Source organism: Streptomyces sp. H27-H5 (genome assembly GCF_026627505.1).
GTDB lineage: Bacteria > Actinomycetota > Actinomycetes > Streptomycetales > Streptomycetaceae > Streptomyces.
Genome location: NZ_JAPNLK010000040.1, coordinates 1 through 57,671, shown reverse-complemented (window position 1 = coordinate 57,671; position 57,671 = coordinate 1). Strand labels below are relative to the sequence as shown.

Genomic DNA, 57,671 nt, shown 5'->3' with positions numbered 1-57,671 from the left:
AGGCCGACACCGGGCCGCTGCTGGCGGCGCTGGTCGCCAAATCCGTCGTACGCCGCACCGACGGCGGCGCCGCAGATGCGGACGGCGAGGGCGTCACGTACCGGATGCTCGACACGATCCGCGAGTACGGAGCCATGTGGCTCGACGCCATCGGGGAGCGCGAGGCCCTGCGGACCCGGCACGCGGGCTACTTCCACCCCCGAACTGGGCCCCGTACGCGAGGAATGCGAACGCACCGCCCGCAGCGCGCTGGGGGACCAGGCCCACGAGGCCGCCTTCCTGGAAGGCGTCCGCCACGGCCACGCCCTGCGGACCCGGCCGCACCCGTACGACGGCTGAGCCCGCAGGGCGCCCTTCCCCCCACCGGAGAACCCCCGCACGGCTCCGGTCAGGCCGTCGCGCGCCGCCCGATCAACTCGCCCAGGGCCGACTGATCGACGCAGAGCCGTACGACGGTGTTCTCGGGGTTCACGCGGACGTCCTCGGCGGTGTCGGGGTGGTGGGCGGGAGGGCGACCGGCATCACCAGGGTGGTGAAGCTGCCCTGATCGGCGGAGCGGACCAGTACCGGGCCGGTGACCTCGGAGAACTCCAGCAGCACATCGGGCCCCACCCCGGCCTCCACGGCCGCGCCCAGCACGGCGGGGTCGAAACCGATCCGCACCGGCTCCGACTCCTCCCGCACCGCGGCCGGCTCGATCGGTGCCGGGGTCCCGTCCGGCAGGGAGACGAGGAGCCGGTCACGGCCGAGTTCCAAGGCGACGGCGGGGGAGTCCCCGCAGGCGTCGAGCGCGGCGATCAGCCGAACCCGCTCCACGACCACCCGGTGCGAGGGCTCCGGGAGGCCCGCGAGCACGTCCCGATAGGCGGGGAAGGTGCCCCCGGCCACCGGTACCTCGCGCGTGCCGCCCGGATGGTGGACGGTCAGGGGCGCACCGCCGGGCCGCGCCACCAGGGTCACCTCCGCGGCCCGGGCGGCCCACGCCCCGAGTGCGACCAGCGTGTCGGCGTCGATCAGCAGTCGCCCCGGCGGCCCGGCCGCGGCCCGGGGCCACAGGGTGCGCAGCGAGAGCCGGTAGCGGTCGGTGGCCACGAACCGGACCTCGTCCCGGTCGAACTCCACGAGCACACGGCCGAGCACGGGATGGGCCGGGTCCCGCCCGGCGGCCGGGGCCACCTGCCGGGCGGCGCTCGCCAGCTCGGCCCCGCCCAGGGTGAACTCGGTGCCGCCCGGTCCGGGCGGCAGCCCCTCCAGCGCCGCCCCGAGCGCGGCGTCGGTGGCGCGCCGGGCCTCCCGCACGGCCGCGTGGTGCCGTTCGAGCACCGCCCGTGCCTCCTCGGGCGTCCCGTCGAGTACGGCGACCACGTCGGCCAACGCCAACCCCGCCTCCCGCAGCCCGCGCAGCAGCGTGGCGCGCGACTGCTGGTCGGGGGAGTAGGAGCGGTAGCCGGTGACGGGGTCGACGTGGGCGGGGAGCAGTACCCGGCAGTCGTCGTAGAAGCGCAGGGCGCTCGGCGCGAGCCCGACACGTCGGCCGAACGCGCCGATGCCCATCAGATCGGAAGTGCTGTCGTCCATGACCGCGATCATCGACGTTCATCCCACTTGAAGGTCAACTCGTCCGACGCGCCGGCGGCCGGGGGAGCCGTCGCCGAGTCAGGGCCGCGGCGCCGACGCCTGCGCGCTCGCGCGGGTCCACACCACGGGAAGGCCGTCGATCGTGCCGGCCGCCCGGCCGTCGGGCTGATGCCGTGGATCTCCAGTTCCTCCTGGCCGATTCCCCGCGCCCGCCCGGGAATCGACCGGGACCCGACCGGCCGCGCCCGTCCCACGCCCCGAGTGCGCCCGGAGCGGTCCCGCAGGATGGGGGAAGAGGGCCGGAACCGGCTTGTAGGGGGCGCGGGACGGTGCGATCCTTCCGCCATGTCGCTCACACAACTGCCGGACTACGGGGCGGTCCTCGCGGAGGTGAGGGAAGTGCGGCGGGCCGGGATCGTGCGATTGCGGGACCTCAGGCTGCCCGTGCTGACCGGGATGTCGGCCGGTCCGGGGGAGGGGGACCCCGGAGAGCCGCACTTCCCCGCCGTCGAACGAATGTTGCGCACCGCGGTGGCCGCGCTGGGCGGCGGAACCCTCCAGGAGGCCGCCGAGTACAGCCTCGGTCTCGCCCGGGGAACCCGGGACTGGCCGCCCGCGGACCGGCGCAGGCGAGCCGCCCGGGTGTACGGGGTGAGCGTGGAGCGGTTCCGCAAGCACCAGGAGTTGATGGTGCTCGGGCAACTCGCCGAGCAGCTCGTGCGCGGCGTGACCGGGGGGCAGGCCGAGCCGGTCGTCACCGCCGGCCCGGCCCGCCGACTCGCCCCGAGCCACCGGCGGATCGAGGTCACGGCCGGCGGGGGCACCCACCACGTCACCCTGCACGTCCACGCCGTCGACCTGCTGCGGGACATCGACGTGATCGTGTCCCCCTCCAACACCCATCTCGCCCTGCCCGAGCCGTACAAGTCCTCCGTCGCCGCGTCCCTGCGGCGCGCGGGCGCGTACCGGGACCCCGCCGGCCGGCTGGTCGAGGACCGGATCCAGGACGAACTGCGGTCGTGGACCGAACGGTTCGCGCCCGGGTCCCTGCCCGTCGCCCCCGGCACGGTGGCCGTGACCGGCGCCGGGGCCCTCACCCGCCAGGGCATCCGCCGCATCCACCACGCCGCGGTGGCCGTGCCCCGGCCCGGAACCAACGACTACGACGTGCTGCCCGACGACGTCACGCGAGCCGTCACCCGCGTCTTCGCCCTGCTCGCCGAGCCGGGCGGACCGGAGACGGGGACGGGGACGAAGGCGTATACGGCGACGGATCCGGGCGCGGTGGGAGCGGAGGAACGGCCCCTCGGGTCCGTCTGCCTTCCCCTCCTGGGCGCCGGGCGCGGCGGCCTCACCCCGACCGAGAGCTTCGCCGCGGTCTGGGCGGCGGTCGAGGCCGAACTCGCCCGCGGCGGACCGTGGGACATCCACCTCCTGGTCCGGCGCGCCGAACGGGCCGACCTGATCGCCGCGTTACTCGCCGGCGCGCCCACCGATGGCTCGCCCGACCCCTCCTCCGGCCCCTCCCCCCACGCCGCGCCGCCTGCCGGACGGCCGACATGAGCGACGCCCGTACCCGGCTGGCCACCGTCGCGGCCGAGTGGGACGAGCTGCGGCCCCGCCTCGAACCGGCGGCCCTGCACACCCTCTCCCTGCTCCTCGCCGGCCTCCGCGAGGCCACCGGCGAAGCCGCCGACCGGGCAGCCCGGCACGCCGCCCGACTGCTCGGCGAGCAACTGCCCGACCGGTTCCCCGCCGACGGCCGACTGACCGCGGCCCCCACGTCGTCGCGCCCTGACCTCGGCCACCTCGGCTTCAGCGCCGACGACCTGGTCGTCCTCGTGCTCGACGGCCACCGCATGGTGGGGCCCGTCCTCGGCGAGGTGCGCGAACGGCTGCTCGCCGCGCCCTCCCTCGGCGAGGCCGAAGCCGCGGAGCGCGGCTGCGACCCGAACGCCCCCGGCCTGATCAGGCTGCGCGGACCCGGCGGCCCGGTCCGGCTCCCCGCCTTCCAGTTCGCCCGCGACGGCCGGGTCGTGGAGGTGGTCCCCGAGGTGAACCTGCTGCTGGAGGCGGACCGGGACCCGTGGGGCGCGGCGGACTGGTGGCTGTCCCCGAACGCCTGGCTGGCCGAGGTCCCCGCACGGCTGCTCGGCACGGTCGCGGAGCTCCAGGTGCTCACGGCCGCCCGGTTCCTCCGTGAAGGGGAGTGACGCGTGCCCCACTACCGGCCGCCCACCGAGCCCACCGCCACCCCGACCAAGGTGGCCCTCGCCGCGGGCACCGCGCTCTACCGGGTGCACTCCGCGCGCCGGGAGGCCGCCGCCTTCAACCCGGTGCCCGCGCACTGCCTGTACGGCGGAGGCCGCTTCGACGCCACCGCCTGCGATCCGTACGGCTACCTCTACGCAGGGCTCACCCCCGAGGCCGCCGTCAGCGAGAGCGTCCTGCACTCGCTGCCCTTCGATCCGGCGGGCGGGGCGCGCCTCGTACCGCGCGTCGCGGTCGAGGGTCGCAGACTGTCCGTCCTCCGGTCGACCGTCGACCTGGACCTGGTCTCGCTGGTCACCGGCCAGGACCTGGCCGCCGTGCACCAGGACAGCTGGCTGGTGCAGACCGAGGCCCGCGACTACCCGTACACCCGGGACTGGGCGCACTGGATCCGCACCCACACCGACCCGTGGGCGCAGGGGTTCCTGTGGTCGTCCAAACGGGACCCGGGTGCGCGGGCGTTGGTGCTCTTCGGCGACCGCTGCCCGCCCGACGCCCTGGTCGCCACCGCCGACGCGCCGATCGACTTCGCGACCGCCGACGGGCGGTACTGGCTCGACGAGGTGTTGTTGCCGTACCACGCACGACTCGCCCCCTGAACCCGCCCTCTGGACAGGAGCCGCAGTGGAGGACGCCGACCGTATCGCCGCCTGGCGGATCGAGCGCGAAGACGTCATGGAAGCCCTCTCCGGCCTGGCCGCCGACGATCCACGGATCGTCGAACTCTGCTGTGAGGCAGGAGAGCTGAGCTACACGCTCTTCGAGGAGTCGGGTGAACGCGAAGACCGGGACCTGGCGGCCGAGGCCTACGCGCACGCGTTCCGGCATCCCGCCGGCGGGCCGATACCGGCGCGCCACCGGATCATGTACGGCCATCTGCTGGCCCTGGACCACGACGAGGAACCCGCCCCCGCGCTCGCCGCCCGCGTCCACACCCTCCTGACGGAAGGCCTCGCCGGGCTCCCCGACGATCACGACCACCGGGACACGGCCGTCTTCGCCCGCCGCCTGCTCGCCTTCATCACCAAGATCCGCTTCCTGGAGACCGCCGACGACCCGGCCCTGCTGGACGAGGCCCTGGACGCCAACCGGCGCGCCCTCGACGACGTCGACGGCCCCGACCCCGAACTCGACGAGGTCCTCGGCGGGCTGTGGCAGTACCACGGCGTCCTGGCGAACGAGGCGGCCTCCTACGCGACCTCGGCGCGCCACTACGCACAGGTACTGGCCGGAGGTTCGCCGGACCGGGACCTGCCCCTGATCCACCAGGCCCGTTCCGCCTCCCTGATCATGCTGGGCCGCACGGCCGCGGACCGGACCGCGCTGGAGGAGGGGTACGAGGAAGGGCTGCGCGCCCTGGCCGCCCTGCGGGGGGCCGCGCCCGAGCCCGCGTGGGCACGGGACACCCGACTGCGCGTGACGTTCGCCCGCACCTTGATCGCCGGCACCTGGGACGACGAGGCGGAAGGGGCCCGGGCCGAGGCGGAGATCGCCGAACTGCTCTCCACCGAAGCGGAGATGGACGCCCTCCCCGTGCTCTACCTCGGCATGTTCGGCCGCCTGCTCTGCGTCCGCGGCCAGGTCCGTCTCGACGTCGACCTGCTGGATCACGCCGCGGCCCTGCTCACCCGGGCGTTCGACCGGTGGGACATCGCGCACGACGGCCCGATCACCGAGACCGGGCTCGCCCTGGCGATGGTCCAGCACCTGAGGTTCGACACGGACGGGGACACGGAACGACTGCGGGTCGTCGTACGGGCCGTCCGGCGGGTCCGCGAGGACGACCGGCTCTCCCGGGAGGTCACCGACATGGCCCTGGGCCTGCTCGGGGCGGCCCTGGTGGGGCTGCCCGAATCCGTGCGGCCCGACGCCGGACCGGACGTGGTGTCCGAAGAGGAACTGGCCCGGGCCTACGAACGCTTCCAACGGAGCTACATGGAGGGAGAGTTCGACTTCGGCATGGACAACCACCTGCTCGCCGACGATCCGCGGGCGCGGGAGCGGTGGGAACTCCGGTACTCGATGCTGTTCGAGGGCTGGGAGCGGACCGAGCCGGGAAGCCGCCTGCGGGCGGAGCGCGCCGGAACCCTCCTCGCGGCGATGCCCATGCTCGACCCCCACGGGGACCGGATGGGCGCGGAACGCGAGGAACGACTGGTAAGGGAGATGTCGTCCTACGCCGAGGCCCATCCCGAATGGCGCGCCCGGGGCCACGCGGGCCTCGCCGGTTGGCGGTTCGCCCAGGGAATGGCCGGCTCGGTGTCCCGGCTGACCGAGGCGCTGGAGCACTTCGACCTCGCGATCGCCGCGGGGAACACCAACCCCTGGGTGCGCTACGGGCGACACCAGGCCATGCGTCAACTGGCCCAACTGCGAGGGGTGACCGAGGGATCGGTGCCCGGCGGCGCGGAGTGGGACGAGGTGCTCGACGCCCTCGACCTGGGGCCGCACATGGGCGAGATGCTGGTGTGTCAGGATGCCGCGGCACAGGTGCGTCTCGCGGTCATGCGGGGCGATCTCGCGGCGGCCGACCGCGGACTGGACCGGGTCGCCGGGATCGTCGGGCGCCTGGATCCGGACAGCACCTCCCACACCGAGGGATGGGTGCTGCTGGAAAGCGCCCGGATGTACCGGGAGGACCTCGCGGCCCGGCTCGGCGTGCCACCCGCGCCGGCGCCGGCCGGGCGGCCGTCGATCGCCGAGCTGCGCCTGCGGGCGGAGCGGTTCCCCCGACCACAGCGCGCCCACCTGCTGGGGAGCATGGCCCTCGTGTGGCAGGGCGAGGCGCTGCGCCGCGCCGACGTGCCGCGGATCCGGGAAAGCCTGGAGGTGTCGGCGGAGGCCCTCGCCCTGTCGGCGCCCGGGAGCGAGGCCTGGATCCGCTTCGCCTCGAACACCGGCGGCGTCCACAGCGCCCTGGTCATGGCCAATCCCCAGGCCGGATCCCCCGACCGGGCCCGGGACCTGGAGCGTGCCATCACCCTGCTCGAAGGAGCGGCGCGGGCCATGGACGGCCCCGAGCACCGGTTGTGGGCGCTCACCACGCAACCCCTCGGCCGCTGTTACCGGGTCCGGGCGGACCCGAACCGTCGCGACCGGGAGAACGGCCGACGCCTCGGCCTCGAATCGCTGCGCGGGTTCGTCTGGTCCGCCCTGCTCCAGTCCGGCAGCCAGGACGCGGCGGAGGCCGGCCGCCTGGCGAGCGACCTCGCGGGAGAGGTGGTCGGCTGGTGCGTCGCCGACGGCGCGCTCGACGACGCCGTCCGGGCCCTCGACGCCTGCCGGGGCCTCATCCTGCACGCGGCGACCACCAGCCGGTCGGTGCCCGAACGGCTCATCGCCGCCGGCCGGGACGACCTGGCCCGGGAATGGCTGAGCCGGGGCGCCGACGAGGCGGCCGACGACATGCCGAGCACACTGCGCCGCAGCGTCGTGCTCGCGCTGACCGAGGGCGACACCCGGCTCCTCGACCCGCCCTCGCCCGCCGAGATCGCCGCCGGGCTGCGCGCCCACCGCAAGGACGCCCTGGTCTACCTCGTGCCGTCCACCGCCGACTGCCCCGGGACCGCCCTGGTGGTCACCTCGCGCGGCGAGATCCGGGAGGTCGCGCTGCCGAGCCTGCGCGAGGACGCCGCGCCGCTGCGCCGGTACCGGCCCGCCTCCGGCGGGCGCGACATGGAGCCGGTCCCCGGCCACGGCGCGCCCCGCCCCGAACCGGCCCCGCCGCTGCGCGACCAGCTCGACCGGCTCTGCTCGTGGGCCTGGCGGGTCGCCGTCCGGCCGCTGCTCGACCTCTTCCAGGCGTCCGACCGGCCCGGACGCGTACCGCGCCTGGTCCTCGTCCCGATGGGTTCGCTCGGCCTGGTCCCCTGGCACGCCGCCTTCACCGCCGACGGGAGCGGCCGCCGCTCGTACGCGATCGAGCGCGCGGAGTTCTCGTACGCGGCCTCCGCCCGCCTGCTGTGCGAGGTCGCCGCGCGCCCCCGGGCCCCGCACGACGGGACCGCGCTCGTGGTCGGCAACCCCACGGGGGACCTTCCGTTCGCGGGGGAGGAGGCCGAGGCCGTGCTGCGGGTCTTCTACCCGGGCGGTCAGTACCTGGGGCTGCGCACCGGCGACGGCAGCCCCGACCAGGTCGCCCGGTGGTTGCACGAGCACGCCGACGACGGCGCGGTCGTGCACCTGGCCTGCCACGGAACCGTCACCGAGAACGGGCCGCGCAGCTCCCACCTCTCCCTCAAGGGAGGCGAGTTGACGGCCGAGGAACTGGCCGACGCGGTGCACGGACGGCTCGGCCTGGTCGTCCTCGCCGCCTGCCGCAGCCAGGTCTCGGGACGCGGCCACAACGAGGCGTACAGCCTGTCCTCGGCCTTCCTCGTCGCCGGCAGCCGCTCGGTGATCGGCTCCCTGTGGCCGGTCCCGGACGACGCGACCTCCGTGCTGATGTTCATGACCCACCACTTCCTGCGCCGTGAACAGGATCCGCCCGCCCGGGCGTTGCGGCGGGCCCAACTGTGGATGCTGGACCCGGGACGGCAGGTGCCGGACGGGCTGCCGCCGGCCCTGACGGCCCGGCTGGCGCACCTCGACCCGCACGACCTGAGCGCCTGGGCCGGCTTCACCCACCTCGGGCAGTGAACCCGCGCACCCTTCCGGGCGCGGTCTACGCGGGGCCCGACGTGCGCAACGCCAGGGTGCTCGCCGCCCACTGGCCGGCCCCGGCGGGCCGCGCGGCCACCATGTCCCGTGACCGGGGCGCGGTGAGGCGCAACAGACCGTCGGCCGGCGGCCCCGACGCGGACCGGTGGGATCCGGCGAGCGGGTCCCACCGGTCCAGGTGGAACGGCACCGTGTTCAGTTCCCCCTCGGCCACGACCAGCGTCAGCCAGTCCCGCGCGAACGCCCCCGGCCGGCCCGTCCGGGAGGCGGGCAGCACCATCCGGATCGGGTCCCCGTCCAGCGCGTGCCCGGTCATTCCGCCGCCGATGAACTGACCGGGGAACAGCGACGAACCGGCGCCGAAGCGGTCGTCGAGGTTGACCAGCACGCACCACAGCGGCCGGGGGCCGGTGTTGCGCAGCCGCACGGTGACCCAGGGCGCGCGCGGGCCGTCGTAGGCCAGGGCGATCTCCCCGTTCCCGTCGGGCCGCAGCGGCTCCTCCCGGCCCCAGGGGACCACCTCCACCCGAACCCGCCCGGCCAGCGGCGAGAGCCCCGCGTCCAGATCGCGGATCCGGTGCCAGTGCGTCAACCGGGCCAGACAGTCGGTCAGCCGCGCCGCGTCGGCGGCGCCGGCCAGCGGCAGCGGGTCCACGTACGGGGAACCGTCGCGCCGCAGCACGCGGGCCCGCGCGCCGCGCACCTCCACGCGGAACCAGACACGGGCCGACCGGGCCTCCAACGAGTCGGCGGCGACCGGACGCAGCAGCGGGGACGGGGGCAGGGCGACGTCCTCCCCGTCGAGCACGACCGCGGCCGGGGGCAGCGCCAGGGCCGACAGGGCCACCGGACGCACCGATCCGGGCTCGGGCGTCCAGCCGTCCGGATCGACCAAGCACCGGTCCGCGCGCACCGCCCGGACCCGTACGACGCCCTCCGCCGCCGCGAACTCGGTACCGGCCCCACCGGTCAGCCCGTGCACCCGCCCGCAGTCCACCTCCCAGCCCTGCGGCCCCTCCCGCAGCAGGTACGGGCTCGGCCCGGCGCCCCCGTCCGGGGGTCCGGGCAGGACCGGCCGGTCCGCGAGTCCACCCGGCTCGGCCGGGAACAGCACCGGCTGCTGCCCCGAGAGCACCCGCCGCACGCCCGCGTCGGCCGCCGCGAGCAACTCCCGGCCGGTGACCGCGGGCCGGGCCCCGCGCAGGGCGTCCAGCAGGGCGTGGGAGAACACCCCGTGCACGACCGGCCCGCCGGGCGCGTCGAAGCGCCGCTCATGGGAGAGCTGCCCGATCCGGCTCGCCGCCAGCAGCAGATGGTGCGGCCGGGGGTCGGGTCCGACCGCGTCCCGGGACGCCGAGGGCGGCTCCCAGTCGGGCAGGGGCGGGAGGTACCGGGCGGCCGTACCTTCCTCGCGGCTCGCGCCGCCGGAGAAACAGCAGTCCAGGACCGCCACCACGTGCCCGCCGGCCGTCGCCGCGGAGTCGAGCAGGGCGCCCAGGCGCTTGTCCGGCAGCGGCCCGTCCGCGCACACCACCGCCTGGCAGCGGCCCGTCGGCTCGATCCTCAGCTCCTGCGGGGTGCTCGCCGCGTACTCCGTGCCGTGCCCGCTGAACCAGAGCAGCGCGGTGTCCCCGGGGCCCGCCTGCTTCAGGTGCGTGCGGACGGCCTCCTCCACGGCCGCGACCGTCGCCTCCCCGTTCAGCAGGGTCAGCGCCCGCAGCCGGCCCGGAGCCCGGCGTTCCAGCGCCGGTCCGGCCGCGGCGACGTCGTTCACACAGCCGCGCAGCCGCGCGCGGACCCCGATCCGGTACTCGTCGATGCCCACGAGCAGGGCGTAGACCGTCCCCATGCGCCCAGTCTTCCAGCCGGCCCCTCGCGCGTGTGGCCGAACACCGGTCGATTCGGGGTCACTTCGCGGGTGGGCCGGGGGCGCCGCGTCGGGGTGGGCGGCCGCGGGCGGTCAGCGGGCGGCCGTACGGGGCTTCGTCTGCTGGACGGCCCAGCCGTTGCCGTCCGGGTCCGAGAAGTACACGAAGGACCCCCAGGGCATGTCCTGGACCTCCGTGACCTCCACGCCCCGCCCCCGCAGGTCGGCGTGGGCCGCCTCGATGTCGGTGACCACCACCTGCATGTTGTCCAACGACCCGGGGGCCATCCGGGTGAGCCCCTTGCCCAGCGCGATCGAGCAGGCCGATCCGGGCGGGGTCAACTGGACGAAGCGGATCTCCTCGCTGACCGTGACGTCGTGGTCGGCGTGGAAGCCGATCTTCTCGTAGAAGGCCTTGGCCCGGTCGACATCGGTGACGGGGACGGCGACCAGCTCCAGCTTGATGTCCATCACGACCTCCACGATCGGCAGCGGCCCCGGAGTACGGGCCTTTCGGCATCATGCGCCCGGGGCGGGCGTCCCGCCGCCCGGCGCGACCCCGACCTCCGCGCCGGCCCCGACCTCCGCGCCTGCCCCGACCGCCGCACCGGGCTCGCCGGACCCGGTGGGCTCGCCGCCCCCGGCGTCCCCCGCGTCCTCGGAGGCGAACTGGGTCCGGTACAGCTCCTCGTACCGGCCGCCCGCCGCCAGCAGCTCGGCGTGCGTGCCCCGCTCCACGATCCGGCCCTCCTCCACCACCAGGATCTGATCGGCGGCCTGCACGGTCGACAGCCGGTGCGCGATCACCACGGCGGTCCGCCCGGCCAACGCCTCGGCCAGGGCCTCCTGGACCGCCGCCTCCGAGGTGGAGTCCAGGTGGGCGGTGGCCTCGTCCAGGATCACCACGCGCTGGCGGGCCAGCAGCAGCCGGGCGATGGTCAGCCGCTGCCGTTCGCCGCCCGAGAGCCGGTACCCGCGTTCACCGACGACGGTGTCGAGACCGTCGGGCAGGGAGGCGACGAGGCCGTCCAGCCGGGAGAGGCGCAGCGCCTCCCAGATCTCCTCCTCCGTTGCCCCGGGCCGGGCCAGCAGCAGGTTGGCCCGCACCGACTCGTGGAAGAGGTGGCCGTCCTGGGTGACCATGCCGAGCGTCGCCCGGATCGAGTCGGCCGTGAGGTCCCGTACGTCGACGCCGGCGATCCGCACGGCGCCCGCGTCGGCGTCGTACAGCCGGGGCAGCAACTGGGCGATGGTCGACTTGCCGGCGCCGGAGGAGCCGACCAGGGCGATCATCTGCCCGGGCTCGGCCCGGAAGGACACCTCGTGCAGCACCTCGGTGCCACCCCGGGGGTCCAGTGTGGCGACCTCCTCCAGCGAGGCCAGCGAGACCCGCTCGGCGGAGGGGTACCCGAACGACACCCGGTCGAACTCCACCGCGACCGGGCCCTCCGGCACGTCCACGGCGTCGGGCTTCTGGTCGATGAGGGGTTTCAGGTCGAGGATCTCGAAGACCCGCTCGAAGCTGACCATGGCGCTCATCACCTCGACGCGGGCACCGGCCAGCGCCGTCAGCGGGGAGTAGAGCCGGGTGAGCAGCAGGGCGAGGGCGACGACGGAGCCGGCCTCCAGGGTCCCGCGCAGCGCGTAGTACCCGCCGAGCCCGTACACCAGCGCGAGCGCCAGGGCGGAGACCAGGGTGAGGGCGGTGATGAACGCGGACTGCGCCATCGCCGTGCGGACGCCGATGTCCCGCACCCGGGCCGCGCGGGCGGCGAACTCGGCGGATTCGTCGGCGGGCCGGCCGAACAGCTTGACGAGCGTGGCGCCGGGGGCGGAGAACCGTTCCGTCATCTGCGTGCCCATCGCGGCGTTCAGCGTCGACGCCTCCCGCTGCATGGCCGCCATCCGCGCGCCCATCCGGCGGGCCGGCAGCACGAACACCGGCAGCAGGACCAGCGCCAGCAGGGTGATCTGCCAGGAGATGCTCAGCATCACGACGAGGGTCAGCAGCAGGGTGACGGTGTTGGAGACCACCCCGGAAAGGGTGTTGCTGAAGGCCCGCTGGGCCCCGATCACGTCGTTGTTGAGGCGGCTGACCAGGGCTCCGGTCCGCGTGCGGGTGAAGAAGGCGACCGGCATGCGCTGCACGTGGTCGAAGACCGCCGTCCGCAGGTCCAGGATCAACCCCTCGCCGAGGGTGGACGACAACTTGCGGGTCAACAGCCCGAGCCCCGCCTCGACGACCGCGATCACCGCGATCAACAGGGCGAGCCGGGTGACGCGGGCAGTGTCCCCACCGCCGACGATCGTGTCCACGACCCGACTGGCGAGCAGGGGAGTGGCGACCGCGAGCAGCGCCGTGACGACACTGAGCAGCAGGAAGAGGGTCAGCCCGCGGCGATGCGGGCGGGCGAAGGCGGCGACCCGCCGCAGGCTCGCCCGGGAGAGCGGGCGACGATCCTGCTGTGCGTTGATCGCGCTGTGGAGCGAGGTCCAGGCGGTGACTTCCATGTCCATGACCCGAACAGTAGGACCTCAACCAAACGTGAGGTCAAGGCATCGGCCCTCACGTGCCCTGGATGGCTGCCAACCCCCGCTCGCACGAGGGACATTGGAGACTCTCGTGCGTTGTCGGAGCCCGATGGCATCATCGGGGGATGACGCAGGGATCAGAGTCCGTTCCGTCCGCCAGCTCCTCCCGCCCCGCAGCAGACAGCGTCCTCGACCGCTTCGAACGATGGGCCCGGGACACCCCGAAGGCGCGCGCCGTCACCGCCGTCCCCGGCAGCCTCACGTACGGGGAACTCGACGTCCGGGCCAACCGGTTGGCCCACCACCTCCTGGCCGCCGGCCTGCCGCCCGGCGGGCTCGTGGCCATCGGCACGGCCCGGCAGACCGAGATCGTCGTCGCCCTGCTCGCCACCCTGAAAGCCGGCGGCACATACGTCGTCCTCGACGTCGAAGCCTCGGGCAGCGGGCCGCGCCGGCTCGCCACCCTGGAACCCTTCGCCGTCCTCACCCACGCCGCCCACCAGGCCCGCCTCGACGACGGCCGCGACCTGCGGTTCATCCGCCTCGGAGCGGAAGCCGGCGCGATCGCCGAGCGGCCCGCCGAACCCCCCGCCCGCACCCGCGCCCGGGACGCCCTGCTCCAGTTCACCGGTGCGGCGCAGCCGCGCGCCGTGGCCCTCACCCACACCCTGCTGCTCGCCGCCCACGAGGCCTGGGAGGCGGTGGCCCGGCCGACCCCCGAGGACCGGCACCTGATCACCACCGGGTCCGACGTCACCGCCTTCACCACCGGCTGGACCCGGGCCCTGTGCTCGGGCGGCACCCTCGTCCTCCCCGACCGGGGCCCGTGGACGCCCGACACCGTCCGCGCGGCCGTCGGAACCGAACGGGTCACCGTGGTGCACACCGACCCGGCGGGCGCGGCCCACCTGCTCCTGCCCGAACGCGAAACCCTCCGCGACGCCCGACCCGGAGCGCCGCTTCCCCGTCAGGACGACGACGCGGTGCGGTCCGTGCGCCTGCTCCACATCGCCGGCGATCGGCTCCACCTCGACCAACAGGCTGCTCTACAAGCCAGGTTGCGCCCCGGCGGACGGGTGCTCAACGTCTACGGATCCACCGAGACCGCCGGCATCGGCACCTGGTTCGAACTGTCCCAACTGCCGGGACCGCTCGACGCCCCCGAGGAACTCTCCCTCATCGGCTCCCCGTTCCCCGGCTGTCGGGCGGAACTCCGCGACGGACAGCTGTACCTCGGTCCGCCGGGTGGCGGCGACGCGATCCCCGCCGGCGACCTCGCCCACGCGCGCCCCGACGGGCTGTGGGAGTTCGGCGGCCGGATCCGGGACCGCATCCACCTCGACGGCCACCCCTTCGACCCCCACCCCCTGGAAGCCCTGATCCGCTCCCACGAACACATCGGCGCCGCCCTCGTCGCCGAGATCGAGGTCGGCCGGGGGGTGCGGCGACTCGTCGCGTACCTCTGCCCGCCGCCCGGCGGGGGCACCTGGCTCCCGGGCGGCGACTTGCCGGGCTCCGACCAACTCCGCGACCACCTGCGGGGGAAGGTCCCCGAGGCGCGGATCCCGCGCACGGTGGTCAGGCTGCGGGCCCTGCCGCGCAACGCGGCGGGTCAGGAGGACCGGGCCGCCCTGCCGCGACCGCCCCGACTGACCGACCCGGCGACGTCGGTCCGCAGGGCGGGCGGCAAGTACAGCCCCGCGACGGGTGGTTCGGAGTTCCCGATCGGCTGCGCCATCGGCTGCGGATCGCTCGTCCTCGGGGTCATGGCGCTCATCTTCACCGACGTGATCTGGCCCGGCTCGACCGAGCTCGCGGGCATACCGGCCCCCTGGGCACCCCTGTTCTTCGTCCTCTACCTCTGCGAGTGCCTGGCCTTCGGCGCGGGCCTGATGTTCCTGTTCTCCGGCCGCCCGAGGATGCGGGAACAGGGGCGCGGGGCGGGGCTGACCACGGCCGCCCACCTCGCCGTGGTCTACCTGCTCGTCGCCTGGTGGCCCCAGGACAACCTGTACCGCCTGGCGGCCAAACACGACTGGCCGCGCCAGGCCGCCCTGGTCTACGCCTTCAACATCCCCCTGATGATCGCCGGCGCCGTCGTCGTCGCCTACCTCATCCGGAAACCGGCCTCGGCCTTCGACTTCGACGACTGATCCAACGGCCCGCCGACACGGCCCGCACGGCCGGCCCGGACGGATTCGCGTCCGCGCCGGCGGCCCGTCCGGGCCCGGGCGGGGGCCCGTCCGGGTCGTCGAACCCCATCGCCTTCCCGACCCCCAGGGCCTCGGCCCGCACCAGGGCCTCCGCCGCGTCCAGCACCGCCCGGTCGCGCGCCGCCACCAACACGCCCAGCCACGGCGCCGGATCGCCGGCCCCGGTCGGGATCGCCGGAACGAACACCGCCCCGAGGCCCGCGCAGCCCCGCGCCAGGTCGGTGCACCACTCGTCCGCCCGGGCCGGCGGCAGCCTCGCTCCCAACTCCACCCGGTCCACGATCCGTACCAGGTGCCCCGCGCCGCGCAGCGCGTCGAGCCGGGCCGCCACCATGAAGGCGATCGACGGCCCGGTCAGCCGCAGGTTCGTCTCGGTCGGCGCGAGGAGTCCCGCCCCGTCGACGACGAAGTCCACGTCGAACCAGCCCTGGTAGCCGGCCGCGGCCAACTCCCGGCCCACCGCCTCCCCGAAGCGCGACAGGGGCCCCTCCGCCGCCGCGGGCACCACGCCGGGACCGACCGTCGCGCCCTGGTATCCCCCGTCGACGACGTCCATCACCGCCCCGCCGACCGTGTGGACCCGCCCCGAGCCGTCCACGAACCCGTCGTACGTCAGATCACCCGCACCGTCCGCCCCCGCCGGGCCGGACACGTACTCCTCCACCAGCAGCGGGCCGCGGGGCAGCCCCCGGACCAGCGCGCGGGCCCCGCCGGCGGCCCGGACCCGCTCGGGAGACGCGTGCGTGGTGCCCGAACCCCCGACCCCGTGCTCCGACTTGAGCACGCTGCTCTCGCCGCGCGCCACCCGGGCCGACAGCAGCCGCACCGCCTGCCGGCGGCCCGCCGCCCGCCACTGCCCCGGCAACCTGATCCCCGGATGGCCCCCGGCCGCGAGGATCCGGCCGAACAGGGTGTGCGCCGCGGACTTGGACTCGTAACGCAGGTCGCGTGCGCGCCACGGCCGCCCCGACAGCCGCCCGAAGGGCTCCGTCAGCCCCCACGGCACGAGGGCCGGCGCGCCCTCCGCCAGCCGCGCGGCCAGCGCCGGCCGGGACCGTACGGCGTCCGACAGGCCGGGCCGCCCCGCCGCGAGCCCGTCGTACACCTCCACCTCCCCCCATTCCAGCTGCCGTGCGACCAGGCGCGTCCAGCCCGGCGACACCGCGAGCGGCAGCACCAGCGCGGCCGGTTCCGGACCGTAGAAGGCGGCCAGGCAGGCGTAGTGGTGCGCGGCCCGCTGCTCCCGGTCCAGCGACGGGTCGCCGAACTGCGCGTTGAACTCGGCGACATTGCCCACGTGCACCGACGGCCGTCCACCGGTCCACTCCCGCGCCCAGTCCGCGAGCGGGACGGGCGCCACCTCGAAGCGGACCAGCCCCTGCGGGGCCCCCGTCCCGGCCACCGCGCCCATCGCCCGGTAGAACCCCGCCGCGTGCGGATCGGCGTCGATCAACAGCCGACGCGTCCCCAGCGCGACGGCCCGGCGCACCACGTCCCGGTACAACAGTCGACCGATTCCCCGGCCGATGGCCGCCGGATCCACGAACAGCAGGCCGAGCCTCGACACGTGGCCGGCGGGATCCCCCTCCAGCGAGGCGAGCCCCCGCACCGTCCCGTCCGTGTCCTCGGCGACGACGATCCGCCGGGCCGCGACCTCCTCCGCCCGCACCCGCAGTTCCTCGGCGCAGCCGGCCAGGAACCGCTCGTCGTACCCCCAGTACGCCTTGGACCGCAGCACCAGCGCGGACAGCTCCCCGGCCTCGTCGGCCCGCGCGGCCCTGAGCTTTGCCATTCCCTGACCTCCCCATGGTCCGCCGCGACACCGTGCGATAGATTCGGCCACCCATACGGCGGACACGCCCTCCCCTTCCTACCCACCCGGAGACAGGCTTCTCAATGAGCGACATCATCAATGGACTTGGTCGCACCAGTGCGTTCGGCGCCCTCGGCCTGGTCCTGCTGATCCTCGGCATCGTCCTGGTGGACGTGCTGACGCCCGGGAAGCTCCCCAAGCAGATCTGGGAGGAGCGCAACCGCAACGCCGCGCTCCTGCTCAGCTCCGCGCTCCTCGGCATCGGCGGGATCGTCTTCACCTCGATCTGGACGACGTACGACGACTTCGGCAAGGGCCTGCTGTCCACCGCCGCGTTCGGCCTCCTCGGGCTGATCCTGATGGCCGTGGCCTTCCTGGTGCTGGACCTGGTGACCCCGGGCAAGCTCGGCGCCATCGTCGTCGACCCGGAGCCGCACCCGGCCGTCTGGGTCACGGCCTCCTGCAACCTCGCCGTGGCCGCGATCGTGGCCGCCTCGATCGCCTGACGCACGAGCGCGCGCCCGGCCCGGCCCCCGTCCCCGCGGGGCGCCCGGCCGGGCGCCCCGCCATCCGACGACGGGCAGCACCTGCCGGCCCTCCCGGACCGTCACGGGGATGCCGTCCGCCGCCTTCGACAGCCGCGCCTCGAACGCGACGGAGGCGGCACCCGCCGCGCGGCGACGCCCACCGCCACCACGCCGACGCGCACGAACCGGGCGGTGTCTCGTCGGCGCATCACAGGGTCCCTCTCGCGTCACGGTGCCGGTCGCCACGACGGGCACGCCAGGGACGTGCCGGGAACGGCGCCGGTTCCCTCCCTCCCGGTCGGCGGACCGACCCGGTCCTCCCGGTCCCGGCGGGCCCTCAGGCCAGGCCCGCCGCGAACACCGCGAAGCCCGCCGCCAGCAGCCCCGCCGCGGTCCGCCGCACCGCCGTCGCCCCGGTCCAGGGCTCCTCGAACCGCCGGGCGTACCGGGCGATCCCCACCAACAGCGCGCCGAAGACCGGCAGCCACGCCGCCCGGGCCAGGAGCCACCCCACACTGTCCGGAGCGGTCGTCAGACCGGCGGCCCCGCCGAGGAGGGATCCGGGCACGACCGCCGCCAGCATCGCCGTCTGGTGCCAGCACAGGACCGTCATCGCGCACAGGTTGACCACGACCACCGGGGCCCACAGCGCCGGCCGGGCGAGGAGCCGCGCCAGCCGGTCCCGCAGCAGGATCGCCGCCCCACACTGGGCGGACGCCAGGGCGAGCACGAGCAGCGACGGCGGGTGCGAGTTGGTCCGCGCCTCGCCCGGTACGCCCACCATCGACGCCGGGTAGTGGAACACGGTCAGCAGCGCCGCGAACAACACGGACCCGCCGACGAGCAGCAGCCACGCCCCGCGCCGGTCGATGCGCCGCTCGCCCCAGGACACACCCAGCTGGTACGCGAACAGCCAGCCCGGCAGAATGTTCAACAGGGCCGCCCAGGACGGCACCGAGTCCGCGAACGGCCCGTACCGCAGGAAGTCCACCACCGCCACCGACCCGAACAACGGGGCCGCCGCCCAGCCTCCGAGCCGGCGCGCCGCCCGCACGCAGTACGGGGTCAGCGCCGTGACCACCACGTACACCCCCACGAACCACAGCGGCTGGACCACCAGCGTCGCCCCGGTCCGCAGGGTCGTCTCCGGCACCCCGGCCGCGTACGCCACCGGCGCGACCAGGGCCCACACCGCGGTGACGCCGAGCACCGGCCGCCCCAGCCTGACGATCCGACCCTTCAGCCACGCCCCCGTCGAACCGCCGCGACGCCGGAAGGAGAGCACCGACGCGTACCCGCCCACAAGGAAGAAGACGCCGAGCATCTGCAGCACCCAACTGGCCGGGGCCAGGCCGCCGAACGACGCCAGCGGGCTCGCGTTGTGCAGCGCCCCCTCGTCGTCGAGGGTGAGACCGCCCAACATCCAGTGCCCGATCGGCACGGCCAGCAACGCCAGGGCGCGCAGCCCGTCGATCGCCCGATCGCGGTGGACGGGGGTCCGCGCCTCGATCCGGTGGGCCGTTTCCCGCAGCGAGATCGTCACGCTCATCGGGCCACCCCATCCGCGATCGACGCGAAGGCCGCCAACGAACGGGTACCCGTGGCGAAGTAGCCGGTGTGACCCCGAACGTCGCCGGCGGGGATCCGGCGGGCACCGAACGCCGGGGACGTGGGATCGGCGCCGTGCCCGATGCCGGCGACCTCGACGTTCGGTACGTCCGCGATCCAGTCGGAGGGACCGCGCGCCGCCCAGACCCGCGCCGCCGTGCCCAGCCCGGCGGCGGTGCCCGCCCGCATCCCCGGGGAACCGAACACGACGACGTCGCTCGCGTCCGTGTGCCGGGCCGCGAGTCCGCACACCACCGAGCCGTAGCTGTGGCAGAACAACACCGGGTCCGGCGCCCCCACCGCGTCCAACCCCGCGGTGAACCGGGCCAGCCGGACCGCCCCGACCTCCGCCAGCCGCCCGTCGGCCGCGTCCAGCCCCACCCCCACCGGGGTGGTGTACCCGGTCCACGCCACGACGGCCGTGTCCCCGGCCGTCGCCGACCGCAGCGCCCGCGCCATCCCGGCGGGACCGGTGTGCGGCGTGCGCCGCGCGTCGTACGTGGTCGCGTCGTTGTCGGAACCGGGCACGATCACCGATACGTGCGCCGCGCGCTCCGGATCTCCGAACACCTCCGCGACCTGACCCCGGTCGCGCGGGTCGAAGGCCAGGATCCGGCGGCCGGGCCCCGCGAGGGACTCGAACCGGGCCTCGCCCGTCGCGAGGACCGCCAGCCGGTTGGCCTCGTACCTCAGAGGGAGCGGAGCCCCGTCCAGATTGCCCACCACGAGGGGATGACGGAGCAGCAGCCGGCGCCGCCCGGACTCGTCCAGCCCGGCGAAGAACGCCGCGACCTCCCGGGGCGGGGCGCTCGCCGGATCCGGCAGCCTCCGGCCGGACACGCTGTCGGCCCGCCAGGCGTCGGCGCCCGGCGGCGGGCCGGTGACCGCCCGCTGGCTGTCGGCCGAAGCCCATCCCGCGGTCCCCGCGACCACGGCAACCGCGACGGCGGCGGTGACCAGTGTCCTTCCGAAGCGGCGCATGCCCCTTCTCCTCTCCTCGTGACGAGGAGGAAGGTAGGAAGGAGGTACCGGCCGGCACGTCCGACCGGGGAGCCAACCCCGATGTCATACCCCGGTAGGGGGTGGAGGAGAGCCCTCCCCGCGATCAGGCACCGTCACCGGGGCGCACCAGCCCCGCCTCATAGGCGAAGATCACTGCCTGGGCCCGGTCCCGCAGGTCCAGTTTGGCCAGCACCTTGCCGATGTGCGTCTTCACCGTCTGCTCCGCCAGCACCAGATGCGCGGCGATCTCCTGGTTCGACAGGCCGCGCGCGATGAGCTCCAACACCTCGGTCTCACGCGGGGTCAGCCCCTTCAACCGCAGCGCCGGGTCCTTGCGCGGCGCCGGCCGCTGCCGGACGAAGTCGGCGATCAGCCGCCGCGTCACCGACGGGGCCAGCAGCGCCTCGCCCGAGGCGACCACCCGGACCGCCGCGATCAGGTCGGCCGGCGGGGCGTCCTTCAACAGGAACCCGGACGCGCCGGCGCGCAGCGCCTCGTACACGTAGTCGTCGATGTCGAAGGTGGTCAGCATCAGCACCTTCGGGCGGTGCACCACGCCCCGCGGGGGATCGAGGAGCTCACGGGCGGCCGTCAGCCCGTCCATCTCCGGCATCCGCACGTCCATCAGCACCACGTCGGGGTGCACCGTGCGCGAGACGCGCACGCCCTCCCTGCCGTCGGGAGCCTCGCCCACCACGTCGATGTCGGCCTGCGCCGAGAGCAGCGCGGCGAACCCCGCCCGCACCATGGCCTGGTCGTCGACGATGATCACGCGGATGGTCAACTCGGTTCCTCGGCTGTTTCGTTCAGGGGCAGACGGGCGGCGACCCGAAAGCCACCGTCCGGCAGCGGACCGGTGTCCAGCGTGCCGCCCGTCAACCGTACGCGCTCCCGCATCCCCACCAGGCCGTGCCCCGTGCCCGAGGTCTCCAGGGCCGGTGCGGCGTCGGGGGCGGGCCCGTTTACCACCAGCACGAGCAATTCGTCGGAGTGGAGGGTCACCGAGACGTGCGTCCGCGCGCCCGGAGCGTGCCGCACCACGTTCGCCAGGGCCTCCTGCACGATCCGGTACGCCGACAGGTCCACCGCCGCGGGCACCGCCGCCGCGGCCCCGGCGGCCAGGGACAACCGCACCGGCTGCCCGGCCCGCACCGTCGCCTCCACCAACTGCTGGAGCCGGTCGATGCCCGGCTGCGGGGCCCGCTCCCCGCCCGGCCCCTCACCGTTCCCGCGCAGCACCGTCAGCAGCCGGCGCATCTCGCCCAGCGACTCCCGGGCGCTCGCCGCGATCGCCTCGAACTCCGCGCGCACCGGATCCGCCATGCCGGGCAGCCGGTACGGGGCGGAGTCGGCCTGCACCGTGATCACCGACATGTGGTGGGCCACCACGTCGTGCAACTCCCTCGCGATCCGCGCCCGTTCCTCCAACAGGGTGCGGCGCGCCCGCTCGGCCTCGCTGATGCCCTGCTGTTCGACGATGCGCTGCTGCGCGTCCCCGAGACCGCGCAGGGCACCCGTCAGCGCGAGGAGGGCGCCGGCGAGGATGAACAACAGCGCGGTGGTGGTGGTCACCCCGTCGGGCCGGAGGAGTTCGAGCGCCCCTCCGACCGCGCCCGTCACCAGCCACACCGCGACCAGGTTCCGCACGGACTCGCGCAACCCCAGACAGACCATCGCCACCAGGTAGCCCACGACCACCATCGGCGTCCACGGCCAGGCTTGCCCGGCCACCCCGTCGGCACGGGTCAGCACCACCGCGCCCACGACGTCCGCGGTCAACACGATGCCCCAGGCGGGCAGCGGCCGGGTCACGGCGAGCAGCAGCGGTGCGGTCTGCGCGACCCCGAGGGCGCCGGCCCAGCCGCCGCCGGCTCCGTAGACGTTGGTCAACACGGCGATCGTCACCGGCATCAACGACAGCACGAAGACGGCCACGACGGCGAAGGGCACTATCCGCTGCCAGGCCTTGGGGGCCCGCGCGAACAGCGGCTCGCCCGCGCGGGCGGGCGTCCGCAGCACCACCGCGAAGCGGGGCACCGCGCGGCCGGACGGTTCGGGGACCGGTGCGGGGGCCGTCGCCCCGGGCGTCGTCTCGCTCATGATCGCCCCACCCTAATGTGAGGGCTCCTCGACGAGCTGCGGGCTGCGGACGCCGGCGCGCGGAGGGCGCCGCCGCCGAAGGTGCGCAGACGCTGACTCCTGACCCGCACGTCAGGGTCACCCTCCGCGCCCCGGGACGCGCGTCCTCGGCGGGAGCGCGCCCTCAGCGCTGCCAGGTCGTGCGCCGCACCACCGTGTCCGACCGGGAGACGGGCGTGTCGCCGGCGTGCGCGGCCAGCGCGCGTCGCATCTCCTCCAAGGCGGGCTGTTCGTCGGTCATCGGGTGCTGGAACTCGTACTGGAGGTCCGTGTCCAGGACCACCCACACCACCCGGCGCTGCTTGTCCCCGGACTTGCGCATGTCCCCCCCCAGTTCGTCACGTGGATGGTCACCGTCCCCACCACGATCTCGCGCACGCTGAACACCAGCCCCACCGCACCGACAGCAGGCACAGGATCGCCCAGCCCCAGAAGACGACGGTGGCGAACAGGCTCTCCTGCTCCCACGGAGTCCAGGCCCAGAACGTCCCCACCCCCAACGCCCCGGCGAGGAGCGAGGCGAAGATCATGCTCCCCGGGCCGTCCTCGTGTATCTCGTACGGTCGTCCCCCCGCGGGCACGTTCATGACCCACCCCCCTGTCGCGTGTAGCGCCATGAGGCCCACGCCCGACCCCGGGGACACCGGCCGGTTCCGGCCCCTCGGGCACCGGGCGGGGGCGGCATAGACTGGCGCCGATCAGATGATCATCGGCACGGGGGAGTCGGTACGCATGGGGACCGCGGCCGCGCTGGAGAAACTGCTGCCCGTGCTGCTGGCCTTCGGCGGCGGGGTGTTCCTCGCGCGGCGCAAGACCGTCCCGGCCGAGGCCTCCAAGGCCTTCGCGGACTACGCCTTCCTCTTCGCCGTGCCCTGCTACCTCTTCGGCAACATATACGCGAGCGACCTCGGCGCGCTGTTCGACTGGCGTGCCATCGGCGGCTACGCGGCGGCCGCCGCCCTCGCCGTCGCCGCCGTCGCCCTTGTCGCCGTCGCCCGCGGGACACGCGAGCCGCGCGCCGTGGCGCTGCGCGTGATGGCCGGCGTCCAGGTCAACACGGCCTACTTCGCGGTGCCGGTCTTCATCACCGTGTTCGGGACCGCGGCGCCGATCTTCCCCGTGCTGCTCTTCCAGGTCTGCGTGCTGTCCCTCGTCGTCATCGCCATCATGGAACTCGGCCGCTCCGGACCGGGGTCCGGCGGTCCCGGAAGGAAGCTCGCGCGCGCCGTCGCGGCCTCGCTCGCCACTCCGCTCGTGCTGGCGTGCAACGCCGGAATCGTCTTGAACCTGCTGTCGGTGCGGGTGCCGGAAGTGGTGTTGGAGGGTGCCGCGTTCGTCGGCGACAGCGCCTCCCCGATCGCCCTGTTCGCGTTGGGCCTGCACCTCGGGGGAGCCGGGCTGGACGTCCGCGGGACCACGCGCGAGGAACTCCTGCTGATCGGCTTCAAGTGCCTGGCCTTCCCGCTGCTGGCGTGGGCGGTGTGCGCGTGGCTGTTCGGCGTACGGGGCGACTGGCTGGCGTACCTCGTCCTGATCGCGGCGATGCCGACCCCGCAGAACCTGTTCATCTTCGCGCAGCGCTACGACGTGGGCGTCGACCTCTCCGCCTCGCTCGTGATCAAGAGTTCGGTGGTTTCCCTCCTGCTGCTGCCGCTGTGGTTGCAGACTGTCGTCTCGTGATCGAACAACGTCCGAACGCCGCGAACCCGCCGGATCCCACGCTGAACCCGGCCACCCTCGGGCTGTTGGCCGCCTGGATCGCGCACGACCTGGAAGAGGTCGCCACCATGGCCCGTTGGTCCCGCACCCGGGTGCCCGCCCTGCGCGAGCGCCACCCCCGGGTGCCCGAACGGCTGTGGAGGAGCGTCACGGACGTCGACGCACTCGAGTTCGCCACCGTCGTCGCGCTCATGGGCCTGATCGTCGCCGCGGCCGCCGCGGCCGGCCGTCGCACCGACGGGCGCTCCGCCTTCTACCAGACCGCCCTGAACGGATTCGGCCTGCACGGGCTGGTCCACCTCGCCCAGTCCGCCGCCACCCGCGGCTACACCCCGGGGGTGGTCACCTCCCCGCTGATTGTCGTCCCCTTCACCCTCTGGGCCCGCGGCCGGCTGCGCCGCGCCGGCGTGCTGCGGCCCACCCGGGCGCGCGACGCGGTGCTCGGCCTCGGTCTGGCCGCCGCGGCCACCGCCGCCGCGCACGCCGCGGCCCGGCTGATCCGCCGCCCCGCGCTCGTTCCCCCGGGCGGGTGCCGCTCGTTCACCCCGCATGGAGCCCCTGCCGACCATCGCGGCGCCGGGCGTCGCTGAACGCGCCGACGCCGCGGCCGAAGCCGCCTGCCACCTCTACGACGCCGTCGCGCCCCGGGGCGTCGGCGGGTCGGGAGGGTGGAGCCGGACCGCCGCCGAGGACGCCGCCGAAGCCATCGAGACCACCGCGCACGCCCTGGCGTTCATCCGTCCGGGCGCCGAGGTCGTCCTGGCGCCGGTGCACACGGCCCTCGCGGAACTGCGCCGCCGGCTGGAACTGTCGCCCGCCGACCCGTTGACCGCGGACGGGGTGCCGGCCACCCCGCGCACGGTCGGCAATCCCCGCCGGACCCGCTGGGTCCGGGTGCCTCACCCGACGCGGGCGCCGGCGACGGCGGTGTCGAACAGGGCCCTGACCTCCTTGCCGAAGTAGGAGCTGTACGAGACGTCGGGCGTGTCCCCGCCCGTCTTCCAGCCGCCGATCACCCCGATCACGTCCCCGGTCCTGGTCTTCGCGTCGTAACGCGCCAGGAACGGGCCGCCGCTGGTCCCACCGGGGTAGCCGGTGCAGACGATGCGCAGGAAGGAGCCGGGGATGCGCGCGTCCTTGCTGGTGAACTTCGTGGTCCGGTTGACGCACACCCGGGGGCGGGCGGCCGCCGACGGATGGCCGATCAGCGTGACCCGGGGGTGCGCGTACGGGCCCCCGGTGAGCAGCCGGTTCCCGCCGACCACGTCCTGCACCCGGCGCCCCTTGGGGCCCGGTCCGACCTGCGCGAAGGCCACGTCGAGGGTGGCCGCCCGGTTGGCGCCCTGGCTGCGGTAGCGCGGGTGGATCCACACCTTCGAGCGGCCCTTGGCGTCGCGCAGCACGGGGAACATGCCGTGGGGCCGGGGGTTCTTGGCCGTGTACCGCGGGACGAACGCCACCTTCCGGGTGTCGGAGCCGAGCAGGCAGTGTGCCGCGCTGAGCACCAGGTTGCGGCCGGGGGAGGCGACCACGCTCGCCGTGCAGAAGTACGCACCGGCGCCCTTCATGACGAACATCCGGCCGACGACCGGGATGCCGTCGAAGTTCGCGCCGGTGCCGGGGCCCGCCAGGGCGGCGCCGATGGTGTCCCCGGCCCGGTCGGACTCGGCGGACGGTTCGGGCACGGGGGTGGCCGAGCCGGCGGGCGCGGTCACCGGAGTGCCGGCGGCGGACGGGTCGGGGACCGCAGTCGCGGCGTTGTCCGGGCTCGCGGCGTTGTCCGGGACCGGGACACGGTCCGGGACCGCGTCCGGGCTCGGGGCGCCGGACGGTACGGCCGTGTCGGGCGCGGCGCCCGGCGCGAGGGGCGCGGGGGTCGCGGAGGCCATGCGTTCGGCGGTCCAGAAGGACTGGGCCTCCCGGACCGACCAGCGGCCGACGGCGCGTGCGGTGCCGGCCTCGGCGACCGGCAGCGGGCCGCCGAGCAGCGCCAGCGCGGTCGCTGCCGCCGCCATGGTCAAGGTGCGTCGCATGCGGGGCTCCCTAGATGGCTTGGGGGAAGCGGAACAACCGGTTCGGGTCATGGGCGCGTCGGACCTCCTGGAGGCGGGCGAGGTTCGTCCCGTAGTAGGCCGAGCGCCAGTCGACGAGCTTCGGATCGACGTAGTTCTGGTACGCGCGACCGCTCGCCCAGGGGCGCAGGTCCTGCCAGAGCCCGTCGAGCCAGCCCTGGTGCCGGGCCACCTCGTCGGCCGACGCGGACTCGGGCCAGTAGGCGAGGTACTGGGACAGGAACGCGCTGTCGCGGTGGACGAATGCGGTGTCGGAGGGGCCCGGCCGGTTCATGGCCCCGCCGCACTCCCCGAGGAACTGGACCACGCCCCGCCCACCGGCCGGCGCCGCCCGCGCGTAGCCGCGCACGCCGGCCAACACCGCCCGGAGGGCCGCCTCCGGCAGCCCGGCGCCGGTCCAGAAGTCCGAGCGGGCCGCGTACGAGGCCCGGCCGATCACACCGCGCGGGTCGTGGCCGGGCAGGGTGCCCGGCAGGCGGCACCGGGCGGCGGCCCGCTCCTCGCAGCCGGCCATGGCCCGCAGGGTGTCCCCGTACCCCCGTACGACGAGGTGACGCTCCAGCGGCTCCCGGCCGACCAGGTCGGACAGCCGGGTCAACTGCCGCTCCAGTTCGCCCCGCCCGTCGAAGCACAGCACCTTGACGGACGGGACGGGTTCCGGACCGGACTCGATCACGAACTCCACGTGGCTCCAGAACGGGTCCGGCAGCCCGCCCGACCAGCGTTGCCAGCCGCTCAGCACCGCCGCGGACCGCGCGGCCGGCCAGTGCAGTTCGGCGAAGGCCACGTCCCCGACCGGGTGAGTGCGGAACCGGAACTCCGTCACCACGCCGAAGTTGCCGCCCCCACCGCCGCGCAGTGCCCAGAAGAGGTCGGGATCGTGTCCCGCGTCGACGTCTCGGACGACGCCGTCGGGAGTGACCACCCGGGCGCCGGTCAGCGCGTCCGAGGTGGTGCCGTGCACCCGCGAGGCCAGTCCCATGCCCCCGCCGAGCGTGAGCCCGGCGATCCCGACCGAGGGACACAGCCCGGTCGGGATGCCCCGACCGCGTGCGGCGAGCGTGGCGTTGACCTCGCCGAGGCGGGCGCCGGCTCCGATCCGTGCCCCGTCCCCCTCGACCGCCACCTCGGCCATCGCCCCGACGTCGACCACGAGCCCGCCGTCGCCGCCGGACCAGCCCGCGTAGCCGTGGCCGCCACCGCGCGGCACCACCGGCACGGAGGAGCGACGGGCGAAGTCCAGGCAGGCGGCCACGTCCGAGGCGTGCGCGGGATACGCCACCGCGGCCGGCGCGAGGCCGTCGTAGCGGGGTTGGAAGAGCCGGCGTGCCTCGGGGTAGTCCCGGTCGCCCGGCAAAACGATCCGCCCGTCCACGGAGCGGGCGAGCGCGGCGAAGTCGGGGCCGCGTACGAGGCGCCGGGACGGGCGGCTGACGAGGTCCGAGGGACCCCGCGCGGTCGCCCCGACCGTGGCCAGGACTGCGGCGGCCGCGCTTGTGAGGACCAGACGGCGGTGCGGGCTCATCCCCCCTTCCTGCCATCGGCCGGCCGGTTCGGGGCGAAGGCGGGACCACAAAGGGCGAGTTGCCCCCCGAACGGCCCAGGAACCCGCTCGTCCCCGTCCCCCGCCCGGCCGGACGCCCCCGGGTCAGGGGGATCCGGGGGCGTCCGGATCGGGTGTGCGGGCCAGCAGGAAACCCTGGGGGGAGCGTTCCCCGTCATCGGGTTCGCGCACCAGGCGGGCCACCTCGGCCAGGCCTGCGCCGGTCAGCAGCGAGGCCACGCGCTGGGGCGCCATCCCGTACACGTCGAGGTCGACGGGGTGCCCGTACGCCCGCTCCAGCCGGGTCCGATACTCCCCGGCCTTGAACGCGATCAGCAGGTGGCCGCCCGGCGCGAGCACCCGCGCGCACTCGGCGAACACCGGCGGCAGGTCCTGCGGCGGGGTGTGCACGGTGGAGTACCAGAGCAGCACTCCGCCCAGGACCCCGTCGGCCACGTCCAGCGCCGCCATGGAGCCCACCTCGAACCGCAGCCCCGGATGGGTCCGCCGGGCCACCGCCACCATCGCCGGCGACAGGTCCACGCCGAAGGCCCGTACGCCGAGACCGGTCAGGTGCGCCGTCACCCGACCCGGGCCGCAACCCAGGTCCGCGACGGCGCGGCCCGGGCCGCCGTCCCCGCCCCGCACGCATTCGGCGAAGGCGGCCAGCATCGCGCGGTCCAGCGGCTTGCGGGCCAACTCCGACCCCAGGAGCCGGGCGTAGTCGACGGCGACGGCGTCATAGGACACCCGCACGGAATGCAGGTACGAGGTGGCGTTCATGCCCCTGGACAGTAGCCCGCGCGGAGGCCCGACTCACCCCCCGGACAGTGGATTGGGGAGGTCCGCCCACTGGTCGCCCGACGTGCCGGGGGCCAGCCGCATCAGCGTGAGCGCCTTGACCGGCAGCGGACCGGACCGCAGGGCCTCGGTGTCCGCCGTGGCGGGGAGGTCCGCCAACAGACCCAGGGCCTCGCCGAGGGCCGGGGCCGATCCCGCCGTGGCGGCGAGGGCCCCGGCCGCCAGCGAGCCGAACAGCTTGCGCCGCAGCACCGTCTCGTCGTCGGTGACCAACCGTCCCGACACCGGAGGCGCCGCCAGCCCGTGCCGGGCCAGTCGGGCGGGGCTGATCCGGATGTCGGCGAGGTCGCGGTAGACCAGCCGCAGCGGGGACCCGGTGGGGGAGAGGACGACCAGCAGGTTCTGGCCGTGGGCCTCCAGGGCCACCCCGAGGTCCAGCACCTCCAGACACACCGACAGCGCCAGCCGGGCGAAGTCCGCCCGCCAGGCCGGCGAGGCGGCGAGCGGGGTGCCCGCGAGGGCCGCCACCGGTACGACCCGCTCGCCCGGGCCCGCGTACGCCTCAGGGGGCTCGCGGAAGACCGTCGCCAGGTCCGGGCTGTGCGCGGTCGCGGCGGCCAGGGTGCGCGTGACGTGGAGGCGGCCGCCGAGCCGCTGCGACAGCGCGTGCGCGAAGGCGGAGACGGCGGCCGCCGTCTCGATCGAATAGCCGGAGATGTCCCGCACCGAGGAGGTGAGCCGGGTGCTCAGCGAGGTCTTCACGTGGGGCCCGCCCCCGACCGGGGCAAGGGTCCGCAGCGACATCAGCGGATGCGCGGCCGGGAAGGGGCCGCCGCCGCCCCGCACGCCGCCCTGCTTCAGGACGTGCTCCGCCTGCCACGGGTGCACCGGGAGCAGCACGTGCCCCCCGTCCCGCAGCTCGGCCGGCCAGTCCCCGGTGACCAGACACTCCTCGGCCCGGACGGAGACCGTCCCGAGCGCGACGAGCGGCCGGTGCTCGGGCGCGTACGCCAACTGTTCCGCCACCGAGAAGCCGGGCCGGGAGCGACAGTTGGGGTGGTAGGGGTGGCCGTCGACCACCCGCTGTTCCCACTCCCAGCCCGCCCGCGGGGCGCCGTCCGTCGCGGGGTCGGGCTGCCCCGCCCGGGACAGCGCCAGCGAGGCGGTGCTGTCGTCCAGCTCGGCCGCGAACGCGGCCCCGTGCGGCACGTCGAGCGCCGACATCAGGCGCGCCGCGTGCCGGTACGCCCGTCCGTCGAACCGGACCTCGGTGACGTGGGACCGGGTGGCGTAGGGATCGGGCAGCGGCCCCTCCAGCCGTCCACCCCGGGAGGTGACGAGCACCAGCGAATCCGGCCCGGACTCCCGTCGAACCACCCAGGGCAGCGGTTCGAAGGCCAGCGCCCGCCAGAGCCGGGTCAGCACGGCGGCCCGCGCGCCTTCCAGCTCGGCGGCGTACGCGGCCACGAGGTCGGGCCGTACGTCGGCCAGCTCGGCGGCGACGGTCTCCTCGGCCGGGGGGACGGGGACGTGCGTGCTGCGGTCCAGGGTCCTGGTCCTCTCTCATCATCGGGTACACCTGATGATCGGTGATGATCACCGAATGGATCGAATGGATCGAATGGAACCAGTGGACCTCAACGCCGCAGCCGACGCCCTCGCAGCCGCTCCGCTGCTGAACTGCCTGCTGCGGGAGGCCGCCGATCCCACAGGTGAGGAGGGTGTCCACCGGCTGCGCGGCACCGGGCGGCTGCTGCGGGTGGCGGGCGGTCGCCGGCCCGAGCGGCCGGAACTGCTCGTCGGGAACGGCCGGCATCCGCTGGGCCTCGCGGAACTGGTCAAGCTCGCCTCGGACGAGCTGCGCCTGTACACGGGCGTCTCCAACGACGAACTGCCGACGGAGATCACCGACAGCCGGGACGCCGTCGCCGCGCTGCTGGCCGCCCGGGCCGCGGCCCCGGCCCCGCAGGACCCCTACGTCCGGTCCGAACAGGCGCTGGTGATGGGCCACCCGCACCACCCGGCCCCCAAGTCACGGGGCGGCGCGCCCGCCGCGAGCTGGCTGCCGTACGCGCCGGAGGCGCACACCCGGTTCCCCCTGGTCCTGCTCGGCCTGCGGGAGGACCAGGTGGTCGAGGAGGGCCCGCCGGCCGCCTCCGAGGCGATCGACTCGCTCGCGGAACTCCTCGACGGCCCGCGCCCGCCCGCCGGGTACCGGCTGCTGCCGGCGCACCCCTGGCAGCTGGACCTGGTCGGCGACCTTCCCGCGGTGCGCGAGGCCTTCGCCGACGGGCGGCTGCTGCGACTCGGACCGACCCGGCGCCCGGTCTGGCCGACCGCCTCGATCCGGACCCTGTACGCGCCCGATCCGAGCGCCGACCTGTTCGTCAAGTTCAGCCTCGACGTCCGCGTCACCAACGACGTCCGCCGACTGTGGAGGCACGACCTGCTGAGGCTCAGGCGCACGGACTCGGCCGTCGAGGCCGGGTTCGCCGAACTGCGTCGCGAGGGGTCGCAGGCCGTCTGGCTGGCCGACCGGGGCTACCGCACCGCCGGCTTCGCCTTCGAGGAACTGGCCGTCCTGGTCCGCGACGGACTGCGCGGACAGGGGCTGCCGGGGACCGATCCGCTGCTGGCCGCCGCGCTCGCGGAGGGCTTCCCGGGCAGCCCGTTGGCCGCCACACCCGACCCGGCCGGGTGGTGGAGGGCGTATCTGCGCCAGGTCGTGCCCCCCGTGTTGGAGCTGTTCGCCCGGCGGGGGATCGTGCTGGAGGCACATCTCCAGAACTGCCTGGTGGCCGTCGACGGCGGGGGCATGCCGGTGCAGGCGTTCTTCCGTGACGCGGAGGGCGTGAAACTCCCGGGGGACCTGTCGCGGGAGGACGGATGGCAGCGGCTGCTGTACTGCCTGGTGGTCAACCACCTGGCCGAGGTCGGCGGGGCGCTGGCCGAGGCGCATCCGGCCGTGGTCGGCCAGGTGTGGCCGGCCGTCCGGGAGGAGTTCCGGCGCGGCGAGGCCGCCACGGGGCTCGCGGAGATCGGTGAACTGGCGACCGCTCCGTCGCTGCCGGCCAAGACGAACCTGCTGCTGAGGTGGACCGGGGCGGACGGCGCGGACGCGCGCTACCTGCCGCTGCCGAACCCGCTGAGGGGGTAGCGGGCCGGGCGTGGCATTCCGGCCAAGGTGGTGTCGGTCGCCTCTTCCCCCGGTGTGGAAAGGTATAGACCAATGCTACGTTGGTCGGGCAGACCGCGCAGCCCTTGACCACCCGTCAGAGGAGTAGCCATGCCCTCCCCTTCGCGGGGCGGCGCCCCGGCCGCCATGCCCAAGTATCAGCGGATCGCCGCAGCGCTGCGGCACGAGATCGACCGCACCGCGCACACCCCCGGCGCCAGACTGCCCTCCGAACGCAGCCTCGCCGCCCGCTACCAGGTCAACCGGCAGACCATCCGAGCCGCGCTCCAACACCTGCGGGCGGACGGGCTGATCGTCACCGGCCGGCGCGGCACCCGGCCCGCCGCCGCGCCCACGTCCATCCCCGCCGCCGCCCCGGCGGCCGGCTCCGTGCCGGCCCAGTGTTGGGTCGCGTTCGTCAGCCTGGCCCCGACCTACGCCGCGCTGCTCGGCATGAAGGGCGGCGAGCGCACCCTCGTGCACCACCGCCGCGAACGGGACCCGGCGGGGGAGACCCTCCAGCACGCGGTCACCTACCTCAGCCCCGTCGTGGTGGCCGCCACCCCCGAACTCTCCGCGCTGTGTCGCCGCACCGCGGCCCGCGACGAGGACCTCGGGCCGCTGCACCGCTGGCTCGACCGCGCGACGGCGACCGGCCGGGTCGCCGAGACCCTCACCATGACCCGCACCAGCCACCCGCCGAACTCCCCTACCGCCTGCGGACTGAGCGTGCGCCGCACCCTCCACGACGGCTCCGGCCGGCTGCTCGCCGTCACGGACCTGGCCTTCCCGACCTGGGACCGGCTCACCTTCCACCGGGACCGGGCCGCGGGCGGATTCCGCGTCAGCTGACGGCGCCACTCCGACGGGACGCCCCGCCGCCCCGCCCCGGCGCCCCGTACGGGGCGGCGTACCGGCGCTCGAAGACCGCGCCCGTCGGTCGACCGGCATGTCAGGTGTGGGTGTGGATGTCGCCGCTGGTCGTCGAGGTGATGACCTCCCGCCGCCCGAGATCGCCCGGGGGAATCCCCGGATGGTGACCGGGCGGACGGCTGCCCGGGGGGACCCCCAGGGCCAGTCGGGAGACGATCCGGTAGCGGTCGCCCCGGTAGACGGAGTGCACGTACTCCACGGGGCGGCCGGTGGAGTCGGTCGTGAGCCGCTCGATGAGCAGGGCCGGCGAGAGCGGCGGTACGTCCAGCAGGCGGGCCTCGGCCTCGTTGACCACCGTCGGCTCGATCGACTGCCGTGCCTCGTGGACGAAGACCCCGTGGCGGTCCCGCAGGTGCTCGTAGAGGTCCCCGGCCTCCAGTTCCGCCGGGGTCAGGGCCGGGACCAGATCGGCCGGGATGTGCAGGTGCTCGATCGCCATGGGGGCGCCGTCCACCAGCCGCAGCCGGGCGATGTACAGCAGTTCCTCGCCGGGGGAGACGCGCAGCCGGCGGCCGGTGCGGGCGCCCGCCCGGACGGTGGCGTGCTCCAGGATCCTGCTCGACCAGTGGCCCGCCGCCCGGCCCACTGCGAACGCCGACTCGTCCGGGGTCAGCTCCTGCGTGATCTTGGCCGGGGCCACGAACATCCCGCGTCCGTGTTCCCGGACGAGCGCGCCCGTCGCCACGAGTTCGTCCACGGCCGCGCGCAGGGTGGGGCGCGACACCTCCAGCGTCGCGCACAGGGTGCGTTCCGAAGGGATCGCGTCCCCGGGTCGACGCGTGTCGATCAGCCCCAACAGGTGCTCGCGGACCCGCTCCCGCTTGAGCACCGAACCGGTGGCCGGCCCCCGGGCCGCCGCCGAGGGATTGCGCTCCATCACCCAGGTCCCTTCCGCCGTGCCCGACTGTCCAACTGGTCATATGCATCTAAGCATTCGGCGGACTGATCCGCGAGATCCGGTCATCGATTCCCCGGGGCGCGGGGGTTGACGGGTCGAAGAGGGCGTGTCACCTTCGAGCCACTCGGCTAACCAATTGGTCAGTTGGTCAACTCTCCTGTCCTCAGGGCGAGTTCCGACGGCGATCAGGTGAGGACTCCCGCCCCGTGCCCGACCACCACACCGCTCTCGCGCTCGTCCCCCGCCCCCACTCCGTCGTCCCGCTGCCCGGCCGCTTCGTCCTCGACCGGCACACCGGCCTGCGCGCCGACCCGGGCGCCGAGGGCGCCGCCGACCTGCTGCGCGCACTGCTCGCCCCCGCCACCGGACTCCCGCTCGCCCCGCGCTCCGACGGGCGCCTCGCCCTGCGCCTCGACCCGAGCGCCGACGACGGTGACGAGGGCTACCGGCTCACCGTCTCCGCCGACGGCGTCCTGCTGAGCGCCGCCCGCCCCGACGGCCTGCTGCGGGGAGTGCAGACCCTGCGGCAACTGCTGCCCCCCGAGGCCCTCGCCGAGGCGGCCCGACGGCGCACCGACTGGCCGCTGCCCTGCGTCCGGATCACCGACCGGCCCCGGTTCGGCTGGCGCGGGGCCATGCTCGACGTGGCCCGTCACTTCCAGCCCGTGTCGTACGTACGCCGCTTCGTGGACCTGCTCGCCCTGCACAAACTGAACGTCCTGCACCTCCACCTCACCGACGACCAGGGCTGGCGACTGCCGGTGGCGGCCCGTCCCCGACTCACCGCCGTCGGCGGGCGGCGCGAGGAGAGCGCGGGGGACGGCATCCCGCACGAAGGCGCGTACGAGCGCGCGGAACTCACCGCCCTGGTCGACCACGCCGCCCGGCGCGGGGTGACGATCGTCCCCGAGATCGAGATGCCCGGCCACGCCCGGGCCGCCCTCGCCGCCTACCCGCACCTGGGCAACCGGCCCGGCACACGGCTCGCACCCTGGACGCGCTGGGGCGTCTGCGAGAACGTCCTGGGAGTCCACGACGAGGTGCTCGACTTCTGCCGGACCGTCCTCGACGAGGTCGTCGAGATCTTCCCCGGGCCCCACGTCCACCTCGGCGGCGACGAATGCCCGAGCGTCGAATGGGAGCGCTCGGCCGCGGCCCGGGCCCGCGTCGCGGCCGAAGGGCTCGCCGGGCCGGCCGCCCTGCACGGCTGGTTCATGCGCGCCGTCTCCGCGCACCTGCGCTCCCTCGGCCGACGCCCCCTCGGCTGGACCGGCGACGGCACCGACCTCCCGCCCCCCTTCACCGTCATGGCCTGGCTCGACCCGGAGCACGGCAGGGCCGCCGCGCTGCGCGGCCACGACGTGATCATGACCCCGTTCCGCTCCACCTACCTCGACCACCCCCAGTCCGCGGACCCCGCCGAACCGGCCGGCCAGGACGGGGTGGTCACCCTGCGCGACGTGTACGAGAACGACCCGGCCCCAGCCCACTGGGAACCCGAGGCCGCGCACCGCGTCCTGGGCACCCAGGCGCAACTGTGGACCGAGTACGCGCGCACCCCCGACCGGCTCGAATACCTGGCCTTCCCGCGCCTGTGCGCCCTGGCCGACCGGGCCTGGTCCGGACACCACGACTGGCCGGACTTCCGGCGCCGGCTCGACCGGCACCAGACCCGCCTCGACGCCCTCGGCGTACGCGGCCGATCCCCCCACCCCGAGAGGAACGCATCATGCGAACCACGAAGCGGCGTACGGCCGTTGCCCTCGCCCTCGCACTGACCTCAGGCCTCTGCGCGGCGGCCCTGACCGCGCTGCCCGCGAACGCCGCGGCCGGCTCGGTCAAGGTCGAGTACCGCACGAGCGCGAGCGGGGCCACCGCCGACCAGGTCGAGCCCTGGTTCAAGGTGGTCAACAACGGCTCCGAGACGGTCCCCCTCAACCAGGTCACCCTGCGCTACTACTTCAGGTCCGACGGCCCGAACACCGAGTACCGGTACGCCTGTTCATGGGCGGTCAAGGGATGCGCGAACATCACCGGCACCTTCGGCACCCTGGCGACCCCCACCGCCGGCGCCGACCGCTACCTGGAGATCACCTTCACCGCAGGGGCCGGATCCCTCGCCCCGGGCGCCGACACCGGGGACATGCAGCTGCGCTTCCACCGCGCCGACTGGCAGCCCCTGAACCAGGCCGACGACTACTCCTTCGGCGCCGGCCGCACGACCTACGGGGACTGGGACAAGGTCACCGCCCGGGTCGGCGCCGGCACCGTCTGGGGCACCGCGCCGGGCGGCAACACCCCGGACCCACAGCCCTCCCCGACCCCCACACCGGACCCGACCGACCCGGGGCCCGCCGGCGCCACCCTCTTCGACGACTTCGCCTACACCTCCCACACCGACCCGGCGATCTCGGCGCACGGCTGGAACGTGCGCTCCAACTCCGGAGGTCCCGGCGTTCCGGGCGCCGCCTGGGCACCCGAGAACGTCACCTTCGGGGTCGAGGGCGGCAACTCCCTGATGAACCTGGAGACCTCGACGGCCGGCACGGGCGAGAGCACCCGGCAGACCGAGGTCCTCACCAAGGCGACCAAGTTCAGGAACGGCACGTACGCGGCGCGGGTCAGGTTCGCCGACGTACCCCGGTACGGGCCGGACGGCGACCACCTCGTCCAGACCTTCTTCACCATCAACGACCTCAAGGCCCCGATGGCCGACGACTACGCGGAGTACGACTTCGAGTACCTGCCCAACGGCGGCTGGGGCGAGCCCGCGAACATCCTCTACACCACGTCCTGGGAGACCTACCGCCCCGACCCGTGGGAGGCCGTCAACCAGCACACGGAGTCCCGTGTGAGCCACGCGGGCTGGCACGACCTGGTGCTCACCATCGACGACCGGAAGATCGTGTACTACGTCGACGGTCGGGAGTTCGGCACGCACGACGCCCGCTACCTGCCCGAGCGGCCCATGTCGATCAACTTCAACCAGTGGCTGATCGACCTGAACGGGCAGCCCGGAACCGCGCCGCGCGCCTACGACCAGAAGGTGGACTACGTCCTGCACGTCAAGGACCAGGTGCTGAGCCCGGCCCAGGTGACGGCCAGGATCAACGCCTTCCGGGCGGCCGGCACCACCTACCAGGACACCGTTCCGAACGGCTGACGCGTGGGCGCGGCGGTGCCCTCCGGGGCGCCGCCGCGTCGCGAGACGGGTGCGAGCGCGTGCCCGTGTGACACATCCCACCCCGATCCGGTGACCCGAATCCCGGAGCGGGCGGTCGTCACCGGGGGCGCGAATGTTCCGAGGGGAGCCGCTCCGGGGAGGACGCGCCGGCCGGCGGGGCGTCGCCGTCCGCGGTGGCGCGAGCGGTCTCGTGCCCCGTCGCGCGCGGGTCCGGGGCGGCGGGGGCGCCGGTGAGCAGCGCGAGGAGCCCGGCCACCTGCACGCCCGCCTCCGCAGGGTGCCGGAAGACGGCGCCCACGGAGATCTCGTACCGATTGCGACGTCCGTCACGCACGCGCTGGAGGTATCCGTCGGCCTCCAGGTCGGTGACGATCGTCTGCACGGTGCGCTCGGTGAGTCCGCAGGTGGCGGCCACATCGCGCAGGCGTACGGCAGGGTCTCGCGCGATCGTCACGAGCACGCGGGCGTGATTCGTGAGGAAAGTCCAATTGTGTCGCTGAGACGCGGTCCCCATATGCTCATGATGCGTTACCTGATTCAGGTGATGCAATACGTGAAAGCGATTTCCTGTAATTCTTGACGTATGAGCCGAAGAGGTCCAGCATCTACGGCAGTCAAGGTCACGCGCCGCAAGCCGACCAGCCCAAGGAGCGAACCCCCATGCCGGTCCCTGCCCCGTCCTCCCAGATCGACGACACCGCCACCGCCGCCGTCCCCCGGCCCCGCCGGAGCACCGCCGCAGGTCTGCCGCGGATCGAAGACCCCCGGGAGATGGCCCCCGCGGACGCCCGCGAACTGTCGCGGGTCTTCTTCAAGCGGCTCCGCGAGCTGTCCGAGGGCACCCCGGAGTACCAGTACGTCCGCAACACGCTGATCGAGATGAACGCCTCACTCGTCCAGTACGCCGTCCGTCGCTTCCGCACCCGCGGCGAGGGCGGCGACATGGAGGACATCGTCCAGGTCGGCACGATCGGCCTGATCAAGGCCATCGACCGGTTCGACCCGAGCCGCGAGAACGAGTTCTCCACCCTCGCCATGCCGTACATCACCGGCGAGATCAAGCGGCACTTCCGTGACACCAGCTGGGCCGTCCACGTGCCGCGCCGGCTCCAGGAGCTGCGCATCGACATCGCGAAGGCCAAGGAGGAGCTGACCGTCCGCCTGGACCGCTCCCCGACCGTCGCCGATCTCGCCGAGCACCTCGACCTCAGCGCCGACGAGGTCGTCGAGGGCCTGGTGGCCGCCAACGGTCACACCTCCGGCTCGCTCGACGCCCCGCACACCGAGCACAGCGACGGCCCGACCGAGGGCCACACCCTCGCCGACGTCATGGGCGAGGACGAGCCGGCCATGGAACTCGTCGAGGACATCCAGTCCCTGGCCCCGCTCCTCGAACAGCTCACGGACCGCGAGCGCAGGATGCTCCAGATGCGCTTCGGCGAGGAGCTGACCCAGGCCCAGATCGGCGCCGCGCTCGGCATCTCCCAGATGCAGGTGTCGCGTCTGCTGACCCGCCTCCTGGCCCACCTGCGCGCCTCCATGCTGGCCGACGCGGACCACACCGAGGGATCGGCCGCGCACGCCGCCTGACCTTCGGCCCGGCACGCCCGAACCCCCGGCCCGGCCCGCCTCGCGCGGCCAGGGCCGCCTCACCCGGCGGCACCCCCCTCGGTCTCGGGGTGCCGCCGGGTGAAGCGGTGCCACCAGCGTGCGGACCGCGGCTTCACGACCTCGACCTCGGGCTGCCGCCGGGTGAAGCGGTGCCACCAGTGCGTGCGCCGCGGATGCACGGCCCGCCCGAGCCGCCGCCCCAGCAGCAGGTAGCCGAGCAGGGCGCCCGTCGTGTTCAGGATCACGTCGTCGACGTCGAAGGCCCGCCCCGTGACCAGGGCCCCCTGGACGAGTTCGACCAGGGTCATCACGACCGTCGTGCACAGCACGACCCGCGCGAGACCGCGGATCTGCGGCACCAGCACCGGCAGCAGCACCCCGAACGGCACGCCCAACAGCAGGTTCCCGCCGATCTGACGCGCGGCCTCGCGGGCCGTGCCGTGATTGACGTAGGCACGGATCGACTGCCCCGGGTGGACGTTGCTGTACGTCAACGCCTCCGAGGCCGGGGAAGGCTCCAGCGTCAGTCGGGCGAGCACCACGCTGAAAGCCACCGTCGCCCCCAGCGCGGCCGCCATCGCGAGCGCTCGCAGCGCCGGGTGCGCTCCCGTCCCGGGTACCGGGTTCCTGTGCCGTATCGGATTCATGGGCACCGTATGCCCAGCCGTCGCGGCCCGACCCGTGGTAACCCCGACTGTTCGTCGAGCGCCTCGCGGAGCCGGTGGACCGACGATGCGCGTGAGCTGGATCACCTTTGCGTTTGCGGTGGTTGAGGGAGGGCACCAGGGCTCCTGGAACGGAACCTTCCGCTTGCCGCCGACGCGGCGCGCGCGAGGGCGGGCGGATCCCGCATCGCTCCACGGCCGCCGGCCCCATCGGCGCGCCGTACCCGTCACGACCCGCGAGGTGTATGTGTCCACGCTCCAGGCCGAGCACGTCTACAAGGTGTTCGGCAGACACCCCGATGGCGCCGCCGACGCCGTTCGCGCCCTCGAACGCGGCGCCGACCGCGACGAACTGCGCGCCGACGGAACGACGGCCGCCGTGATCGACGCCTCCTTCAGCGTCGAACCCGGGCAGATCTTCGTCGTCATGGGGCTGTCCGGATCTGGCAAGTCCACGCTGCTGCGCATGCTCAACGGACTGCTGGAACCCACCTCGGGACGCATCCTCTTCGACGGCGAGGACCTCACCGCGCTCACCCCGCGCGAGCTGCGCCGGGTCCGCTCCACCAAGATCAGCATGGTGTTCCAGCACTTCGCGCTGTTCCCGCACCGCGACGTCCTGGCGAACGCCGCGTACGGACTGGAGGTCCAGGGCGTCCCCCGGGCCGAGCGCGAACGGCGCGCCGCGGAGGCGCTGGAGCTGTGCGGGCTCGGCGGCTGGGAGAACTCCTGGCCCGACGAGCTGTCCGGCGGCATGCAGCAGCGCGTGGGCCTCGCCCGTGCCCTCGCCACCGACGCCGACCTGCTGCTGATGGACGAGTCCTTCAGCGCCCTCGACCCGCTGATCCGCCGTGACATGCAGGACCAGCTGCTCGAACTCCAGCGTCGCCTGAAGAAGACCATCGTCTTCATCACCCACGACCTCAACGAGGCGATGCGCCTCGGCGACGGCATCGCGGTCATGCGCGACGGCCGGATCGTCCAGCTGGGCACCGCCGAGGACATCCTGATGCGGCCGGCCGACGACTACGTGGCCTCCTTCATCCAGGACGTCGACCGTTCCCGCGTCCTGACGGCGGACGCCGTCATGGACGTCCCGCTCCCGGACGCCGACGCCTGCGCCTGTCCGACGGTCGGCACCGACACCCCGCTCGCCGAACTGTGCGCCGTCAGCGCCCGGGTTCCGCACCCGGTCGCCGTCACCGACAAGGAGGGCGCCGTGGTCGGCTCCGTGCCGCAGGGCCGCCTCATCGCCTTCATAGGCGACGAACAACGGCCCCCGATGCACTGCGCGGAGGTGGCAGCCTGATGCCCCGCCTGCACCTCGGCGCCTGGGTCGACAGCGGTGTCGACTTCCTCCAGCGCCACCTGTCCTGGCTGTTCGACGCCATCAGCACGGTGGTCACCGGTCTCTACGACGGCATCGACGCCGTCCTGAACGCCCCCGCGCCCCTGCTGTTCGCCGGCATCCTCGCCGTCGCCGCCTGGTGGCTGCGCGGCCTGCTCGCCGCGCTCCTGGCCTTCGCGGGCTTCGCACTCGTCGACTCCGTCGGCCTGTGGTCCGAGGCGATGTCCACGCTCTCCCTCGTGCTGGTCGCCACCCTGGTCACGTTGTTCTTCGCGGTCCCGCTGGGCATCTGGGCCTCCCGCTCCGACCGGGTCAGCTCGGTCCTGCGGCCCGTCCTGGACTTCATGCAGACCATGCCGGCCATGGTCTACCTGATTCCCGGCATCATCTTCTTCGGCGTGGGCGTCGTGCCCGGCATCATCGCCACGATCATCTTCTCGCTGCCGCCCGGCGTCAGGATGACCGAACTCGGCATCCGGCAGGTCGACGGCGAACTGGTCGAGGCGGCCGACGCCTTCGGCACCACCCCGCGCGACACCCTCGTACGGGTCCAGCTCCCGCTGGCGCTGCCCACCATCATGGCCGGCATCAACCAGGTCATCATGCTGGGCCTGTCCATGGTCGTCATCGCCGGCATGGTCGGCGGCGGCGGACTCGGCGGAGCCGTCTACCGCGCCATCGGCAACGTCGACATCGGCCTCGGCTTCGAGGCCGGCATCTCCATCGTCATCCTCGCCATGTACCTGGACCGGATGACCGGGGCCCTCGGCCGCCAGGTCTCCCCGCTCGGCCGGCGCGCCCTGGCCAAGACCCAGGCCGCCGCGCGCGGCGCCGCCAAGCTGTGGAACCACCGGCCCCAGCCCGCGTACGCGGTCACCGGAGCCGTGATCCTCGCCCTCGTCGCGGGTGGCCTCGGCGCCTTCGGCGGCTCGGACCAGCCGAAGACCACGGCGAGCGGCGCCGAGAACGTCGGCAAGGGCCGCAAGATCAACCTCGGCTACATCCCGTGGGACGAGGGCATCGCCTCCACCTTCCTCTGGAAGGAACTGCTGGAGCGGCGCGGCTTCGAGGTCGACGCCCGCCAGCTGGAGGCCGGCGCGCTCTACACCGGCCTGGCCGGTGGACAGATCGACTTCCAGACCGACTCCTGGCTGCCCGTCACCCACGCGAAGTACTGGGAGAAGTACGGGAAGAAGCTGGAGGACCTGGGCTCCTGGTACGGTCCGACCTCGCTGGAACTGGCCGTGCCCTCGTACATGAAGGACGTGCGCTCGCTCGCCGACCTCAAGGGCAAGTCCGGACAGTTCAAGGGCCGGATCATCGGCATCGAGCCCAGCGCCGGCGAGATGTCGATCCTCAAGGACAAGGTGCTCGGGGAGTACGGCCTCGACGGCGAGTACAAGGTCGTCGACGGCTCCACCCCGGGCATGCTCGCCGAGCTGAAGCGGGCCTACGAGAAGAAGGAGCCCGTCGCGGTCGTCCTGTGGTCCCCGCACTGGGCCTACTCCTCCTACCAGCTGACCAAGCTGGAGGACCCCAAGGGGGCCTGGGGCAAGGGCGACGGCATCCACACGCTGGCCCGCAAGGACTTCGGCTCGGACGAGCCCGAGGTCGCCAAGTGGCTGCGCTCCTTCAAGCTGACCGAGGAGCAGCTGACCGGCCTGGAAGCCAAGATCCAGGAGGCCGGCAAGGGCAAGGAACAGCAGGCGGTCCGCACCTGGCTGGCCGATCACCCGGAGATCGACAAACTCGCCTGAGCACCGCGAGGCGCCGGTTCAGCCGACCCGGACCCGCGGTTCGGTCGACCCGGACCCCCGCTCGGCCGGCGCCGGCGCGGGTTCGGCCGGGCCCGCCGCCCGGCGCGGCGGCAGCGGCCACCAGATGCTCCACCCCAGCAGCGCCGCCAGCGCCGGGACCAGCGCGATCGACAGGACGAACGCCGAGAGCAGGATCCCGAGCGCCGTCGCGAAACCGATCTGCTGCGTCGCCGACCCGGGACCGACGGCCAGGCTGCCGAACGAGGCGGCCAGCACCAGGCCCGCCGTCGCGATCGCCGGAGCCGTGTGCCGCACCGCCCGGGCCACCGCCGCGCGGGCCGGGCCCGGCCGCTCCATCTCCTCGCGGATCCGGTCGCCGATCAGGATGTTGTAGTCGGTGCCCAGCGCGACCACGAACAGGAACAGCACCAGCGGCAGCGTGAAGTCCACCCCGGACCGGCCCAGCGCGTGTTGGAACACCAACGCCGAGGCACCCAGGGTGGCGGCGAAGCCCAGGCCCACGGAGATCATCAGGACGGCCGGCGCGAGCAGGCTCCGCAGCAGCACCAGCAGGATCAGCGTGATCAGGGCCGCCGCCACCGGGAAGACCACCCTCAGGTCCTTGTCCACGGCTTTCGAGATGTCCGCGAACACCGCCGCGGTCCCGCCCACATGCACCTCGGTACCGGCCGGTCGATGCGCGGCCACCGCGTCCCGGACCGGCCCCGAGACCAGGTCGCGCGCCTCCTGCCGGCGCGGATCGGCGGTCGGGAACACATCGATCCGAGCCGCCGTCCGGTCCTCGCTCAGCACGGTCGGCGCCACCTGACCCACCCCGTCGACCGCCATGAGCGCCTCGGCGAGCCCACCGAGCCGCTCCGCGGTCAACGTGCCCCCGTCGGTGGCCGTGACGAACACGCCGGTGGGGTCGGACACCCCGGCCGGCAACGCGCCGGCGATCTCCGCCGCCGTGGCCGCCGCGGCCGTGCGCTCCCCGTCCCCGCCGCTCTGCCCGTAGTCCATCCGCATCCCCACCAGCCCCGCCGCCAGCGCCCCCAACAGGGCCACCGAGGCGACCACCACCGTCAGCGGCCGTCGGGCCACCCGGTCACCCATCCGCGCTGCCACACCCTCGCGGGGCCGGTCCTTCAGCCCGCGCGAGGGCCAGAACATCCTGCGCCCGGCGACGGCGAGGATCGCCGGCATCAGGGTCAGGCTGCCGACCAGCATCACCAGCACGGCCACGGCGATCGCCGGGCCCAGGACCCGGAACTGACCGAACGTGGCCACCCCGAGCGTGGAGAACGCCGCCACGATGGTCAGTGCCGCCGAGGTGATCGCCGTCCCCACCCGGCCCGCCACCGCCGCCGCCGCGGCCCGACCGGACTGCTCCGGCCGGTCGCGCAACTGCTCGCGGAAGCGGAACAGCAGGAAGAGGAAATAGTCGATGCCGATGCCCACCAGCACCACGTTGATCAGCTGGGGTGTCGACGGGTCGAGGTCGATGCCCGCCAACAGGGCCGAGCCGACCACGGCGCCCGCCGCCGCGCCCCCGATCACGCTCACCGCGAGCAGCGGGAGCAGCGCCGCCAGGAAGCTGCGGAAGACGAGGACGTGCAGCAGCAGGATCACCACGAGCATCACGATGCCCACGACGGTCGACCGGGTCTTGCCGGCGTCCGCGGAGTCCACGGTGTCGGCCAGTCCACCCGTGAACCCGGTCCGCAGCCCGGCCTCCGCGAACGCGGCCCGCGCCTGTTCCCGGAAGGCGCGGTACAGGTTCTGCATCCCGGGATCCGTGGGGTTGCCGGTCAGCTCCACGGACAGCAACCGGAATCCCCGGTCCGGCGCCGTCACGACCGGTTCGACCACGGGCCGTTGGGAGTGGTCCCGGGCGAACGGCAGCGCGTCCTCGGGCCGGGGCATCACGACGGGGCGCCGGGCGAGCTTCGCGGCCTCGGCGTCGACGTGCCGCTCGTCGGCGGCGGTCAGCGGTTCCCCGTCGGCGCGGGCCACGAGCACGGTCGAGGGGTTGGCGTCGGGCCGGGCCCCGAAGTGCCGCTCGGCGACCCGCAAGGCGGCGGCCGAGTCGTAGTCGGCCGGCAGGAAGGCGCCCGACGAGGCCTGGGTGGCGCGGAAGACGAGCGCCTGGCCCAACAGGGCCAGGGCGATGCCCAGCACCGCCCACAGCGCGATCACCTTCCACGGACTTCGGGTGGCGTAGCCGGTCAGGGCGCGGATCACGTGGTCCTCCGTAACGGGATTCGAAGCCGGGAACTCCCGGCTGCCGCCAGCCCATCACCGGACGGCCCCCGAAACGTCGGTGCGCGGGATGAGCCCGCACCCGGGACCCGGGTCCGGGGGAGGGCCCGGACCAGGACCCGGGTCCCGGGTGCGGGATCCACCCCGGGGCCCGGGCGTTCGCGGTCGCCCCGATGGGAGAATGGATCACGTACGTGACCCGGGGCGCGGCGGTACGGACCGGTGCGGTCGGCGACGAGGGGGGACCGGCGGCATGCGCACGCGTCGAGGGGGCGACCCGCACGCCCCGGGCGGCCCGAGGGCCCGGGCCCTCGCCGAGGGATTCACCTGGACCCGCAACGACGCCCTCGTGGCCATCGGATCCGGCGCGGTGGACCTGACCGGGTACTCGATCGGGACCATGGACGCCGGACTGGCCCTCAGCGTCCCCGCGTTCGGCCTGTTGGTGCTCGCCTCGCTGGCCCTGCCGGCCCGGCGCCGACACCCGGTGGCCGTGTTCGTGGCGGCGCTCGTCCTCGCCGCGGTTTTCAACCTGGTCAGCCCCCTCTCCCCGGGGTTCACGGCCAACCTCGCCGTCGCCCTGTACTCGGTCGCCGTGACGCGCGGCCCCGCCGCGGTCACGGCCGGCGCCCTGGCCGTCATGCCGATCCCGCTCATCGGCCGCAACGGGCGGTGGGTCGACGCGGGCTGGGGCGTGTTCGGCAACCTCGTCGCGGCGGGCATCGTCGTCGCCGCGGGAGTCGCGGTCCGCCGTCGGCAGCGCGAGGTCGCGGTGAACCGCAGACTGCTCGCCGACCGCGCCGTGGCCGAGGAACGCCGCCGCATCGCCCGCGAACTGCACGACATCGTGGCCCACCACATCACCACCATGCAGCTGATGGCCGGCGGGGCCCGCGCCAACCTCGCCCACGACCCGGAGGCCGCCCGCGACGCCCTGGTCACCCTGGAGGGATCGGGGCGGATGGCGCTGCGCGAGATGCGCCAACTGCTCGACGTGCTGCGGGCCGGGGAGGAACCCGAACCCACCCCGCCCGCCCCGCAACCAGGGGCCGGGGACCTGGGCCGGATCATCACCGAGTCCCGACTGGCCGGGATGGAGACCCGGTTCACCGTCCACGGCCGGGCCCGGCCCCTGCCGCCGACGGTCGGCCTGACGGTCTTCCGGATCGTGCAGGAGGCCCTGACCAACGCCCGCAAGCACGCGGGACCCGCGCGGGCCGACGTACGCCTGACGTACGGCCCGGACGAGATCACGGTGGAGGTCAGCGACGACGGGGCGGGCGTGCCGCCGCCCCACCCGCTCCCCTCACCGTCGGAGCCCGGCGCCGGGTACGGTCTGATGGGAATGCGTGAACGAGTCGCCCTGCAGGGCGGCACGCTGGAGGCCGCTCCGATCGACGGCGGCGGCTTCCGGGTGGCGGCCCGCATGCCGGTGGCATCGGGTGCGGCCGGGGGAGAGGGAGAGTGACACAGCGATGATCCGTGTGCTGATCGCCGACGACCAGCCGCTGGTGCGGCGGGGGCTGGCGCTGATCCTGTCCCCCGACCCGGACGTCGAGGTCGTGGGCGAGGCCGGGGACGGCGCCGAGGCCGTGGACCTCGCCGGGCGATTGCGGCCGGACGTCGTGGTCATGGACATCCGCATGCCCGTCCTCGACGGGGTGCGGGCCACCGCGGAACTGGCCCGGGTGTGCCCCGATTCCCGCGTGCTGGCCCTCAGCACCTTCGACATGGACGAGTACGTGGTCGCCGCACTACGGGCCGGCGCGCACGGGTTCCTGCCCAAGGACGTCTCTCCCGAGGAGCTGATCGCGGCGGTCCGTACCGTCCACACCGGCGAGGCGGTCGTGGCGCCTCGCCTGCTGACCCGCCTGATCTCCACCTACGTACGGGCTCCCGACCCCCGTTCGAGGCCCGCCGACACCACGGCGCTGCCGGACGGACTCACCCCGCGCGAACTGGAGATCTGGCGGCTGTTGGCCCGGGGCCTCGACAACGCCGAGATCGCCCGGGACCTGGACATCAGCGTCTCGACGGTCAAGAACCACATCACGGGCATCTTCGGCAAGTTGGGCGTACGCGACCGCGCGCAGGCGGTGATCGCGGCGTACGAACGGGGCCTGGTCGAGGCCGAACGGAGGATCACTTGATCACCAAGTGCCCGCAGAGGCCCGGAATCGACCTGGCGACCCTACCTCTGACCAGCCGGAACACTGGATGATTCGTCCATGCGTACGAAGCGTCGCGCATGGCACAGTGCCAGCAGCACAATCGCCGGACCAGGGAGCCTCCATGCGTGACCCGCACTCGAATCCGCCGACGCTCGTGGCCGAGCCCGAGTGTCCGAGCCGACCGGGCCCGTTGCCCGCCTGTCCGGTCTGCACCGGGACGCCGGAACGGATCTCCTGGCATCAGCGCCCCGGCGAGCCCGTCGTGCTGGTCTTCGAACCCTGCGGCCACCGCCACTCGTCCCCGGCGCCGCCCCTGCTGGTCGTGACCCCGCCGGTCCCGTTCAGGGAGTGAGGAAGGAGGCCATCCGCTCGGCGAACGCCTCCTCGCCCAGGATCTCGATCCCGGCCGCCTCGGCCTTGGCGACCTTGCCGCCCGCCTTCTCGCCCGCCACCAGCAGGGTGGTCTTCCCGGAGATGCCGCTCGCGGACTTGCCGCCCGCCCGCTCGATCAGTTCGCGGACCTTGTCGCGGGTGTCGTACGCGGCGAGGGCGCCGGTCATCTTCCCCGTGACCACCACGCACTGACCGGTCAACGGCCCCTCCTCGGCCCCGGGCACCACCGGCGCGATCGGCTCGGTGAGGTTGACGCCGGCGGCCGCCAGCTTGTCGATGACCGGACCCAGCGCCGCGACCTGGGCCACGATCACGGCCGCCTTGGCCTCACCCACCAGCTCCACGGCGGTCATCGCCCGCGTGTCGGCGGCCCGGATCGCGTCCATCGTCACGAAGTGACGGGCGATCCGCCGGGACATGCCCCGCCCGGTGCCGACCACCCCGAGGGCGCAGAACACCCGGGACAGCGGTCTGCCCTTCGCCGCCTCGATCTGCTCCAGCAGCTTCACGGCCCGCCGCTCGCTGCCGGCCGCCTCCGCGAGCGCTGCGTGGTCGAGCGTGAACAGGTCCGCGACGTCGCGGACCCGCCCGGAGTCCACCAGCGCCCGCACGTACGTCTGACCCAGCCCGTCCATGTCCAACTGGTCGCGCCCCGCCGCGTACAGGACGGCGGCGATCCGCCCGCAGTCGGCGGGCTGCGCGCAGCGCCAGCGCTCCTGCGACCGATCGATCTCCCCCTGGCAGCCGGGGCACACCGCGGGCAGTTCCATCTCCCGCTCCGCGCCGGTGCGCAGCTCGACCACCGGGGCCTCGATGCGCGGGATGATGTCGCCCGCCTTGTGGACGGTGACGGTGTCGCCCAGTCGCAGCCCGCGCCGGAGGATGTCGGCGGGGTTGTGCAGGGTCGCGTGCCGCACCACCGAGCCGTCGATCTCCACCGGCTCCAGGACGGCGGTCGGCGCCAACACGCCCGTCCGGCCGACCGCCCAGGTGACCTCCAACAGGCGGGTGCGCCGCTCGACGGCCGCCAGTTTGTAGGCGGTCGCCCAGTGCGGATGGCGCGAACCCGTCCCGGCCGCCGCCTGCTCGACCGCCGAGTCCAGCTTGACGACCACCCCGTCGATGCCGAAGGGCAGCGCGGCGCGGAGCGCGGAGATCCGCTCCACCTGCTCCTGGACCTCGGCGATCGTGTCGACCACCGTCATCCCCGCCTCGGTGGCCGCCGCCGTCCGCACACCCGTCCCGGCCACGTACGCCATCACCTCGGAGTGCCGGCCGAGGGGCAGTGCACCGGTGTCGTCGAGGGCGACCGCGCCGAAGGCCCAGAAGGTCATCTCCACGGTGTACGGGCGCCCCTTGGCCCGCAGCGTGCCGGCCGCGCCGTTGCGCGGATTGGAGAACGGCGCCGCCCCGTGGGCGGCGCGTGTCTCGTTGGCCCGCTCGAACTGGGCGGTGGTCAGCAGGACCTCGCCGCGGACCTCGAAGGAGGCGTTCGTGGTCAGCTCGCGGGGCAGGCCCACGATGGTCCCCATCGCGTGCGAGACGTCCTCGCCGCTGCTCCCGTTGCCCCGGGTGACCAGCCGCGTCAGTCTTCCCTCGTGGTAGCGCGCGGCCAGTGACGCGCCGTCCAGCTTCGGCTCGACCACGTAGCCGCCCGTGACGGGCCCGCCCAGCCGGCGCGCCAGCGAAGCCTCCCAGTCCAGGAGGTCCTGCGGGCCGAAGGCGTTGGCCAGGGAGAGCATCGGTTCCGTGTGGGCCACCTCTCCGGCCGGCACGGCGCCGCCGGCCACCTTCCCCGCGGGGGAGGCGGGATCCACGTGATCCGGGTACGTGGCCTCGTACGCCTGGATCAGGGAGACCAGGAGGTCGAAGGAGGCGTCGTCGAGGGGCGAATCGCCCGAGCCGTAGTAGGCGGCGGAGGCCCTGATGGCCGTGCCGATGGCGTCGGCGTACTCGTCACGTGTGGCCAGGGCGGAAGGGGCGGTGATCGTCATGTCCCGATGGTGACCCGAGGGTCTGACAATGGCCGGTCTTCGCCGCCACGCCTCTGGCGCGTGCTCAAAGTTGCTTGATATCAGCCGACTTCGAGCAACTTCCTTCAGAAGGCGTCGATCCGCCGCTATGTTGCCGAGAGCATGCCAAGCCGGTGTGTCCGAGACCCGGACCGCACGAGGAGCTGCCCATGACACTGACACGCTTCAGCAGGAATCCTCGGCGACGGTGCGCGGCGGCACTGCTCGCCGCCGCCCTCGCCGTCGCGGGACTGGCCGCGGCCGGGCCGATGGCCCGCCCCGCCGCCGCGGCGCCCTCGGCGGCCGCCGACACTGCGGGCGACGTCACCGGCATCAGCCGGTCGGGGAACACCTACACCGTGACGACGACCAGCGGGGCCAAGGCGCGCGTGGTCGTCGCCCGCGCCGACGTCTTCCGGCTCTGGCTCGCCCCCGACGGGACCTTCACCGACGACCCGGCCGGTTCGGACCTCGCGCCCACCACCGACTTCGGCCCCGTCGACTCCGCCTCCTCGGACGCCGGCACGTACTACCGGATCACCACCGGAGCGCTCTCCATCCGGGTCCACAAGGCGCCCCTGCGGTTCTCCGTCCTGCGGGCCGACGACTCCACGCTGCTCTGGGAGGAGAGCCGGCCGACCTCCTGGTCCGGCGGCCGCACCACCCAGTACCTGACCCGCGCAGCCGACGAACAGTTCTACGGAACGGGCCTGCGGCTGGGGGAGTGGGCGCTGCGCGGCAAGACCGTACCCGTCGCCGTCGACAACAAGTGGCGCGAGAACACCAACGCCAGCCCCGCCCCCTTCTACATGTCCACCAACAACTACGGCGTCATGCGCAACACATGGGCCCCGGGGTCCTACGGCTTCAACGAACCCACCACCCTCACCCACGACGAGAACCGCTTCGACGCGTGGTACTTCGCGGGGGACTCCCTCAAGGGCGTCCTCGACGCGTACACCGACGTCAGCGGGAAGCCCTTCCTGGCGCCGATGTGGGGCTTCGAACTCGGCAATGCCGACTGCTTCAACGCCTCCAACCCCGACTACCAGGGCGACCACGGCCGCCTCCGCCACCAGACCACCCCCGACGTGGTCGGGTACGCCGGCGACGCCCGCGCCGCCGACATGCCCTCGGGCTGGTTCCTGCCCAACGACGGGTACGGCTGTGGCTACACCGCGCCCCTGAAGTCCACCGTGGACGCCCTCAAGGCCAAGGGGTTCCAGACGGGCCTGTGGACCTCCACCGGTCTCGGTTCCATCGCCGACGAGGTCGCCGCGGCCGGCAGCCGGGGCGTGAAGACCGACGTGGCCTGGATCGGCCGCGGCTACAAGTACGCCTTCGACGGTGTGCAACAGGCCGTGGACGGCATCGAGAAGAACTCCGACGCCCGCCGGTACGTCTGGACCGTCGACGGCTGGGCGGGCACCCAGCGCAACGCCGTCGTCTGGACCGGGGACACCAACGGCACCTGGGACGACATGCGCTGGCACGTCCCCGCGATCACCGGAGCGGGTCTGTCCGGCCTCAACTACGCCTCCGGGGACGTCGACGGCATCTTCGGCGGCAGCCCCCGGACCTACGTCCGCGACCTCCAGTGGAAGGCCTTCACCCCCGCCTTCATGACCATGTCCGGGTGGGGCGCCACCAACCCCCAGGCCGGCTACCAGGACAAGCAGCCCTGGCGGTTCGCCGAGCCCTACCTGTCCATCAACCGGAAGTACCTCCAGCTCAAGATGCGGCTGATGCCCTACCTGTACACGATGAGCCGCGTCGCCCACGAGAGCGGCGTCCCCAGCACCCGCGCCATGGTCCTGGAGTACCCCGACGACCCGGTGGCCCGGGGCAACCAGACCAGCGGACAGTTCATGGCCGGCGACTCCTTCCTCGTGGCCCCCGTCGTCTCCGACACCGCCGTCCGCGACGGCATCCACCTGCCCGCCGGCACCTGGACCGACTACTGGACCGGCAAGACCTACGCGGGCCCCGGCCGGCTCGACGGCTACCGGGCCCCGCTCGACACCCTCCCGTTGTTCGTCAAGGGCGGCGCCATCGTGCCGATGTGGCCGCAGATGAACCACACGGGCGAGAAGCCCGTCTCCACCCTCACCTACGACATCCACCCGCGCGGCGCCTCCTCCTTCGAGCTGTACGAGGACGACGGCCGCACCCGCGCCCACCAGTCCGGGGCCTTCGCCCGCCAGCGGGTGGACGTCACCGCGCCGACCACCGGCGTCGGCGACATCACGGTCAAGGTCGGCGCCCCCACCGGCGACTACGCCGGCAAGCCCGCCTCGCGCGGATACGAACTCACCCTGCACGTGTCCTCCGCCCCCACCGCCCTCACCGTGAACGGCTCCGCCCTGACCCGGCTCACCACCAAGAACGCCTACGACTCCGCCGCCACCGGCTGGTTCTTCGATCCGGCCGACCGGGCCGGCGTCCTGTGGGTCAAGACCGGCACCACGTCCGGCGCCTTCACCGTCGCGGCCACCGGCGCCGGCATCCCGCCGGCCGACCCCGTCCCCGCCGGCTCCACCCCCGTCCCCTCGACGAACTGGAGCCTGCTCTCCGCCGACAGCCAGGAGACCGCGGCCGAGAACGGCGCCGCCCGCAACGCCTTCGACGGCGACCCGGCGACGATCTGGCACACCGCCTGGTCCACCGGCACCCCGGCGGCGCTCCCGCACGAGATCCGCATCGACCTCGGCGCCCGCCACGCCCTGGACTCCCTCGGCCACCTGCCCCGGCAGGACGGCGGGGTCAACGGCCGGATCGGCCGCTACGAGGTGTACGTGTCCGACAGCCCCACCGACTGGGGCTCCCCGGTCGCCACCGGCACCCTCCCCGACACCCCGGCCGCCACGTCGATCCCCCTGCCCAACGCCACCGGCCGCTATGTGAGGGTGAGGGCCCTCGGCGAGGCGGGCGGACGGGGCCCCTGGACCAGCGTCGCCGAACTCACCCTCACCGGGCGCGCGTCGCCGCTCCCGGGCAACGCGACCCTCGTCAACGCGGCCTCCGCGAGCTGTCTCGACCTGCCGCACAGCGCCACCACACCGGGCACCCGGCCGACCCTGTACACCTGCCACGGCGGCCCCAACCAGCGTTGGACCCTCCAGCCCGACGGCCGCCTCATCGGCCTCGGGGGCGTCTGCCTCGACGCGACGAACGCCGATCGCGTCACCGTGCGGGCGTGCGACGGGGCCGCCGCCCAGACCTGGCGACCCGGCCCCGACGGCAGTCTCCGTACCGCCGGTCAATGCCTCGCCCCGGCCGGAGCGGCGACCGCCGACGGCGCCCCGCTCACCCGCGCCGCCTGCACCGGCGCCCCCGCCCAGCGCTGGACCCTCACCCCCTGACCCGCGTCCGCGCCTCCCCGGAACGACCGGGGGAGGCGCGGACCTCACGCCGGCGTGGAGATGCCGCGGCGGGCCGGCTCGCCGAGCAGGTCGCCCGGAGCCGCACCGGGCGGGCGGCCGCCCGAAGCCCCTGACGCGGGAGGCGAATCGGGACCTGCGGCATGATTGGCGCATGCCAACCGAGTCGGACACGATCGAACTGGGCGAAGACGAACTCCGTGCGATCACGGGCTACGCGGCGGCGTGTGCCCGCAGGGCGCTGCCGCTCTTCGAAGAGGACCCTTCCGCGGACCCGCGCCCCCGCGAGGCCATCGACGCGGCGGACGAGTTCGCCGCGGGCGGCCGGCGCACGACCGCTCTGCGACAGAGCGCGTGGGCGGCCTACAAGGCGGCGGGCGAAGCCGGTTCACCCGCGGCGGCGGACGCGGCGCGAGCGGCGAGCCACGCGGCGGCCGCCGCGTTCCTCCATCCGAAGGCGAGCGCCCACCAGGTGAAGCACATCCTCGGCGCGGCGGCCCACGCGGCGCGGGCGGAGGAACTGGCGACCGGGGAAGACGGCCCGGTGCCCGGGGGAACCCTCGAATGGGCACGTCACCACGCACCGCCGGCCGTCGGCGCGGTACTCGCCCGGCTGCCCGCCGCACCTTCCGGAGGGGGGCGCGTGGGAGAGCACATCCGCGATCTCGACACGGTCCTGCGCGCCTGAGGGCGGGCGCCTACCGTGCGCGCGGCCACGTGGCGGTCAGGCCCGTCGGCGCGGGCCCCAGGGTGGTGGTGCCCGGGGAGGCGCGGTGGCCCAGGCCCGTCCGGTACGCGTCGAGCGCGGCCTCGATCCGGCCCGTACGGCGCAACAGGTCGCCCAGCAGCCGGCAGAGGTCGGCCAGGTCCCCGGTCGCCCCGCTGCGTTCCAACAGGGCCAGCGCCTGCACGTAGTGCTCCTCCGCGGACTCGACCTCCCCGCGCTCCTCCGCGATGAGCCCGAGCAGCCGGTGGGCGCCGCCCGCGTGGACCGCGCCGTGGCTGTCGCCCAGCTCCAGCACCGCCGAGAGCAGGCCGGCGGCCTCGTCGTGGCGGCCGAGCCGGCGCAGCACATCGGCCAGCTCGACCTCGACCTGGGCGGTGTACAGGACGGCGCGCTTGGCCGAGAGCATGTCCCTGGCGGTGCGCAACTCGACCTCGGCGGCCGCCAGTTCGCCGTTCTGGGCCTGGACGTAGCCGCGCATCCAGTGGCAGTGCGCCAGGTCGGTGCGCAGCCGCAGCTGCCGGTAGACCGACTGGGCCTTGGCCAGTGACGCGTCGGCGTCGACGACCCGTCCCTCGGCGAGGAAGGTGCGGGCGACCTGTCGGTGCATGCCGGCGACCAAGGCCGGGTCCTGTACGTGCGGCGCCAGGGCCAGGGCGAGTTCGGCGGCCCGGGCGGCCCGGGCGTGGGCCCCCATGTCGATGTACGGGCCGATCACCGCCGCGTACAGCAACACCAGTGCCTCGGGGTCGCCCAGCCCGCCGGCGTTCAGCTCGTCGATCGTCGATTCCAGGAGGTAGCACGCGTACCGCAGTTCACCGGCCAGCAGGTGCGCGACGGCCCGGCCGCGGATCGGCCGGGCCCGGCGGGGCAGCGGTTCGTCCGCGAGGAGTCGCTCGGCCGCCTCGAAATGGGCGGTCGCGGAGGCCAGTTCACCGGATTCCAGGGCGCAGTCGCCGAGACCGAGCAGGGCCTCGGCCCGCTCCGGCGTGAGGTCCAGCAGCTCCGCGTCGGTGAGCAGCCGCCGGTAGTGGACGGCCGCCTCGTCCGCCGCGCCCGTGGCCAGCGCCCGCTGGGCGTCGGTCAGGGCCAGCCGCAGTTCCGTGGCCAGGTGCGGCGGACGGCCCGTCGCCAGTTCCTCGTAGGAGGTGCCGAGCCGTTCCGCGAGGAAGCGCAGCGCGGCCTCGGAGGGGCGGACCCGGCCCGACTCCAGGGTGGAGATGTAGGCGGGGGTGTACGCCGGCTCCGCCAACTGCTTCTGAGTCAAACCGCGTTCGGTCCGCAGCCGGTGAACCCGGCTGCCGATCAAGGCCTGTTCGTCCATGTCTTCCCCCTGTTCACGTGAACTCTCCGACATCCGGTCGGAGTAGTCCATTGCACATGTCCTTCGCGCGGCCCTAGGTTAAGCAACTAGTTAAGTCTGATTATCAACGTACTGAACTTCGAGGGGGACTCCTTGAACTCAACCGTCCGGTTGGTCGTCGCCGCGGCCGGGGCGACCGCGGTGCTGTTCGCCGCGGTACCCGCCGGCGCCGCCGCCGCACCGACACCCGCCGCGGTGTCCGCGGCCGCCGGCGCCGGCGTGGAGATCGAGATACCCGGCCCGGAAGAGGGCCGGATCGCCGGGTCGGGCCAGGTACGGGTACCGGTCGCCGGGCGTGCGAAGGCCGCGCCCAGGCTCTCCGCGGCCGAGCGGGAGGCCGACGGCGAGGTCACCGCCCTCGTCGACAACGGCCCCACGGCCGACCGTCTCGACGTGGTCGTCGTCGGCGACGGCTACACCACCGCCGAACTCGACCGGTTCCACGAGGACGCCCGCCGCAAATGGGACGAGATCGCGGCCGTCGAGCCGTACGCGACGTACCGCTCCCTGTTCAACGTGTGGACCGTCGACGCCGTGTCCCGCGAGTCCGGGGTGTCGGGCGACCCCGAACCGGCCGCCGTCCGCGACACCGCGCTCGGGTCCTACTTCTGGTGCGAGGACATCGAACGGCTGCTCTGCGTCGACCAGCCCAAGGTGGACTCCTACGTCGCGAAGGCGCCCGCCGCCGACCTGGTCCTCGTCCTCGCCAACAGCTCCAAGTACGGCGGGGCCGGCTACAACGAACCCAGCCCCACCCTCGGCTACGAGGGCATCTCCACCGCCTCGGCCGGGAACGCCAAGTCCGGTCAGGTCGCCATCCACGAGACCGGGCACTCCCTCGGCAAGCTCGCCGACGAGTACTTCTACCCGGGCTCCCCGGACTATGAGAAGTACACCGGCCCCGAGCCCGCGGAGTCCAACACCTCCACGCTGACCGCCGACCGGATGGCCCGCACCCGGGCCAAGTGGTACCGATGGCTCGGCGCGGAGTCTCCCGACGGCGGCAAGGTCGGCGCGTACGAGGGCGGCGGCTACTACGTCACCGGGCTGAACCGGCCCACCGACAACTCGCTCATGCGGGTCCTGGACAAACCCTTCAACCTCCCCGGCGTCGAGGCGATGATCGCCGGCTTCCACCGCCACGCGAACACCGTCACCCCGCTCACCCCCACCGACCGCACGCTCCGGTCGCGCGACAGGGCGAGGGCGGCGGTGCCCCGGCTGGCGACGCCGGACGGACGGCAACTCGTGGTGCGTTGGTACCTGGACGGCCGGGAGCTGACGCGGTTCGCCGGCCGGACGGAGGTCCGCGTCTCGGACCTGTTCCTCCTCGGCACCCGGACCCGGACCCTGTCCGTCAGGGTCGAGGACCGCACCCCTTCGGTCCGCGACCCGAAGATCGGCCGCACACTGCGCACCACGGTCGACTGGCACGTCCGCCGCTGATCGGAACCCGCCGGCCCGTCCCCGTCCCGCACCGGCCTCTCGAAGGACACGAGGGGGCGTCGCTCAGCCCCGGTCCCCGTTCGCGTACGTCCAGAACGCGCGCATCAGCGGGGGCGGGGTGGGGCCGGTCAGTTCGAGCTGGGTCAGCAGCACGGACACGGTACCGGTCGCGGGCACGACGTGCGCGGCGGTCCCGGTGCCGCCCACCCAGCCGTAGCGGCCCGGCACGTTCCACGGATCGACCGGGGCCACATCGACCGAGCCACCGAACCCCCAGCCCTGGCCCTCCAGGAACAGCGCGCCGGCCGCGCGCTGTTCGGGGGTCAGCCGATCCGCGGTCATCTCCCGCACCGACGCGGCGGACAGCAGGCGGCTCCCGTCGGGGGCCGCGCCGTTCGCGAGCAGCATCCGGCCGAAGGCGTACAGGTCGTCCGCGGTGGAGACCAACCCGCCGGCACCCGACGGGAAGGCCGGCATCCGGCTCCACTGCCCGTCGGGCGCGTCCACCGGGGTGAGCCCGCCCGCCCCGGGGTCCGCCCGGTAGTACCCGGTGAACCGCCCGAGGTCCGCCGGGGGTACCGCGAAACCGGTGTCGGTCATGCCCAGCGGCGCGAAGATCCGCTCGGCCAGGAACTCCGGCAGCGGACACCCCGAGGCCCGGGCGATCAGCACGCCCAGGATGTCCGAGCAGGTGTTGTAGAGCCAGGCCTCGCCCGGCTGGTGCAGCAGCGGGATCCGGGACAGGGCCTTCATCCAGGCGTCCGGCTCGGCGACCAGTTGAGGCTGCGGCGGCCCCTGCCGCAGTTCGCCGAAGAGCGGCGCGAGGGCGGGCAGCGTGAAGTCCGACGGGAACCCGTACCCGGCCCGGAAGGTGAGCAGGTCCTCCACCGTGATCGGCCGGGCGGCCGGCACCACGTCGTCCACCGGGCTCGACGGCGTCCGGACGACCACGGGCGCGGACAGCTCCGGCAGCCACTCCCGGACCGGCGCCGCGAGCCCGAGCCGCCCGTCCTCGATCAGCAGCATCACCGCGGCGGCCGTCACCGGCTTGGTCAACGAGGCCACGCGGAAGATCGAGTCCCTGGCCATCGGGGTGTTCCCGCCCGCCAAGGCGGCCCCGACGGCCGCCACCTCCACCCGGTCGCCGCGGGCCACCAAGGCCACCGCCCCGGGCAGGGAACCGCTGCTCACCGGGGGTTCCAGGATGTCCCTCAGACCGGTCATGACTCCACCGCTCCCACATGTCGCTCGCACGCGGTCCGCCGAATGGGCGGCCCGTCCCCCTTCAGACTCCCGGGACGAGGCCGATTCATCGGTGCGACGCCACCGGATGCGCCGCCGCACGCGTCGGATCCGCGGCACCCGCCGTCGCCGGCGCACCCGCGGATTCCGCGCGGCGGCCGCGTCCCAGAGCGCGCAGTGGTGCTCGCCCGCCACGTCCACCGGGCGGACCCCGCCCGGTCCCGGTGCCAAGGCCAACACCGACCCGGCGGCCCCGAACCACGGCCACCCGGCGGCTCCCGACCCGTTCGGCGTGCCCGTGCGGGCGAACCGCGCCCAGTGGTCGACCATCCGGTCGGCCACGGCCCGTTGGGCCGGATCCAGGGCGGCGGCCGTGAACAGGTAGGGCAGGTCGAAGCCGTGCGCGGCGCCGAACGGCAGGTCCGGCGGCGCCGGGAACCCGGCGGAGTTCGGAGCGCTCCGGTCAGCAGCGCCGCCGCGGTCGACGCGAGGACCGCCGAGGGACGGGTGGCGCGGAAGCGGGCAGCCGGCACGACGAGTCCCCCTCCTGAAGAACACGAACGGACCGCGGCCGGGAGGGCCCGGGAGGGCACGGCGCCCGGCGGCCCCGGCAAGATCCGAAAGAGACGACAGGGCCTAGTGCTGCACCGCGAAAGTTCGTGGAGGGGTGTTGGTCAGGCTGCTTCCTTGAGTGGGGTGCCCTTGTAGGTCCAGCGGAAGGGCTTGGCGTTCTCGTTGCGGTTGATGATGTAGCTGTCGAGCT

General features: G+C 74.1%; 46 protein-coding genes and 1 pseudogene (1 of these 47 running past the window's edge). 24 read left to right on the top strand and 23 right to left on the bottom strand.

Annotation, left to right across the window (positions count from 1 at the left end; genetic code table 11):
* Positions 1-434, top strand: partial view of an ATP-binding protein gene (locus OTB19_RS20695; protein ID WP_267799835.1) — the 3' end only. Its footprint begins 886 nt before the window's first position; the window shows 434 of its 1,320 coding nt (coding positions 887-1,320); the start codon falls outside the window, past its left edge; it ends in the stop codon at positions 432-434.
* 34 nt (positions 435-468) lie between these two features.
* Here OTB19_RS20695 and OTB19_RS20690 read toward each other — a convergent pair whose 3' ends face one another.
* Complete coding sequence (locus tag OTB19_RS20690; RefSeq protein ID WP_267799834.1) at positions 469-1,578, bottom strand: MerR family transcriptional regulator; 1,110 nt, start codon at positions 1,576-1,578, stop codon at positions 469-471.
* 345 nt (positions 1,579-1,923) lie between these two features.
* On the opposite strand from OTB19_RS20690, the gene OTB19_RS20685 reads away from it, so the two are divergent.
* The 4 genes from OTB19_RS20685 to OTB19_RS20670 are packed head-to-tail and all read left to right on the top strand — an operon-like array spanning position 1,924 to position 8,487.
* Positions 1,924-3,141 carry a hypothetical protein gene (locus OTB19_RS20685; protein WP_267799833.1) on the top strand — a complete coding sequence of 406 codons (1,218 nt, stop codon included), beginning with the start codon at positions 1,924-1,926 and terminating at the stop codon, positions 3,139-3,141.
* Complete coding sequence (locus OTB19_RS20680; protein WP_267799832.1) at positions 3,138-3,791, top strand: hypothetical protein; 654 nt, start codon at positions 3,138-3,140, stop codon at positions 3,789-3,791. Before OTB19_RS20685 ends, OTB19_RS20680 begins: the two co-directional genes overlap by 4 nt.
* Before the next feature lie 3 nt (positions 3,792-3,794).
* Positions 3,795-4,448: an RES family NAD+ phosphorylase gene (locus OTB19_RS20675; protein ID WP_267799831.1), complete on the top strand. Its 654-nt coding sequence runs from the start codon at positions 3,795-3,797 to the stop codon at positions 4,446-4,448.
* Between the two features lie 25 nt (positions 4,449-4,473).
* Positions 4,474-8,487 (top strand): CHAT domain-containing protein, encoded by a 4,014-nt coding sequence (locus OTB19_RS20670; protein ID WP_267799830.1) that lies wholly within the window; start codon positions 4,474-4,476, stop codon positions 8,485-8,487.
* 25 nt (positions 8,488-8,512) lie between these two features.
* Here the strand turns inward: OTB19_RS20670 and OTB19_RS20665 are convergent, their stop codons facing one another.
* The 3 genes from OTB19_RS20665 to OTB19_RS20655 form a co-directional block, all read right to left on the bottom strand.
* Positions 8,513-10,357, bottom strand: coding sequence for a caspase family protein (locus OTB19_RS20665; protein WP_267799829.1), 1,845 nt, complete (start codon positions 10,355-10,357; stop codon positions 8,513-8,515).
* Positions 10,358-10,468: 111 nt separating this feature from the next.
* Positions 10,469-10,846: a VOC family protein gene (locus tag OTB19_RS20660; protein WP_267799828.1), complete on the bottom strand. Its 378-nt coding sequence runs from the start codon at positions 10,844-10,846 to the stop codon at positions 10,469-10,471.
* 48 nt (positions 10,847-10,894) lie between these two features.
* Positions 10,895-12,892, bottom strand: coding sequence for an ABC transporter ATP-binding protein (locus OTB19_RS20655; RefSeq protein ID WP_267799827.1), 1,998 nt, complete (start codon positions 12,890-12,892; stop codon positions 10,895-10,897).
* A gap of 140 nt (positions 12,893-13,032) precedes the next feature.
* On the opposite strand from OTB19_RS20655, the gene OTB19_RS20650 reads away from it, so the two are divergent.
* Entirely contained in the window at positions 13,033-15,060 is a 2,028-nt protein-coding gene (locus tag OTB19_RS20650; protein WP_267799826.1) for an AMP-binding protein, read from the top strand.
* Here OTB19_RS20650 and OTB19_RS20645 read toward each other — a convergent pair.
* Entirely contained in the window at positions 15,020-16,912 is a 1,893-nt protein-coding gene (locus OTB19_RS20645; protein ID WP_267799825.1) for a GNAT family N-acetyltransferase, read from the bottom strand. The two genes, OTB19_RS20650 and OTB19_RS20645, sit on opposite strands and share 41 nt — an antisense overlap.
* Positions 16,913-17,016: 104 nt before the next feature.
* On the opposite strand from OTB19_RS20645, the gene OTB19_RS20640 reads away from it, so the two are divergent.
* Positions 17,017-17,439: a DUF350 domain-containing protein gene (locus OTB19_RS20640; RefSeq protein ID WP_267799824.1), complete on the top strand. Its 423-nt coding sequence runs from the start codon at positions 17,017-17,019 to the stop codon at positions 17,437-17,439.
* A gap of 358 nt (positions 17,440-17,797) precedes the next feature.
* On the opposite strand, the gene OTB19_RS20635 is transcribed toward OTB19_RS20640, so the two are convergent.
* The 6 genes from OTB19_RS20635 to OTB19_RS20610 form a co-directional block, all read right to left on the bottom strand.
* Positions 17,798-19,009: an acyltransferase family protein gene (locus OTB19_RS20635; RefSeq protein ID WP_267799823.1), complete on the bottom strand. Its 1,212-nt coding sequence runs from the start codon at positions 19,007-19,009 to the stop codon at positions 17,798-17,800.
* Positions 19,006-20,049, bottom strand: a complete 1,044-nt coding sequence (locus OTB19_RS20630; RefSeq protein ID WP_267799822.1) for an alpha/beta hydrolase — start codon at positions 20,047-20,049, stop codon at positions 19,006-19,008. The genes OTB19_RS20635 and OTB19_RS20630 overlap by 4 nt, the downstream gene beginning before the upstream one ends.
* A gap of 124 nt (positions 20,050-20,173) precedes the next feature.
* A complete protein-coding gene (locus OTB19_RS20625; RefSeq protein ID WP_267799820.1) occupies positions 20,174-20,854 on the bottom strand; it encodes a response regulator in 681 nt (226 codons plus the stop codon).
* Positions 20,851-22,170, bottom strand: a complete 1,320-nt coding sequence (locus OTB19_RS20620) for a sensor histidine kinase (RefSeq protein WP_267799819.1) — start codon at positions 22,168-22,170, stop codon at positions 20,851-20,853. Before OTB19_RS20620 ends, OTB19_RS20625 begins: the two co-directional genes overlap by 4 nt.
* 163 nt (positions 22,171-22,333) lie before the next feature.
* Positions 22,334-22,531: a hypothetical protein gene (locus tag OTB19_RS20615; protein WP_267799818.1), complete on the bottom strand. Its 198-nt coding sequence runs from the start codon at positions 22,529-22,531 to the stop codon at positions 22,334-22,336.
* 28 nt (positions 22,532-22,559) lie between these two features.
* Positions 22,560-22,796, bottom strand: a complete 237-nt coding sequence (locus tag OTB19_RS20610; RefSeq protein ID WP_267799817.1) for a hypothetical protein — start codon at positions 22,794-22,796, stop codon at positions 22,560-22,562.
* 145 nt (positions 22,797-22,941) lie between these two features.
* On the opposite strand from OTB19_RS20610, the gene OTB19_RS20605 reads away from it, so the two are divergent.
* The 3 genes from OTB19_RS20605 to OTB19_RS20595 are packed head-to-tail and all read left to right on the top strand — an operon-like array spanning position 22,942 to position 24,891.
* A complete protein-coding gene (locus OTB19_RS20605) occupies positions 22,942-23,889 on the top strand; it encodes an AEC family transporter (protein WP_267799816.1) in 948 nt (315 codons plus the stop codon).
* Complete coding sequence (locus OTB19_RS20600) at positions 23,886-24,518, top strand: HXXEE domain-containing protein (protein ID WP_267799815.1); 633 nt, start codon at positions 23,886-23,888, stop codon at positions 24,516-24,518. Before OTB19_RS20605 ends, OTB19_RS20600 begins: the two co-directional genes overlap by 4 nt.
* Complete coding sequence (locus OTB19_RS20595) at positions 24,478-24,891, top strand: hypothetical protein (protein ID WP_267799814.1); 414 nt, start codon at positions 24,478-24,480, stop codon at positions 24,889-24,891. Before OTB19_RS20600 ends, OTB19_RS20595 begins: the two co-directional genes overlap by 41 nt.
* On the opposite strand, the gene OTB19_RS20590 is transcribed toward OTB19_RS20595, so the two are convergent.
* From OTB19_RS20590 to OTB19_RS20575, 4 genes are all read right to left on the bottom strand, one after another.
* Positions 24,828-25,961: a trypsin-like serine protease gene (locus OTB19_RS20590; protein WP_267799812.1), complete on the bottom strand. Its 1,134-nt coding sequence runs from the start codon at positions 25,959-25,961 to the stop codon at positions 24,828-24,830. The genes OTB19_RS20595 and OTB19_RS20590 overlap by 64 nt on opposite strands.
* Positions 25,962-25,971: 10 nt before the next feature.
* Positions 25,972-27,525, bottom strand: coding sequence for an FAD-binding oxidoreductase (locus tag OTB19_RS20585; RefSeq protein ID WP_267799811.1), 1,554 nt, complete (start codon positions 27,523-27,525; stop codon positions 25,972-25,974).
* 123 nt (positions 27,526-27,648) lie between these two features.
* Positions 27,649-28,326: a class I SAM-dependent DNA methyltransferase gene (locus OTB19_RS20580; protein WP_267799810.1), complete on the bottom strand. Its 678-nt coding sequence runs from the start codon at positions 28,324-28,326 to the stop codon at positions 27,649-27,651.
* Positions 28,327-28,359: 33 nt separating this feature from the next.
* Positions 28,360-29,811: an IucA/IucC family siderophore biosynthesis protein gene (locus OTB19_RS20575; RefSeq protein WP_267799809.1), complete on the bottom strand. Its 1,452-nt coding sequence runs from the start codon at positions 29,809-29,811 to the stop codon at positions 28,360-28,362.
* A gap of 136 nt (positions 29,812-29,947) precedes the next feature.
* Here OTB19_RS20575 and OTB19_RS20570 point away from each other — a divergent pair, with 136 nt between their 5' ends.
* On the top strand, positions 29,948-31,501 hold the full coding sequence (locus OTB19_RS20570; RefSeq protein WP_267799808.1) for an IucA/IucC family protein: 1,554 nt from the start codon (positions 29,948-29,950) through the stop codon (positions 31,499-31,501).
* Positions 31,502-31,630: 129 nt separating this feature from the next.
* Positions 31,631-32,371, top strand: coding sequence for a GntR family transcriptional regulator (locus tag OTB19_RS20565; protein ID WP_267799806.1), 741 nt, complete (start codon positions 31,631-31,633; stop codon positions 32,369-32,371).
* 100 nt (positions 32,372-32,471) lie between these two features.
* Here the strand turns inward: OTB19_RS20565 and OTB19_RS20560 are convergent, their stop codons facing one another.
* The gene (locus tag OTB19_RS20560; RefSeq protein ID WP_267799804.1) at positions 32,472-33,329 is read right to left on the bottom strand and encodes a GntR family transcriptional regulator; all 858 of its coding nucleotides are present in this window, start codon (positions 33,327-33,329) and stop codon (positions 32,472-32,474) included.
* Between the two features lie 227 nt (positions 33,330-33,556).
* Here OTB19_RS20560 and OTB19_RS20555 point away from each other — a divergent pair, with 227 nt between their 5' ends.
* Both OTB19_RS20555 and OTB19_RS20550 read left to right on the top strand, forming a co-directional pair.
* Positions 33,557-35,128: a beta-N-acetylhexosaminidase gene (locus tag OTB19_RS20555; RefSeq protein WP_267799803.1), complete on the top strand. Its 1,572-nt coding sequence runs from the start codon at positions 33,557-33,559 to the stop codon at positions 35,126-35,128.
* Entirely contained in the window at positions 35,080-36,513 is a 1,434-nt protein-coding gene (locus tag OTB19_RS20550; RefSeq protein ID WP_267799802.1) for a cellulose binding domain-containing protein, read from the top strand. Before OTB19_RS20555 ends, OTB19_RS20550 begins: the two co-directional genes overlap by 49 nt.
* A 118-nt stretch (positions 36,514-36,631) precedes the next feature.
* Here OTB19_RS20550 and OTB19_RS20545 read toward each other — a convergent pair whose 3' ends face one another.
* The gene (locus tag OTB19_RS20545) at positions 36,632-36,994 is read right to left on the bottom strand and encodes a helix-turn-helix transcriptional regulator (RefSeq protein ID WP_420716875.1); all 363 of its coding nucleotides are present in this window, start codon (positions 36,992-36,994) and stop codon (positions 36,632-36,634) included.
* Between the two features lie 200 nt (positions 36,995-37,194).
* Here OTB19_RS20545 and OTB19_RS20540 point away from each other — a divergent pair, with 200 nt between their 5' ends.
* On the top strand, positions 37,195-38,124 hold the full coding sequence (locus tag OTB19_RS20540; RefSeq protein WP_267799800.1) for a SigB/SigF/SigG family RNA polymerase sigma factor: 930 nt from the start codon (positions 37,195-37,197) through the stop codon (positions 38,122-38,124).
* Positions 38,125-38,183: 59 nt separating this feature from the next.
* On the opposite strand, the gene OTB19_RS20535 is transcribed toward OTB19_RS20540, so the two are convergent.
* On the bottom strand, positions 38,184-38,792 hold the full coding sequence (locus OTB19_RS20535; RefSeq protein ID WP_420716874.1) for a VanZ family protein: 609 nt from the start codon (positions 38,790-38,792) through the stop codon (positions 38,184-38,186).
* Positions 38,793-39,057: 265 nt separating this feature from the next.
* Between OTB19_RS20535 and OTB19_RS20530 the strand changes: the two genes are divergently transcribed.
* The gene (locus tag OTB19_RS20530; protein WP_324290532.1) at positions 39,058-40,119 is read left to right on the top strand and encodes a betaine/proline/choline family ABC transporter ATP-binding protein; all 1,062 of its coding nucleotides are present in this window, start codon (positions 39,058-39,060) and stop codon (positions 40,117-40,119) included.
* Positions 40,119-41,915 carry an ABC transporter permease/substrate binding protein gene (locus OTB19_RS20525; RefSeq protein ID WP_267799799.1) on the top strand — a complete coding sequence of 599 codons (1,797 nt, stop codon included), beginning with the start codon at positions 40,119-40,121 and terminating at the stop codon, positions 41,913-41,915. Before OTB19_RS20530 ends, OTB19_RS20525 begins: the two co-directional genes overlap by 1 nt.
* A gap of 18 nt (positions 41,916-41,933) precedes the next feature.
* Here the strand turns inward: OTB19_RS20525 and OTB19_RS20520 are convergent, their stop codons facing one another.
* Positions 41,934-44,159, bottom strand: a complete 2,226-nt coding sequence (locus tag OTB19_RS20520; RefSeq protein ID WP_267799798.1) for an MMPL family transporter — start codon at positions 44,157-44,159, stop codon at positions 41,934-41,936.
* A gap of 271 nt (positions 44,160-44,430) precedes the next feature.
* On the opposite strand from OTB19_RS20520, the gene OTB19_RS20515 reads away from it, so the two are divergent.
* The 3 genes from OTB19_RS20515 to OTB19_RS20505 all read left to right on the top strand — a co-directional run bounded on the left by OTB19_RS20515 (position 44,431) and on the right by OTB19_RS20505 (position 46,700).
* Entirely contained in the window at positions 44,431-45,645 is a 1,215-nt protein-coding gene (locus OTB19_RS20515) for a sensor histidine kinase (protein ID WP_267799797.1), read from the top strand.
* A 7-nt stretch (positions 45,646-45,652) separates the two neighbouring features.
* Positions 45,653-46,327, top strand: a complete 675-nt coding sequence (locus OTB19_RS20510) for a response regulator (RefSeq protein WP_267799796.1) — start codon at positions 45,653-45,655, stop codon at positions 46,325-46,327.
* Between the two features lie 142 nt (positions 46,328-46,469).
* Positions 46,470-46,700 carry a hypothetical protein gene (locus tag OTB19_RS20505; RefSeq protein ID WP_267799795.1) on the top strand — a complete coding sequence of 77 codons (231 nt, stop codon included), beginning with the start codon at positions 46,470-46,472 and terminating at the stop codon, positions 46,698-46,700.
* Here the strand turns inward: OTB19_RS20505 and ligA are convergent.
* On the bottom strand, positions 46,690-48,735 hold the full coding sequence (gene ligA, locus OTB19_RS20500; RefSeq protein WP_267799794.1) for an NAD-dependent DNA ligase LigA: 2,046 nt from the start codon (positions 48,733-48,735) through the stop codon (positions 46,690-46,692). The two genes, OTB19_RS20505 and ligA, sit on opposite strands and share 11 nt — an antisense overlap.
* Positions 48,736-48,923: 188 nt before the next feature.
* Between ligA and OTB19_RS20495 the strand changes: the two genes are divergently transcribed.
* Both OTB19_RS20495 and OTB19_RS20490 read left to right on the top strand, forming a co-directional pair.
* Positions 48,924-52,115 carry a TIM-barrel domain-containing protein gene (locus tag OTB19_RS20495; RefSeq protein WP_267799793.1) on the top strand — a complete coding sequence of 1,064 codons (3,192 nt, stop codon included), beginning with the start codon at positions 48,924-48,926 and terminating at the stop codon, positions 52,113-52,115.
* 172 nt (positions 52,116-52,287) lie between these two features.
* On the top strand, positions 52,288-52,821 hold the full coding sequence (locus tag OTB19_RS20490; RefSeq protein ID WP_267799792.1) for a putative immunity protein: 534 nt from the start codon (positions 52,288-52,290) through the stop codon (positions 52,819-52,821).
* 10 nt (positions 52,822-52,831) lie between these two features.
* Here OTB19_RS20490 and OTB19_RS20485 read toward each other — a convergent pair whose 3' ends face one another.
* A complete protein-coding gene (locus OTB19_RS20485) occupies positions 52,832-54,181 on the bottom strand; it encodes a helix-turn-helix domain-containing protein (RefSeq protein WP_267799851.1) in 1,350 nt (449 codons plus the stop codon).
* 132 nt (positions 54,182-54,313) lie between these two features.
* Between OTB19_RS20485 and OTB19_RS20480 the strand changes: the two genes are divergently transcribed.
* The gene (locus OTB19_RS20480; RefSeq protein ID WP_267799791.1) at positions 54,314-55,666 is read left to right on the top strand and encodes a M64 family metallopeptidase; all 1,353 of its coding nucleotides are present in this window, start codon (positions 54,314-54,316) and stop codon (positions 55,664-55,666) included.
* A gap of 63 nt (positions 55,667-55,729) precedes the next feature.
* Here the strand turns inward: OTB19_RS20480 and OTB19_RS20475 are convergent, their stop codons facing one another.
* Entirely contained in the window at positions 55,730-56,890 is a 1,161-nt protein-coding gene (locus tag OTB19_RS20475) for a serine hydrolase domain-containing protein (RefSeq protein WP_267799790.1), read from the bottom strand.
* A gap of 91 nt (positions 56,891-56,981) precedes the next feature.
* Between OTB19_RS20475 and OTB19_RS20470 the strand changes: the two genes are divergently transcribed.
* Positions 56,982-57,293, top strand: a complete 312-nt coding sequence (locus OTB19_RS20470) for a hypothetical protein (protein WP_267799789.1) — start codon at positions 56,982-56,984, stop codon at positions 57,291-57,293.
* On the opposite strand, the pseudogene OTB19_RS43665 reads toward OTB19_RS20470, so the two are convergent.
* Positions 57,206-57,466: pseudogene (locus OTB19_RS43665) on the bottom strand (hypothetical protein); the annotation flags it as partial. The gene OTB19_RS20470 and the pseudogene OTB19_RS43665 sit on opposite strands and share 88 nt — an antisense overlap.
* Between the last annotated feature and the right edge of the window lie 205 nt (positions 57,467-57,671).

Excerpts from the sequence above, each read along its gene's own strand:
- OTB19_RS20610 (WP_267799817.1), bottom strand. The coding sequence starts at position 22,796 with ATGAACGTGCCCGCGGGGGGACGACCGTACGAGATACACGAGGACGGC.
- OTB19_RS20650 (WP_267799826.1), top strand. The coding sequence starts at position 13,033 with ATGACGCAGGGATCAGAGTCCGTTCCGTCCGCCAGCTCCTCCCGCCCC.
- OTB19_RS20580 (WP_267799810.1), bottom strand. The coding sequence starts at position 28,326 with ATGAACGCCACCTCGTACCTGCATTCCGTGCGGGTGTCCTATGACGCC.
- OTB19_RS20660 (WP_267799828.1), bottom strand. The coding sequence starts at position 10,846 with ATGGACATCAAGCTGGAGCTGGTCGCCGTCCCCGTCACCGATGTCGAC.
- OTB19_RS20615 (WP_267799818.1), bottom strand. The coding sequence starts at position 22,531 with ATGCGCAAGTCCGGGGACAAGCAGCGCCGGGTGGTGTGGGTGGTCCTG.
- OTB19_RS20585 (WP_267799811.1), bottom strand. The coding sequence starts at position 27,525 with ATGAGCCCGCACCGCCGTCTGGTCCTCACAAGCGCGGCCGCCGCAGTC.
- OTB19_RS20560 (WP_267799804.1), bottom strand. The coding sequence starts at position 33,329 with ATGGAGCGCAATCCCTCGGCGGCGGCCCGGGGGCCGGCCACCGGTTCG.
- OTB19_RS20510 (WP_267799796.1), top strand. The coding sequence starts at position 45,653 with ATGATCCGTGTGCTGATCGCCGACGACCAGCCGCTGGTGCGGCGGGGG.
- OTB19_RS20665 (WP_267799829.1), bottom strand. The coding sequence starts at position 10,357 with ATGGGGACGGTCTACGCCCTGCTCGTGGGCATCGACGAGTACCGGATC.
- OTB19_RS20620 (WP_267799819.1), bottom strand. The coding sequence starts at position 22,170 with ATGAGCGAGACGACGCCCGGGGCGACGGCCCCCGCACCGGTCCCCGAA.
- OTB19_RS20570 (WP_267799808.1), top strand. The coding sequence starts at position 29,948 with ATGGATCGAATGGATCGAATGGAACCAGTGGACCTCAACGCCGCAGCC.
- OTB19_RS20595 (WP_267799814.1), top strand. The coding sequence starts at position 24,478 with ATGGAGCCCCTGCCGACCATCGCGGCGCCGGGCGTCGCTGAACGCGCC.
- OTB19_RS20635 (WP_267799823.1), bottom strand. The coding sequence starts at position 19,009 with ATGAGCGTGACGATCTCGCTGCGGGAAACGGCCCACCGGATCGAGGCG.
- OTB19_RS20590 (WP_267799812.1), bottom strand. The coding sequence starts at position 25,961 with ATGCGACGCACCTTGACCATGGCGGCGGCAGCGACCGCGCTGGCGCTG.
- OTB19_RS20505 (WP_267799795.1), top strand. The coding sequence starts at position 46,470 with ATGCGTGACCCGCACTCGAATCCGCCGACGCTCGTGGCCGAGCCCGAG.
- OTB19_RS20490 (WP_267799792.1), top strand. The coding sequence starts at position 52,288 with ATGCCAACCGAGTCGGACACGATCGAACTGGGCGAAGACGAACTCCGT.
- OTB19_RS20680 (WP_267799832.1), top strand. The coding sequence starts at position 3,138 with ATGAGCGACGCCCGTACCCGGCTGGCCACCGTCGCGGCCGAGTGGGAC.
- OTB19_RS20645 (WP_267799825.1), bottom strand. The coding sequence starts at position 16,912 with ATGGCAAAGCTCAGGGCCGCGCGGGCCGACGAGGCCGGGGAGCTGTCC.
- OTB19_RS20495 (WP_267799793.1), top strand. The coding sequence starts at position 48,924 with ATGACACTGACACGCTTCAGCAGGAATCCTCGGCGACGGTGCGCGGCG.
- OTB19_RS20485 (WP_267799851.1), bottom strand. The coding sequence starts at position 54,181 with ATGGACGAACAGGCCTTGATCGGCAGCCGGGTTCACCGGCTGCGGACC.
- OTB19_RS20655 (WP_267799827.1), bottom strand. The coding sequence starts at position 12,892 with ATGGACATGGAAGTCACCGCCTGGACCTCGCTCCACAGCGCGATCAAC.
- OTB19_RS20630 (WP_267799822.1), bottom strand. The coding sequence starts at position 20,049 with ATGCGCCGCTTCGGAAGGACACTGGTCACCGCCGCCGTCGCGGTTGCC.
- OTB19_RS20605 (WP_267799816.1), top strand. The coding sequence starts at position 22,942 with ATGGGGACCGCGGCCGCGCTGGAGAAACTGCTGCCCGTGCTGCTGGCC.
- ligA (WP_267799794.1), bottom strand. The coding sequence starts at position 48,735 with ATGACGATCACCGCCCCTTCCGCCCTGGCCACACGTGACGAGTACGCC.
- OTB19_RS20690 (WP_267799834.1), bottom strand. The coding sequence starts at position 1,578 with ATGGACGACAGCACTTCCGATCTGATGGGCATCGGCGCGTTCGGCCGA.
- OTB19_RS20550 (WP_267799802.1), top strand. The coding sequence starts at position 35,080 with ATGCGAACCACGAAGCGGCGTACGGCCGTTGCCCTCGCCCTCGCACTG.
- OTB19_RS20525 (WP_267799799.1), top strand. The coding sequence starts at position 40,119 with ATGCCCCGCCTGCACCTCGGCGCCTGGGTCGACAGCGGTGTCGACTTC.
- OTB19_RS20515 (WP_267799797.1), top strand. The coding sequence starts at position 44,431 with ATGCGCACGCGTCGAGGGGGCGACCCGCACGCCCCGGGCGGCCCGAGG.
- OTB19_RS20475 (WP_267799790.1), bottom strand. The coding sequence starts at position 56,890 with ATGACCGGTCTGAGGGACATCCTGGAACCCCCGGTGAGCAGCGGTTCC.
- OTB19_RS20640 (WP_267799824.1), top strand. The coding sequence starts at position 17,017 with ATGAGCGACATCATCAATGGACTTGGTCGCACCAGTGCGTTCGGCGCC.
- OTB19_RS20535 (WP_420716874.1), bottom strand. The coding sequence starts at position 38,792 with ATGAATCCGATACGGCACAGGAACCCGGTACCCGGGACGGGAGCGCAC.
- OTB19_RS20565 (WP_267799806.1), top strand. The coding sequence starts at position 31,631 with ATGCCCTCCCCTTCGCGGGGCGGCGCCCCGGCCGCCATGCCCAAGTAT.
- OTB19_RS20685 (WP_267799833.1), top strand. The coding sequence starts at position 1,924 with ATGTCGCTCACACAACTGCCGGACTACGGGGCGGTCCTCGCGGAGGTG.
- OTB19_RS20540 (WP_267799800.1), top strand. The coding sequence starts at position 37,195 with ATGCCGGTCCCTGCCCCGTCCTCCCAGATCGACGACACCGCCACCGCC.